Source organism: Streptomyces sp. NPDC048197, from assembly GCF_043202395.1.
GTDB lineage: Bacteria > Actinomycetota > Actinomycetes > Streptomycetales > Streptomycetaceae > Streptomyces > Streptomyces siderophoricus.
This window is the reverse complement of the sequence record NZ_JBIDAJ010000015.1, coordinates 32,980-88,410: the sequence shown is the minus strand read 5'-3', so window position 1 is coordinate 88,410 and position 55,431 is coordinate 32,980. Positions and strand designations below refer to the sequence as shown.

Below are 55,431 nucleotides of genomic sequence, written 5' to 3'. Positions count from 1 at the left end.
GAGCGCAGTGCCGGGAGGGTCAGATCAGGCATCGGCATGAGGGGACCTTCGCTGTGCACTGGTTGGCTGCTCATGCGGAACTCGTCTCCTCGCTCTGCCGGGCGTCCCAGCCTACTCGCGCGCCGTCCGCAGCTGCCGGGAATCCTGACGGCACCCGTGACGCGGTTCGTGTCATGCGGCACACCGCACCTCCGGCGAGGCAGAGCGACAGTCTCGGCAATGCCCGGGACGGTCGGCGCGAAAAGCGCGATCGCAGCCATCGCAGTTCTGGAGAGGGACGACGGGTGGGCGCTCGGGCTGTGGGGGCGGGCTCGTACGGGATGGTGGGCGCAGGGCGGACAGACGGTGGGCGAGGAGGCGGGCCGGGCGGCGGTTGAGGCGTGCGGGGAGGCCGCTGGTCAGGGCTTCGGTGATCTCCTGTGGGGCCGCCCCGCGATCGAGCCAGTCCGTGACGGCCGGGGCGAGGGCCGTGATCTCCCGCTCGGAGAGGAGCAGACGGCGGTCGCGGTGGGGGAGGCGGGTGAGGAGGTCGGTGGCCTCGGGGGCGGGCGCCGGCGGCGTGGGCTCTTGCTCGGTGGTGGGCTCGGGGACGGGGACGGGGACGGGGGCGGGTGCTGCGGCGGGTTCCGGTTCCGCTCCCGGCAGGTCGTACGCGAAGGTCCGGGTGATGATCCGGCCGCCCGGCCCGCGCTCGATACGGCGCTCCAGCCAGCCCTCGTCCTCCAGCTCGCGTAACGCCTCCGCGATGACCTTCTTGCCCTCGGCGAAGTGCGCACAGAGGGCGGCGATGGTGATGGGCGCGCCATCGGGGAGGGACAGGATGTACGCGGCCACGCCGACCGTGACCGCGCTACCGGCGCGCTGCGCAAGGCGGTTGGCGAGGACGGTGAAGTGGGAGGTCTGGCGCGTACGGATGTGGATGACGCCGCTGGAAGGGCATGAGGGCGCGGGCGAGGGCGCGTTAGACTGCGCTGAAGTCATCGGGAAGGTCTCTTCTTCCTTGTGATCAGGCCCTCGGGTTGGGATTGCCGTCCCGCCGAGGGCCGTTCTGTGTGCGGTTGTGGGGGTGCGTCGTGGTGGTCGAACTGCGGCGAGCGTAACCGCATTCCGGACGCTTTCGCGCTCAAGTCACCCAATGGGGTGAGGAGTTGGGCGACGAGGGCGCCGGTAGGTGGGTGGGGTTCTTTCCCCGGGTTCTTTGGTAGTCGGCCGGGTCACCGGCGGTCGGTGGGGCGGAACCTGGTGCCGCCCCACCGGTGTCCGCTCAGACGGCTTCCGGTGCGACCTGCGCGTACGCGAGGAAGGACGCCCAGGCCCCGGGGGTGACGGTGAGGTGGGGGAGCGCGGTGTCCTTGGAGTCGCGGATGTGGATGGTGTGGGGGCAGGTGGCGACCTCTATGCAGGCTTCGCCGGTGCCACCGCTGTAGCTGCTCTTGAACCATGCCAGTTCGGTGTTCATGCTGATGCTTCTCCTGTCAGCAGATGCTGAATATGGGCCCGCGACGCTTCTGCGTCGTGGGCCTGAGAACGGAGTGTGCCGTACACATGACTCATTACGCTGACATCGTCCGGCTCCGTAAGGAAGTAGCTGCCGCGGTGACCTTCGACGTAACCGATTGTGTGGTGGTCAGGCGTTTCCAACAGCGTCATCGGGCCGTCCATCCCAGCGTGGGTCACGCGGGCGAGCGGCATGACCTGGAGTTGGATGTTGTGCAGCTCGGACAGCATGAGGAGATTCTTCAACTCCCCTTCCCAGACGGCCTGGCCGCCGATCTTTCGCTGGAGCACGGGCTCCTCCAGGACGAACGTCATACGGCAGGCCGGCTTACGGGTCAGCAGTGACTGCGTTGCCAGCCGAGCTTGGACAGACCGCTCGATCTCGTCGTCTTCCATGCTGGGCCGCACACACCGGAACACCGCCCGCGCGTATTCCTCCGTCTGCAACAGCCCGTGCAGGAAGTGTGTCGAGTACGCATGCAACGCCAGCGCCTGGGCCTGGAGGTTTACGTACTCCTCCGCCCACGCCGGATGGTGCTTCTCCGCGACATCGGGGATCAGTACGCGCAGCACGCCGTTCGCGCCGAGCGCCCCGTCCACCGCGTCGACGTAACCCGGCTTCGGTGGTCGCTCGCCGCGTTCGACCATCGCGATGAGGGACTCGGAGTACGGGATGAGGTCGGCCAGCTCGCGGCGCGTCATCGCGCGTTGTTCGCGCAGGAAGCGGGACTGCTTCCCGAAGATCCTGAGGGTGACGGGTGGTTCGTCGTTGTGGGGCATCGCACACCTCGCACAGTTGCAGCGTGGTGACGCACAGTCGCGCCGTTCCTGTGGCCAGGCTAGATGCGCGTGCAGATGCTTGTCCGCATGATGAACGAACCACCAGGATCCGAACTTTCCGAGCGTTCGGGGTTGCCCGATGCTGCCGAAGGCGGGGCTCCGCGGATGAGGCTGCTGCCCTGGACCACGCCGGACGACCGGTCCTGTTTCCTGATCAGCGACGCTGCGGGCGGGCCGGTGTCCGACCTCGCCGACAGCATCGAGGAGATGCAACTGGACATCGGCGAGGAACTGCTGCGCCACGCACGGGCGATGCATGCCGATCCGAAGGTGCCGGACCGTGAGTTCCGCTATCTCTCGCGGCGGCTCGCCGAGGCGCTGGGCGATGCGCTGCGCGTCGCCCGTAACTGACCGCGGCGCGCTCTCCAGGTACTGCGCCGGGCCCCCGTCAGGACGGCGCGTGGAGGTCCAGGGACTCCAGGAACGGCAGCAGTTCGGCGGTGAACGCGTCCGGCCGTTCCATGGAGGGGAAGTGCGCGGTGTCCTCGATCGTCGTGATGCGGCCGTTGGCCACCGTGCGGACGAGCCGTTCGGCCATGCCGAGGTGGTCGCTGGAGTCCAGGGCGCCGTTGACGGACAGGACGGGCACGGTGATCGAGGCCGCACGCGCCCAGGTGTCGGAGACCGGCACCAGCCAGTCCTTCTCGTCGGCGGTGTGCTTGCCGATGGTGTGCCGGGCCATTTCCCGCAGCCGGGCGACGACCTCCGGGCGGACGTCGTCGAGCGTGCGGTGCGGGCCGGCCGCGAAGCGTACGAAGGCGTCGATCCAGCCCTCGATGTCACCGGCGGCCAGCGCCGCGGCCTCCGCGGCCCGCACCTCCGCGACCCAGGGGTCGCGCCATTCCGGCTCGCTGGTGCCGGCGCCGCTGACCACCAGGGCGCGTACCAGCTCCGGGTGCTCAAGTGCGGTGTCCACGGCGGTACTTGCCCCCATCGAGACGCCGATGAGCACCGCCGGGCCGACGCCGAGGTGGCGCAGCAGTGCGGCCACGTCGTCGGTGGGCCGGAACGGCCGGTCCGCGTTGGAGGAGTCGCCGTGTCCACGGGCGTCGGGGGTGATGACCCGGTGGTGCGCGGCGAGCGCCGCCACCTGGTCGTCCCACATGCGGTGATCGAAGAAGCCGGCGTGCAGCAGGACCAGCGGGAGGCCGCGACCGATGTCCCGGTAGGCGAGGTGGCCGTTCCCGTACGCGAAAGAGTGCATCTCTCGGGCGTCTGTCATGACAATCAAGGTGTCATGACCTTGGGTTCATGGCAACCAAGGTGTCATTCTGGTGCGGTGACCGATACCGACCAGACCCGTAAGCCCCGTACGCCCCGTAAGCCCCATGAGCCGCTTGAGCCCGATGACCTGGCCCGCCGGCTCACCGAAGTGTTCGCCCTGGTGGGCCCGTTGTACCGGCGGGTGCAGCGCAAGGTGGAACTGAACGCGCCGATCGAGGGGCTCTCCGTCGGCGTGCGCGCGGTCCTGGACCTGCTTCGGGAGCACGGGCCGATGACCGTCCCGCAGATGGGCCGGGCGCAGGCGCTCAGCCGGCAGTTCGTGCAGCGCATGGTCAACGACGCCGCGGCCGGGGAGCTGGTCGAGAGCGTCCCGAACCCCGCGCACCAGCGGTCCTCGCTGATCCGGCTGACCGAGGCCGGCCGGGCGGCCATCACGGCGGTGACGGCCCGGGAACGGGCGCTGCTGCGCCAGGTCGGCGGCGATCTGACCGATGCCGAGGTGACGGCGTGCCTGCGGGTCCTCCGGAGCATGCTGGACCTCTTCGACGACGTCGAGGTCAACTGAGCCCGGACCGGCCCGGCCCGGCGGGGAGGGGAGGGGTCTTCCCGTACCGCCAGGTGGGCCTTCCCGCACTGACAAATGTCACGGTGAAGGCAGGACAGACGGGGCTGTTGGGCGGGCGGAGCCCTGCGGGAAGCTGAGGGTGTTGCGGAGGACGGTGGCGCGCAGGTCGGCACCGGGGGACGCCGTCAGCTGGTCACCGTCTCATTTTGGGGGAGAAAGCCGTGAGTTCGAAGCAGTCCGTCGCCGAGGGCAAGCAGGGTAAGCCGGGCAGGCCGGGGGAGCCGGGCACGCGGGAGATGTCGGGGAAGGACGTGCTGCGGAGCTTCGTTCCGCTGATCGTGGACGCGGGGATTCCGATCGCCTCGTACTACGTCCTCAAGAACGGCTTCGGGCTCAGCACGGTGGCGGCGCTGGGCTGGAGCAGTGTGGTGCCGGCCCTGCGGACCGTGTGGGACCTGGTCGCCAGTCGCCGGGTCAACGGTCTGGCCCTGCTGATCCTCGTGGTGAACGTCGTCGGGCTGGCGATGACCGCGGTGGCCGGTGACGCCCGGCTGATGATGGCCAAGGACAGCGCGGTGAGCAGCACCGTCGGCATCGTGATCCTGCTCTCCGTGCGGTCGAAGCGGCCGCTGATGACGGCGGGCCTCAAGCCCTTCGTGACGAAGGGCAGCACGGCCGGGGACGCCGCCTGGGACCGGCTGCTGGCGGGATCCGCGGCGTTCCGGCGGGCCGAGCGGCGGTTCTCGGTGATCTGGGGGACCGCGCTGCTGACCGAGTGCGTGCTCAAGGTGGTCGGTGCGTACACCCTGCCCGTGGACACCATGGTCTGGCTGGGGACGGTGCTGACGGTCGTGGCCATTCTGGTGGCGATGGTCGTCGGCGGCGGCAGCTGCGCCGACCCGATGGAGAAGATGGTCGCGGCAGAGGCCGGGCGGATGGCCGGAGCGGACGCTTCCGCGGACGGGGCCGGGCCGGGCGCGGTCGACGCGGCGGCGGAGCCGGTGGGGGCCGGAAGCTGACGCTCCGGGCGGCGCAGGGGAGGGGTGGTGACCTGGTCACCACCCCTCTTCTGTGGAAAACGCGCTGGCCAGCGACGTTGTCGGTGGTCCGGTAGGCACACGGAGGGCGAAGGTGTGTGCCGGGCACACCTGGGCGCCGGGGGAAGCGGGACCGCAGGGTGGACTCCACGAACCGGATGAAGGGGGAGTCCGATGGGAGCCCGGTCCACCGTCCTTGAAGCACCCGGCGCCGACGTGGTCGACGCCCTGGCGTTCGGCCGCGGCCGGACCCGACGGGTGCGGTCCGCCTACCACACACTGCCCGAGCGGGCGTCGGACGCGCTGATCGACGAGCTCGGCGCGATGCTCTTCGCCTCGCTGGCCCGAAGTGACCAGCGGCGCAAGGGTGAGCAGTACCTGCGCGGCCTGCTGTCCGCGCAGGGCCGCAAGTCGATCCGCAACATCGCCTCCTTCGTCGGCGGCCGCACCGCCGAGCAGAGCCTGCACCACTTCATCAGCTCCTCCACCTGGCACTGGCGGCCGATGCGCGCGGCGCTGGCCCGCTACGTCGACCAGGTGCTGCGCCCGGAGGCCTGGGTGGTGCGGCCGATCGTCATCCCCAAGGCCGGACACCACTCCGTCGGCGTCGAGCGGCGCTACATCCCCTGGCTCGGTCAGGTCGTCAACGGCCAGCAGGCGCTGGGCGCGTGGGCCGCCACCGCGCACGCCGCCGTCCCGGTCGACTGGCAGCTGCTCGGGGCCGGCGACCAGGAGGGCGGCGCGCCGGACGAGCGGCTCGCGGCGACCCCGGTGGGCTGCGCCGCGGCGACCGTGACCGGGATCGGCGGTGGCTGGGGCGTCAGCGCCCGGCCCGTCGTCCTGGACCTGCCCGGCGTCGAACTCCTTGCGGCGGTACGGCAGTTCGCGGAGACCGGGCTGCCGCTGGTGGCCGTCACCTCCGGGACCGCCCGGGTCGTGCCGGCCGATCCGGCGCTGCCGGGCCCGGCCGGCCGGGAGTTCTCCGCCCAGCAGCTGCTGCACATGGTCCGTACCCTGCGCCGGCCGGTCGACTGGTACGACCCGCTGGCCGGAACGGTGCGCCGCACCCAGGTCGCGGGCGTCCGGGTGCACCTCGCCGGAGTGCCGCGGAGCCGGCCGTTCCTGCTGGCCGGTGAGTGGGACGCGGCGCGCGGCGGGTCCGGCCACTACTGGCTGAGCGATCTGCGCGGGGCCACCCCCGGCCAGGTGCTACGGCTGGGCAAACTGGCGCTGCGGGTGGACCGGGACGTCGTCGAAGTCTCCTCGCAGGTGGGCCTGATGGACTTCGAGGGCCGGTCCTACGAGGGCTGGCACCGGCACACCACGCTCGCCTCGGCCGCACACGCGGTCCGCATCCTGGGCGGTGTGGAGAGCGTGCAGCGGGCCGGGTGAACGACGCCGCGGTCCCGGCCGGGCCTCAAGGCAGCGGGCGGTGGGCCGGCGGCGGCGCCGCGGGGCCGTCCTCGTACGGGCGGAGCGCGCCGCGCACCCGCTGGAGGCGCAGGGCGAGCTGGATCTCCAGGGTCTGGGCGGGCTTCTGCCAGTCCGGGCCGAGGAGTTCGGTGATCCGCTCCAGCCGTCGGGAGACGGTGTTGGGGTGGACGTGCAGCGCCTCGGCCGCGTACGTCGGGCTGCCGCCGGCGTCGAAGTACGCCTCCAGGGTCGGCACGAGCTGGGTGAACCGCTGGGCGTCGTAGGCGAGCACCGGGCCGATGGCGTCCTCGATGAAGCCGGAGACGTCCCGGACGTCACCCAGCAGCACACCGAGGAAGCCCAGGTCGCGGGCGGAGGCGGTGGTGCCGTGGCAGTCCAGCGCGGCCAGCGCGTCCAGACAGCGCATCGCCTCCTGGAACGCCGGGCGCACCGGCTCCAGGCCGGTGAACGGGCCCGCCGCGCCGACCGTGACGGGATGGTCGAGCAGCGGCGTGAGCGCGTCGGAGACCGCCTTGGCGGCGGCGCCCGCGTCCGCGCCGGGCAGCAGCAGCGAGATCACCCCGTCCCGGATGCTGCGCAGCCCGCCCATCCGGTAGGTGTACGACGAGGCCCAGATCAGGGCCCGGCCCTGGGCGCCGCCCTCGGGCCGGGCGACCACCACGACGTGCGGCCGGCCCAGGTCGATGGAGAGCCGGCGGGCCCGCTCCTGGAGCTGCTCGGTCTGCCCGTGCGGGACGGTGAGCAGATCGTCGAAGAAGGCGTCGCGGATCTGGCTCTCGGCGATGGTCGTGCTGCGCAGCATCAGCTGCATGACGGCGGCGGTGCGGGCGGTCTGCGCCATCAGCCGCTGGTCGATCTCGCCGGTGCCGGACGGCCGGACCACGAGCGTGCCGAGGTCCTCGGCGCCGGCGGCGACCGGGGCGACCCAGGTGCCGTCCGGCAGCCGGGCCGGCCGGTGGTGGTGGTGCGCGTCGAGGGCGGCCCGGGCCAGCACCTCGGGCTCCGGGCCGGGCCGTTCGCCGGCCGGGGCGAGGGTGGCCCCGTCCGGTCCGACGACCAGCACCGCGGCCTCCAGCTCCTCGCCGGCCAGCTGGGCCAGCGCGTGCAGATCGCCGCCCTCCAGCAGCAGACCGGTCAGCCGGGCCTGTGCGTCCTGGCCGCGTAACGCCTCCGCCAGACCGGACTTGGCCGCGGACACGGCGAGTTCGAGCTCGGCGATCTCGGCCTGGACGGTGTTCAAGGTGCGGGACTTCTCGATCGCCACCGCCGCCAGGTCGGCGAGCGAGGTCATCAGCGCGATCTCGTCCGGGGTGAAGTGCCGGACCTTGCGGTCGGCGCAGTACAACACCCCGAGGAAGGAGTCGGCGTGCCGCAGCGGGACCGCGAGGACCGCGCGCAGCCCCTCGGCGCGCACCACCCCGTCGATGACCTCGGAGTGCGCGATGCGCTCGTCGGAGAGGTAGTCAGGGGTCCAGAACGGGGCCGAGCCGCCCTGGACGTCCGAGGTCAGTCCGGAGGCGCCGGGCACCGGCATGCCCTCGGTCAGCGCGGTGGTCTGGCCGTCCGCGGTGTGGACGTAGAAATCGCCGCCCGGGTCGCCGTCCGTCCCGTCCGGGAAGCTGATGTAGGACATGTCCACGTGCAGCAGCAGCCGGGCCCGCCGGGTGATCACCTTCAGCAGCGCGTGGAGGGTGTACGGGAGGGTGAGGTCGCGGGCCGTCTCCACCAGGGCGTTGAGGCCCGCCTCACGCTGTTCGCGGTGCTGGAAGAGGGCCTGGACCCGTAACCCGAGATCGCGGGCGCGGGAGAGCCGGGCGAGGTGTTCGGGCGGGGCGCCGGCGGCCCGGGCGTCATGGACGAGGGCGTCGAAGGCGCTGGGCGGGGCTTCCTGCGCGAGCAGTTCGAGGACGGCGACCGCATCGGCAGCCGTCTCAGGACGCGAAAACACAAACAACCCCCCGCATGGCGAATCCCCCCTCGCGCCTGGGTTGAACGTAGAGGGTCGGGCCGGGGCAGTCAACGTTGGACTGAGCCAATGACGCGAAGGAAGACGTTTACCCGGTGGAGATGGAACAAATCCGTCCGGTCGAGGGTGTTCAGGACACCGGCCGGGGCCCCGGAGTGTGTTGCCTGGTGACCTTCTGGCCAAAGGTCTGGGTGAGACAGAGTGGGCACCCGGTGCGGCAGGAGAGCCGTACCGGCCACAATGTCAACGGCACGGGGGACCATGATGCGTGCAGCAGTTCAGGACTACACCCGCTCGCTCGAACGCAGTGAGCGTGCCCGCACCCGCGCGGACCGGCCGGACGTCTTCACCCTCCGCGGCCGCGAATGGGACCTCCTCGACGAGGTCTTCGCCCCGAACTACGCGCCCTCCACCGGAGTTTCGCTGGAATTCCTCGGCTGCTTCGAGGAGGTGCAGCTGCCCCGCCGCGGCTCCCTGCTGGAGATCGGGTCGGGCACCGGCATCGTCGCGGTGATGGCGGCGCTGATGGGCTGCGACCGGGTGGTGGCCACCGACATCAACCCGCAGGCCGTCCGCAACACCGCCCGCAACGCCCGCCGGCACGGCGTCGCCGACCGGCTGCGCGCCGTCTACAGCGACCTGTTCGCGGCCCTGCCCGCCCATGAACGCTTCGACATGGTCTTCTGGCACTCCAACTACGTGCTCGCACCGGCCGATTACCGCTACCGCACCGCCCAGGAATGCGCCTACGTCGACCCCGGCTACGAGGCCCACCGCCGGTACCTCACCGAGGCGCCCCGCTGGACCACACCGGGCGGCAGCGCCTACCTCCACTTCAGCAGCCGCGGCGACCTGGACGTGCTGTACGGCCTGGCCGAGGAGACCGGCCGGAAACTGCTCACCCGGCGCCGGCGGGAGATCCAGGACGGCCCGGACACCGTCGAGCACCTGCTCCTCCAGGTGGTGGCCGCCTGATGCGCATCCTCCTGGTCGACAACTACGACTCCTTCACCTACAACCTCGTCCACCAGATGGCCGACGTCACCGGCGAGCACCCGGTGGTCATCCGCAACGACGACCCGGACTGGCGCCCGGAGACGCTCGACGACTTCGACGCCGTCGTGCTCTCCCCGGGACCCGGCACCCCGGAGCGCGCCGCCGACTTCGGCATCTGCCGCGAGATCGTGCAGACCTGCGAACTGCCGCTGCTCGGCATCTGCCTGGGCCACCAGGGCCTGGCCCACTGGCACGGCGGCACCGTCCGCCGCGCCCCCGAGCCCCGGCACGGCCGTACCTCCCCCGTCCTCCACGACGGCACCGGACTGTTCGCCGGCATCCCCTCGCCCACCGAAGTGGTGCGCTACCACTCGCTGACCGTCACCGACCTGCCCGCCGAACTGGAGGCGACCGCCTGGACGCCGGACGGGGTGCTGATGGCGCTGCGCCACCGCCACCGACCCCTGTGGGGCGTCCAGTTCCACCCAGAATCCATCTGCACCGCGGACGGCCACCGGCTGATCCGCAACTTCGTCGAGCTGGCCCGGGCCCACCGGCCGGCCCGGCCACGGCCGCGGCTCGCCCCGGCGGCCCAGGCGCCCGCGGACGACGCCCCTCCGCCGCGCCGCCTGGAGGTACTGGTCGAGACCGTGCCCACCCGCGCGGCCGACGAAGTGGTCTTCGACGCGCTCTTCCGCGGCGGGCCGTACGCCTACTGGCTGGACGCCTCCCGGCAGGACGCCGACCGCGGACGGTTCTCCGTCATGGGGGACGCCGCCGGCCCGCTCGCCCGGGTCGCGCACGCCGACGTCACCGCCACCACGGTCACCGTCACCGGCGCGGGCACCACCACGGTCAGCCACCGGCCGTTCCTGGACTGGCTCGACCACGACCTGCGCGGCCTCGACGTCCAACACCCCGATCTCCCTTGCGACTTCGCGCTCGGCTGGGTCGGCTACCTCGGCTACGAACTCAAGGCCCAGTGCGGCGGCGAGCGGGCGCACCGCTCGACCGAACCGGACGCCACCATGGTCTTCGCCGACCGCGCCGTCGTCCTCGACCATCTGGACGGCACCACCTACCTGCTCGCCCTCGCCGAGGACGGGCACCCGGACGCCGCCCGCACCTGGCTCGCGGACACCGCCCGGCGGATCACCGCACTGGCCGGCCGCACCCCCGCCCCGCCGGCCGCCCCGCAGCCGCTGCGCGACCTGCGGCTGCGGCACGACCGGGAGCGGTACCTCCGCCTCATCGAGGAGTGCCAGGAGGAGATCGCCGCCGGCGAGACCTACGAGGTGTGCCTGACCAACATGGCCGAGGCGGACGGCGACCTCGACCCCTGGGACGCCTACCGGACGCTGCGGCGGGTCGGCCCGGCGCCGTTCGGGGCGCTGCTCGCCTTCGGGGAGACGGCCGTCCTGAGCACCTCCCCGGAACGGTTCCTCCGCATCGGCGCGGACCGGATCGCCGAATCCCGGCCCATCAAGGGCACCCGGCCGCGCGGCGCCACCCCCGCCGAGGACGCGGCGCTCCGCGACCAGCTGCGGGCCGACGAGAAGGACCGCTCGGAGAACCTGATGATCGTCGACCTGGTCCGCAACGACCTGGGCCGCTGCGCCGAGCCGGGCAGCGTACGGGCCGACGACCTGTTCCGCGTGGAGAGCTACGAGACCGTGCACCAGCTCGTCAGCACCGTCCGCGCCCGGCTCCGCCCGGAACGCTCGGCGGTGGACTGCGTCCGGGCCGCCTTCCCCGGCGGCTCGATGACCGGCGCGCCCAAGATCCGCACCATGCAGATCATCGACCGTCTGGAGGGCGGCCCGCGCGGCGTCTACTCCGGGGCGATCGGCTACTTCTCGCTCTCCGGCGCCGCGGACCTGAGCATCGTCATCCGCACCGTGGTGCTCACCCCGGGCCGGGTCCGCTACGGCACCGGCGGCGCGATCGTCGCGCTGTCCTGCCCCGAGGCGGAGTTCGAGGAGACCGCGGTCAAGGCGGCGCCCCTGCTGGCCCTGACCGACGCGGACTTCCCCGGCCGCCGGCCGGCCCCGCAGCCCGCCTGACCACACCACCGGTCAGCCGACCGGGCCGCCCAGGAGCTTGCCGACGCGTTCGCGCAACTCCTCCCAGGCGGCCCGGCGGTCGGCCAGCCAGGCCCGCTCCAACTCGCCCGCCAGCTGCCGCAGGCACACCCCGAACTCGGTGAGCACGGCCAGGTCCAACCGGGCCGAGACATGCCGGCCGGAGAGCGTGTCCCCGCTCAGCAGCGCCCGCCGGGACACCGCCTCCAGCGTCCGCGGGGTCAGCGCGCTGGTCACGCCCCAGGCCACCAGCCCGTCGGCATAGCGGGTGTCGGGCCCGGCCGGCCCGTGCGCCTCGGTGGCGGTCCACACCAGCCGCGGCGGCCGGGCACCCGCCGCGGCCAGCGCACGCCAGCGGTCCCCGGCCAGCCCGTGCTCGTACGCGTGGTAGACCAGCCGGGCGTGGGCGAGCGCGGTACGGCCCATGGGCGGGCGGCCGGGCGGCGCACCGGCCGCGGCGAGCCGGGCATCGACCGCGGCGTCCAGCGGGGCGACCGGCAGCGACACGGCCGTGTGGACGCCGTCGAGCCGCAGCCCGGCCCGGCGGGCCCGCTCCAGACCGGTGAACAGGGCCCGTTGCACCTGTTCGTAGCGGTGCACGGAGAAGACCGGGGTGACGTCCACGCCGATGCCCTCGCCGACCAGCTCAGCGATCGCGTCCAGCGACTCGTCGGTGGCCGGCAGCTTCAGCAGCAGATTGGGCCGGTCCACCGCCCACCACGCGGCCCGGGCCTCGGCGGCCAGGGCGCGCTCCGTGACCGGCACCGGGTCGACGGACACCAGCCCGGACCGGCCGCCGCTCGCCCGGTAGCGGCGCAGGAAGACGTCACAGCCCCAGCGGGCATCGACGGCCAGCAGCCGGCGGGCCGCCTCCTCGGGGCGGCTGCCGCGTTCGGTGAAGTCGTCGAGCTGGGCCCGGTAGGCCGGCCCGGCCACCGCGTCGAGAAGGTCGTGGCCCGAGGTGGTCAGGCCGGACAGCGGCCGCTTCGACGCCATCCTGGCCAGTTCGCCCGACGCCAGCAGGTCCCGTTCCAGGCCGTCGAGCCAGAGCGAAACGCCCTCACCGCACAGGCGTTGAAGACCGTCGCGGGTGTGCTGTCGCATGGTCATGGGCTCGGCTCTCCCTTCACGGCAACGCACGAGGGCAAGCGGCCGGGCGTTCCGGGGGATCGGGGACGGGGACGGACGAGGGGGGAGTGGGGAAGGACGGGGCGGTGAGCGGCGGGGAGCCGGGGCGGGGCCGGGTACCGTCACCGGTCTGCTTCGACGATAGGGCGCAGGTGAGCGGCCCGGCAGCGGACGAACGGCTACTTCGTCAGGTGCCGTGCGGCGCCGGCGAGGAGCGCCGTCAGCACCGCCGCGAACCCGCCCAGCGCGCCGAACAGCACGGTGAGCGCACCCCGTTCGACCAGCGGGGCAGCCAGTGCCACACCCGCGGCACAGGCCAGCACGCCGGACATGGCGAGCACCGAGGCGGCGGTACCGCGGGCGCCGGGCGCCAGCAGCCGGGGCGCCCAGGTCTGCAGGGTGGTGTGCAGCGGGCCCCAGGCCAGACCCAGCAGGACGGCCGCGGCGAACACCACCGGCACGGCCGGGCGCACCGCCAGCAGCACCGTCGCCAGCAGCCCCGCCGCGCCGCCGGCCGCGAGCAGTACCCGAGGCCGGCCGGGCCCGGGCAGCCGCCGCACCGCGACCGAACCGGCGCAGACGCTCGCGCCGTACACCACCGTGACCAGCAGCCCGGCCCGGTCGCCGGCGCCGACCGCGGTCAGCGTCGGGGCGAGCAGCGCGGGCACCCCGAGCAGCACCAGCCCCTCGGCCACACCGAGCCCGGCCAGCACCCACAGTCCGCGGCTCCGTAAGAGCCGCAGCGGCCGCGGCGACCGCAGCCGGAGCGACCGCGGCCGTGGGCCGCGGGTCCGTACGGGAGAAGGGGTGGCGGTCGGCGGCAGCGCGCGGGTGTGCCGGGCCAGCACCGCGGCGAGCAGGGCGACCACCGCGAACACCGCCCGCCAGCTGGTGAATCGGGCCGCGAGACCGGCCAGCAGCGGGGCGCCGACGGCGACCGCGGAGGTCAGGGTCATCATCCGGGCGTAGGCGCGCCGGCGGTCGGCGAAGGCGCCCAGGGCGTCGTGGTAGAGGCCGGCGCAGGGCGCGACCGCGGCGAAGCCGGCGCCGCAGGCGGCCCGGGCGGCGACCCACAGCCGCGGATCGCCGGCCACCGCGGCCACCGCGGCGGACAGCGCGGCCACCGCCAGCCCCCAGCGCAGCGCCCGGCGCGGTCCGAACCGGTCGGACAGCCGGCCCCACAGCGGCAGCGCCAGGCCCTGGCCGAGGGAGTAGGCGCCGATCGCGGCCGTGACGGTGGCCAGGTCCGTGTGCAGCGCGGTGGCGAGCACCCCGAGCAGCGGCGCGGTGAGGTGCCAGTCGGCGTTGCCGACGGCGGCCGCGAGATGGAGGGCCGGCAGCCCGGCGGCGGTACGGCGCGCGGGCGCGGTCCCGGGTGCGGTGCCGGGCGCGGTGCCGGGTGCGGTCCCGGGTGCGGCCAGCGCGGCGGCGGGCGCGGCCGGCGGGGAGAGCTGGGCGCTGGTGGACACTACGCCGCCTCACGGCCCTCGCCGGCGCCGGGGACGTCATGGAGCAGCACATACCGGGTCAGCTCGACCCGGGAGCCGATGTCCAACTTGGTGAAGGAGTGCCGTAAATGGGTGTCGACGGTGTGCGGCGAGATGCCCAGCCGCCGGGCGACCGCGCGGTTGGTGAGCCCCTCCGCGACCAGCCGGGCGACCCGCAGTTCGGCCCGGGTGAGGCTGTCCCACCCGAAGGCGCGGGTGCCCGTGCGCCAGGTGCTGGAAAACGACTGAGTGGACATCGAGAAAGTCCCGTCCGTGAATTCGGCGGTCCGGTGAATGCGAAAGGAGGCGCACCGCTGCATCCGCACGGGAAATTGCGGTGCATTCACCGGTGCCGCGAGAACGACTGATCCACCACCGAGTCTCGGCGCGGACGGGAAGGCGCGACAACGCGGGCGCGCCCACTCCGTCAAGTGGGCGCGACTAGGTCAACTCCGCATCAGTCACGGGCCAGCCGGGGGAAGAGGGCCAGGGCGTTGGCCCGTCCGACGGCCGCCCGCTCCTCCTCGCCCCAGCCGTCGTATTCCACGAAACCGGCGGTGTTCTCCGCGGTGTGCGCGGCCGGCATGAACGGGAAATCGCTGCCGTAGAGGATCCGCGCCGGATCGGCCAGCTTCTGCAGCGCCGGCAGGGCGAATTCATTGGCGGACATCGCGATGTCGTAATAGAGCCGGCGCAGGGTGCCGATGACGTCCGCGGGCGCCCGCTCGGTGAGGTACCGGCCGATGGTCGGCCCGTACGTCAGCCGCCGGGCGAGGAACGGCAGGGCGCCGCCCGCGTGCGACACGATCATCTTCAGCTCCGGCAGCCGGTCCAGCACCCCGTTGAAGAGCAGGCTGGCCACCGTACGCGTGGTTTCGAAGGTGAACTCGTAGAGCGACGGCGGCAGATCGAAGGTCGCCAGGTCCCGGGTGGGCGGGGTCCCGGGGTGTACGTGCACCGGCACCCCGCGCTCGGCCAGCTCGGCCAGCACCGGCTCGAACACCGCATCGCCCAGGTAGCGCCCCTGGTAGCTGGTCAGCACCCCGGCCCCGTCCAGCTTCAACTCGTCCATCGCGTAGGCGAGTTCGTCCTTGGCGGCGGCCGGGTCGGACAGCGGCAGCACGGCGAAGGCCGCGAACCGGTCCGGGTGCGCCTCGATCAGCCCGGCGAAGTACTCATTGACCGTACGGGCCATCCGGCGGGCCGCGGCGGGGTCCTCGTCCCCGTCGAGGAAGGTCACGCCCGGTGCGGTGATCGACAGCACCGCGGTGGCTATTCCGTTGCGGTCCATCACCGCAAGGCTCTCCTCCGGCGTCCAGGTCGGATAGTCGACCCCCGGAATCGCCACCCGGTTTCCCAGCGCTTTCGCATAGGCCGGCGGAATCGCGTGGTGGTGGACGTCGATCAGCGGCGGCAGGCGGTTCATCTGCGGTTCCTCTCGCTTACGGTGTGCGGGCCATGGCGTCGGACGTACGTCGCGCCGTTCAGACGTACGTCGCGCCGTACTTCTCGACGATCCGCATCGCGTTCGCCAGGTCGTTCTCGTACTGCTCCGGCGGGGGCGGCGGGGTGTCCTCGTCCGCCGGCGTCCCGACCTCGGCGAAGAACTGCTCGACACCGCCAGGGAGGAACATGATCAGCATCTTGCAGGGCTGGTCGGACACGTTCTTGAAGCCGTGCACGGTGCCGTGCGGCACGAAGACGAACGACCCCGCCTCGGCGGTCAGTTTCCGGTCGCCGTTGAGCAGCTCCAGCTCCCCTTCGAGGAGGTAGAACGCCTCGTCCTCCTTGTGGTGGATGTGCGGCGGCGGCCCGCCACCGGGCGGCACGATGCCCTCCATCAGGCCCAGCGCCCCGTTCGTGGTGTGCACATCGGCCTTGATGGTGTAGCGGTCGCCGAAGACCCAGCGGCTCAGCCCCGCGCCCGGCGGTACGTAGATGGCCCGCGGCGCCCGCGGATGCGAAAAGCTCATGATGCCCTTCCCGGTGAGGGGTGTCCGTTCCCGTTGGTCGCTTACGCGCTGACGCCGCCGTCGAGGACCAGGTCGTGGCCGACCGCGAAGCCGGACTCCGCCGCGGCCAGCCACAGCACCGCCGAGCTGCACTCGTCCAGCGTCCCGGCGCGGCCCAGCGGCAGCCCGTTCGCCATCCGCTCGGCCCGCTGCGCCTCGGTCTCGCCGGGCAGCAGCGGCCACAGCGGGGTGTCGATCGGGCCGGGGCTGACCGCGTTGATCCGGATGCCGTCGGCGATGTACTCCTTCGCCGCGGTACGGGTCAGCTGGGAGACCGCGGCCTTGGTCGCCGAATAGGCGCCGAGCCCCGGCAGCGTGATGTGCCCCAGGTTGGAGGCGTTGTTGACGATCACCCCGCCGCCGTGCTCCTTCATGAAGCCGATTTCGTGCTTCATCGACAGGAAGACACTGGTGAGGTTGGTGGCCAGGATCCGCGCGAACTCCTCGTCCGGGACCTCCGCCAGCGGGCCCGCCGTGAAGGTGCCGGCATTGTTGAAGGCGATGTCCAGCGCGCCGTACCGCTCGGCCGTAGTGGCCACCACCCGCGCCACATCGGCCGGCACGGAAACGTCCGCCACCACGGCCGAGGCGGTACCGCCCTCGCTCTCGATCAGCTTCACGGTCTGCTCGACCGTCGCGGCCGTCCGCCCGGTGACCACCACGGTGGCCCCCTCCCGGGCGAAGGCCAGCGCCGTGTTGCGGCCGATGCCCGAACCGCCACCGGTGACCAGGGCGACCTTCCCGGCGAAACGCGCTGCCATGGAACAACTCCTCACGTCGTCATGCGGGTCAGAGCCCTCAGCTGCACAACTGAGGCGTCATGGACCCGACTTGGCTGGTCCGGTCCGGCCACGGGGCCGGACCGGCACCCCCGACAGTGGCCGGTTCCCGCCCGCCGGACATCCCCGGAACACGTGATGCGGGCCGCCCCCGTACGGCGGGACGCTGGCCGGCAGTCCACCCCTCGCGCACGAGCGGGTTCCGCAACGTCCCCTGCCTGACCGGGAGTTCCGCATGACCGACATCGCCGACACCCACCTCCGGGCACGTCCCGGGGCCGGCGGCCGGGAAGGACCCGCCGCCCGGCCCCCCTGGGCGGTCTTCTTCCTGCTCGCCGTCATCCAGTTCATGGTCATCCTGGACGGCAGCATGGTCGTCTCGGCCATCCCGTCCATCCAGCGCGACCTGGACTTCTCGCCGTCCTCCATCGCCTGGGTGCTGGACGCCTACATGCTGGCGTACGGCGGGTTCCTGCTGGTCGGCGGCAAGGCCGCGGACACCTTCGGACGCCGCCGGCTGTTCAGCGCCGGCCTGGTGCTCTTCACCGTCGCCTCGCTCGCCTGCGCGCTGTCCGCCGACTCCTGGCAGCTGATCGCCGCCCGGGTCGCCCAGGGCCTGGGCGCCGCGCTGGTCTCACCGGCCGCGTTCGCGCTGGTCACCGACCTCTTCGAGGAGGGCCCGGTACGCAACCGGGCCATGGTGCTGTGGGGCGGCATGAACGGCGTCGGCGGCGCGGCCGGCGTGCTGCTCGGCGGCCTCTTCTCCGCCGTCGCCTGGCAGCTCGCCTTCCTGATCAACATCCCGGTCGGCGCGCTCGTCCTCGTCCTGGCGCTGCGCAAGCTCCCCAAGGGCCGCCCCACCGCCACCGGCGGCATCGACCTGACCGGCGCCCTGGCCTGCACCGGCGGCCTGACCCTGGTCATCTACGCGGCGGTCCGCGGCGGCGCCCAGGGCTGGCTGGCGCCCGCCACCCTCCTCGAACTGGCCGGTGCGGCGGCGCTGTTCGCGGCCTTCGCCCTCCGCCAGCGCACCGCCCGCACCCCGCTCGTCCCCCGTGTGCTGTTCCGGATGCCGAACGTCGTTCTGGGCAACGCCGCCAACCTCCTCGCCGGCGCGATCCTGCTCGGCGGCTTCACCGTCGCCAGCCTCTACCTCCAGCAGGCGCGCGGCCTCGGCCCCGTACCGGCTGCGGCCCTGCTCGTCCCGCCGAACGTCGCCGCCCTGGTCGCCTCCCAGCTGTCCGGGCGCCTGATCACCCGGATCGGCGCGGTCGGCACGCTGCTGACCACCCTCCTGGTCCAGGCTGCCGCGGCCGCCTGGTGGGCACTGGCCCTGGACGCCCACGCCCCGCTCCTGACCGCCTTCGTCCTGCCCTCCATGGTGTGGTGCGCGGCGCTCGGCGCGGCCCTGCCGTCCCTGTACGTGGTGTGCACCGGCGGGCTCACCGAGGACGTCGCGGGCAGCGCGTCCGGCTGGGTGCAGACGACGATGGCGGCCGGCAACGCGATCGGCGCCGCGGTGCTCACCGCGGTCGCCGCCGAACACACCACGTCCCTGGCGTCCCCCACCGGCGCCGACGCCCTCACCGCCGGCTACGCCACCGCCCTCTGGGTGGCCGCCGGACTCGCCGTGGCGGGCACGCTGTTGACGGTCCGCCTGCGGTTGCGGCGCGAGGTGCCGGCGACGGCCTGACGGGACGGACGCATCCCCGTCCGGGGGCGGAGGGAAGGCAACGGCCTTTCCCCGCCCCCGCCGTATTGCCGGCCGGGGCGCGGCGCGCCTTTCGGAACTCAGTCCGGCTTCGGCCGGGACCGCAGGCGTCCCATCTGTGCGTGGCTGAGCTCGTGGGCCCGCCGCATGTGCCGGATGAGCACCTCCAGCTCGTCCTCGGTGTGCTCGTCGAGGAGCGCCTGCCAGCTCCGGCCGAGGTCGTCCCACACCGCGGCGACGCGGGCGATGCGGTCCGGCACCGGGGTGACCAGGACGCGGCGGCGGTCCTGCTGGTCGGGTGTGCGGGCAACGTAGCCGCCACGTTCCAGCCGGTCGACCAGGCGGGTGGCCGAGCCGGTGGTCAGGCCGGTCATCTCGGCGATCTGCTTCACGGTGAGCGGTCCGGGCTCCGCCGTCAGCAGGCTCAGGCACTGCACGTCGGTCGGGTGCAGTCCGAGATGGTCGGCGAGGGCCTGGTTGAACAGCACGTAGGACGCCAGGTAGCGGCGGGACTCGCTCGACAACTCCTCGTACAGCCGGGCCCGGTGCGGGTCTGTCATCTGGATCACACTCCAAATCGCTGCGCGGCGCAGCAATCTCCCGTAGTCTTCTGCGTGACGCAGTTAATGCGTCACGCAGCGATACTACCTCTTGGAGATTCCATGCTGACCGTCGCCGTCACCGGAGCCACCGGAGCCCAGGGTGGAGCCACCGCCCGCGCCCTCCTGGCAGCCGGCCACCGGGTGCGCGCGCTCACCCGCCGTCCCGACTCACCCGCCGCCGACGCCCTGCGCGACCTCGGCGCCGACGTACGCCACGCCGACTTCGACGACCGCCACTCGCTCCGGGCCGCCTGCACCGGAGCGGACTCCCTCTTCGCGGTCACCACCCCGTTCGGCACCGACACCGCCACCGAAGTACGGCACGGCAAGGCCCTCGTCGACACCGCGACCGAGGCCCGTCTCGGTCACGTCGTGTTCACCTCCGCCGCCCACGCCGACCGGGGCACCGGCATTCCGCACTATGAGAGCAAGCACGCGATCGAGCAGAACCTGCGTGCCGCCGGAGTGCCCTGGACGGTGATCGCCCCGGCCGCGTTCATGGACAACTACGCCGGCGGCTGGACCCTCGACGGACTGCGCCAAGGCACCTTCGGCTGGCCGATGCCTGCCGACCGGCCGCTCACGCTCATTCCGGCCGCGGACATCGGCGCGTTCGCCGCGCTGACCCTCCAGCGCCGTGCCGAGTTCGCCGGCCACCGCATCGACATCGCCTCCGACGCCTGCACACCCGGCCGGATGGCGGAGATCCTCGCGGCCGCCATGGGGCGCCCGGTCGCCCACCAGGAGGTACCCCTGGCCTACGTCCGGGCCCGATCGACGGACCTGGCGGCCATGTTCGAGTACTTCACCACCGTGGGCCTCGACGTCGATGTCGCCGGACTGCGCCGCGACTACCCCGAAGTCGGCTGGCACAGCTTCACCGACTGGGCCACTGCCCAGGACTGGCCCGCGCTGCTGTCCACCGCGCCTGCGCACCGCTGACACCCCCTCACCCCACCCCACCCCGCCCCACATGTGGCCCACCGAAGGAACGACGCGCCCATGAAGCCGATCGGTTACTGGCTCAACCGCACCGACAAGGCCCTCACCCGCTCCATGAACGACATGCTGGCGGAGTTCGGCCTCACCCGGATCGCCTGGCAGGTCCTCAACGTCATCCAGGACACCCCCGACGCCCACGACACCGAAGTCCGGTCGGTCCTCGCCGCCAACGCCGACCCCGCCACGCTGACCGAGGCCATCGACACCGTCCTCGCCGACGGCTGGGCGGCCCGCCCCGCACCGGGCCGGCTCACCCTGACCCCCGACGGCCGCCGGCGCCTGACCGAGGTGTCGGTGCGCGTCGACGCCTTCCGCGAACTGTCCATGACCGGCATCCGGTTGGACGAGTACCACACGGCCGTCCGCGTCCTGGAACGCATGTGCCACAACCTCGAAGGACCGACGAGCGGCGGCCGTTGACCACGACGCCGGAGGCGGCGGGAAAGTGCCGGTCTGCCCTCCGCCCCCGCCCGCCACGGGCTCACACCGCCCACGACCCCTCCGGCCCGGCCTCCGCACGATCGTCGTCCAGCCACACCCGCTGCCCGTCCGCGTCCACGGTCAGCCCGAACCGGGTGTGGTCCGGCCTCCCTCGCCCGACCCACCACCGATGGGCCGCCGCCACCTCGTCCCACAGCCGCCGCGGCCCCGACTGCCAGACCCGGCCCGCCGCCCCGTCCCGGAACCACACACAGGCCCACGAACGGTCGCCGCCCAGCCCGTAGAACCACACCGGCCGGCCCCCGTCACGCTTCTCGGCGACGACGTGGCAGCAGTCCGGCACCCGCAGCCCCAGCACGAACCGCTGCGGCCCGAACTGCCCGCCGAGGACTTCCCCTTCCGTCAGCTTCGTGGCGGATTCGTCCCCGTCGGCCACACTCCCCGTCACATACGCGGAGTGCACCACGGCCGGCGCCCGCTGCGCCCGCAGCTTCATGAACTCCACCGGCCCGGCGAACCGCCCCGCCGCGCTCTTCCCGTCGGCCGCCACGACCAGCCGGACCACGGCATCCCCGTTCCCGAAGTGCGTCCCCCACGGCACGACGACCACTCCGCCGGGCCGGGTCTGCGCCACCCACGCATACGGCACGGACCGCACCCCGCAGGTCGCGATGACCCGGTCGTACGGCGCGTCGTCCGGATGGCCGAGGCCGCCGTCTCCGTGCACCACGCGCACCCCGGCCCCGTACCGCTCCGCCGCGCTACGGGCCGCGGCGGCCACGGCCCCGTCCACCTCCACCGTGGTGACGTTCCCCGGACCCGCCCGGTGCGCCATGAGCGCCGCGTTCCAGCCCGTGGCGGTACCGATCTCCAGCACCTTGTGCCCGGGCCGGAGGTCCAGTTCACCGAGCATCCGGAAGACCACGGAGGGCATGGAGGCGGAACTCGTGGGCACGGCGCCGGGCTCGGTGCCCGAGTGCGTGCCGTCGTCCCACTGCGTCACGACGGGCACGTCGGCATCGTCCGCGTACCCCCGCCACGCAGCGGGGTCGTCCCTCCTGCAAACGGCCACACTCCGCCCGGCCGTCATATCGAACGGCCAGATCAGGTCCGGCAGGAAGGCGGAACGGGGCACGGCGGCGAACGCGGGCGCCCAGTCCGAGGTCAGCGCGCCGGCCGCCATCAGGGCGCTGCCCAGCGCGGCGTGGCCGGGACGCTCTTCGGGTCGCTCGGTGCTCAACGCTCGCCTGCCTTCGGCGGGTTGGGAACGCCGGGGCCGCCGTCGGGGGTAGGGGGCTGGTGCGGCCCGGGGTAGGGCTCTCCGGGCAGTTTGTCGCCCCTGTGGTGGGTGGTCGTCTCTGTCATGGTGCCCCTCCTGCGGTCGTTGTCGGGTCGGTTGTGGTGAGGCTGATGACGCCGGAGCAGTACGCGGCAGTCCACGGCCTTGGAGAAGTCGCCCGCCCTTTCCGCGGCTGCGGCCGCGCGGAGCAGCTCGCCGCAGGTGGCACAGCCGGCCGGCCCGTTCTCCGTCGCGGTCACGTCCCGCTCGCCCTTCCGTGCGGGTGCCCCGCGATCACCGCGTTGCAGCTGCGGACGGCCAGGCGGCGGCCTTGCGTACGGGCTGCCTCCCGTTCCTCTGCCAGCTTCTGGCAGACGTCGCAGGCCGAGACGGGTACGGGTTCCAGCTCCGGGCCGGTCAGGGCCATGGGCCCGACGTGGGTGTGCTCCACCATCCAGTTCCTCACTCTGTGTTGCCGTTCGGTCACCAGGATGGTGTGAATGTCGGTACCGTGGAAGCCACTTCAGCGCCCAACCTGGGTGTTGGTCAGGGAGGGGTATGTACGCGTTAGTGACCTGTGCAGAGGCTGGCGATTCGGTTACGACCAGGGGGCTGGTCAGGAGCGGCAGCCATGGATGAAGAACCGGACCCGCGGCAGCGATTCGCGGAGGAGTGTCGTAGCGCCCGGGAGCTGTTCCCGGAACGGCGGCTGAATCAGACGCAGTTGGCCCGCATGGTGCGGGTGTCCAAGTCCACGATCAGCCGGGTGGAGATCTGCGAGGGACCGATCCCGCCGGACCTGCCACCGCTACTGGACCAGGTCTTCTCGACGGACGGCCTGTTCAAGCGGCTCTACGAGCAGATCGCCGCGGGGTCGTATCCCGTGCACTCGCGGCGGCGGATGATGCTGGAGCCGCGGGCCAGAGCCATCTCGGAGTGGTCCGCGACGCTGGTTCCCGGCCTGCTTCAGACGGGCGCCTATGCACGGGCGGTATTCAGTACCGGTGACCCGCGTGCCACCGAGCGGGAGTTGGTGCACAAGGTGGGTTCCCGGCTTGCGCGACAGGACATCCTGCGCGGCAGTACTCCACCGGATCTCTCCGTCGTCGTCTGCGAGTCGGTGCTCCGACGCAACGTCGGCGGACGAAAGGTCATGCGAGACCAGCTCGCGGCTCTGCTGTGGTACGGCAGTCAGCCCACCACGGTTCTGCAGGTCCTTCCGTTCAGCGCGAACGCGCCGGAGCTGTTGGACGGCTCGCTGTCGATACTGACGATGCCTGACGGAGGAACTGTCCTCTACACGGAAGGCGTGCGGTTCGGATCCATCATCGAAGAGCCCGCCACAGTAAGGCACTTGACGCGGTCCTACGATGTGGTCAGGGCGTCGGCGCTCTCGCGCGACGCATCCGCCGACCTGATTCGCGAGCTAATGGAGGCATCGTGACCGTGCCCGGGCGCCACCGATGGGTCAAGTCCAGCTACAGCACCTCAGACGGCGGCAATTGCCTGGAGTGGTCGCCGGACCACGCCCGTGCCCATGGTGAGGTGCCGGTGCGAGACAGCAAGGCCCCGGACGGCCCGTCCCTGACGTTTGCCCCGGCCGCCTGGGTCGCGTTCGTCTCGGCCGTGCGGGACCGGGAGTTCAGCGGATGACCACCCTCGCGGTCACCGGGCACATGAACCTCAGCGAGGGCACTGTGCCGCTGGTGCGGGAGGCCGTCCGGAACCTGCTGCGTGGGCATGGGCATGGGCACGAGGGTGAGCTCGTCGGTGTCTCCTGCCTTGCTCGGGGGGCCGACACGTTGTTCGCCGAGGCGGTTGTCGAGGCCGGGGGGCGGCTGGTGGTCGTCGTGCCGGCCCGGGACTATCGGGTGGTGCACGTCACGGGCGACCACGCGGTCGTGTTCGATCGGCTGGTGGCGGCCGCCGAAGTGGTGGCCATGCCGTACGACGTGGCCGACGAGCAGGCGTACGAGGCGGCCAATGCGGAACTGTTCAAGCGGGCCGAGCGGCTGGTGGCGGTGTGGGACGGTACGTCTCCCGACGGCAAGCGGGGCGGTACCGCGCACGCCGTGGAACAGGCGCGGGCGCTCGGGCTGCCCGTGGACGTCGTCTGGCCGGAAGGGGCGGAACGCGCCTAGCAGGAGGAGAGGCAACAGGCCCCGCGGACCGTTGTCCGCGGGGCCTGTGCCGTGCGAGGGGCGGCGCGTTACGCCGTGCCCGCCTCCACCGGCTCGTTCGGAGCGGTGGCGGCCGGGGCCGCCACCGCGTTCGGCGTGCGGGACTTGAGCCAGCTGCGGGTGCCCAGGACCGTGGCCAGGAGGACCAGGAAGGCGCAGGCGAGGGTGACCGCGCGGACGTCGAAGGTGTCGATGACCCGGCCGCCGTACCAGGAGCCCAGCGTGGCGCCGACCTGGAGGGCGGAGACGTTCACCGTGACCGCCAGTGTGGGCGCCTCGGCGGCGGCGCTGAGGACGCGGCCCTGGAGGGCGGGGAGGATCGCGAACGTCGCGACGGCGAAGAGGAAGAAGAAGGCCCAGGCCAGGGCCGTCACCGGGGCGGCCAGCCAGAAGAGGGCGCTGGTCGCGGTGAGCGCGGCCAGGGTGCCGGCGAGCGTCGGCAGCAGCGCCCGGTCGGCCAGCCGGCCGCCGATCCAGTTGCCGAGGATCGAGCCGATGCCGTAGACGACCAGCATGACGGGGACGGAGGCCTCGGGGAAGTCGCCGACCTGGGTGGCCAGCGGGACCATGTACGTCACCACCGTGAAGAAGCCGCCGGTGGCCAGCGCGGTGGTCAGGATGCCGATGCGGATTTCTTTTTTGGTGAAGACGCGCAGTTCGTCGCGGACGGAGGTGGGGGTGCCCTCCGTGCCGCCGGGGATGAGGACGGCGAGCAGGACGACGCAGATCAGGGAGAGGACGGCGGTCGTGCGGAACGGGGCCTGCCAGCCGAACTGCTGGCCGATCAGGGTGCCCAGCGGGACGCCGAGGACCGAGGCCAGGTTGAAGCCCAGCAGCACCTTGGAGACGGCCGAACCGGCCTTCTCCGGCGGCACCAGGCTGGCCGCGACGACGAAGCTGGCCGCCGCGAACGTGCCGTGCGAGAGGGCCGCGACGATCCGGCCGGCCACCAGCACGGCGTAGTTCGGCGCGAACGCCGCGATCGCGTTGCCGACCGTGGCGGTGACCATCAGGGCGAGCAGCAGGCTGCGGCGGGACATCCGGGTGGTCAGGCCGGTGACCAGGGGGCCACCGAAGACAACCGTCGCGGCATAGGCCGTGATGACCAGACCCGCGGTCGGGATGGACACGCCCAGCCCGGCGGAGAGGTCTTCGATCACCCCGCCGGGCAGCAGCTCGCCGGTGCCGATGACGAAGAGCGACATGGTGAGGGCGAAGAACTTCAGGAACATCGGGGATCTCTCTCTGGGCGGGGCCCGGGAGGAAGGAGAGTGAGTGGGGAGCGGTCAGCCGGCGGGGGGCGGCGGGGTGGGGAGGGCGTCGAGGTCGAAGCCGAAGTGGGTGCGGTAGGCCGCGAACACCGCCTCGTCGTCGGGGAGTTCCTCCTTGGTACGGGTGCCGTCGACGACCTGGACGAGCTTGCGGCCGCTGAGGGTGACCCGGCCCTGGACCGTCGGGCGGGTGCAGAACAGCTGGGTGAGGAACGGGGAGTCGTCGGCGCTGCGGAACCACCACAGGGTGGGCCGGAAGTCGTCCACCGTGCGCGGGCGGGGCTCGAACCGGTACTGGTGGGAGCCGTTGCGGTAGACGTCGAGATCGCCGTTCGGGGCCTCGCGGAGCTCGAAGGTGCCCTGCGGGTCCTCCTGCGGCGCACGGGAGTCGAGGCGGAGCGGGTGGCGGAAGCCGCGGCCGTAGCCGACGTCGACCAGCCAGGGCTCGGGGGAGTCCTCGGCGATCACCTTGAGGATCAAGTGGCCCATGAGCGGGCCGAGTTCGCCGTCCTCCAGGACGCGGCCGGCCATGACGGTGACGTCGTAGCCGAGGGCGCGCAGGACCTCGGAGAACGCGCCGTTGAGCTCGTAGCAGCCGCCGCCGCGCCGCTGTTCGGTGATCTTGGGTATGGCGTCCGCGCCCATGTTGATGGGCAGCCGGAGGTTGAAGTCGATGTTCTCGAAGGGGATCGAGAGGACGTGGCGCTCGTGCAGCTCGCGCAGGGCGGTGGTGGTGGGCTTCTCGGGCCGCTTGGTGCCCATGCGGTGCAGGTAGGCGTCGACCGCCTCGGTGGTCAGCATGACGGGCTCCTCAAGATCAGCAAGGGGGTTCGGTGGGGGCGGTCCGGCGGTCCTCGACGACCGGCCGGGTCGGGCGTCGTCAGCAGCGGACCAGGGCCAGCCCCGCCGCCATGCCGCCGCCGAAGCCGGCCAGCAGCGCCAGGTCGCCGGGCCGCACCGCGCCGGAGGCGACGGCGGCGTCGAGGGTGACGGGGACGGAGGCGGCGCCGGTGTTGCCGTAGTCGGCGACGGTCGTGTGCAGGCGGGCGTTGGGCAGCCCGAGGGCGTCCGCGAGCTCGTCGAGCATGATCGCGTTGGCCTGGTGGGGCACGAGGTGGTCGATCTCGTCGGGACGGACGCCGGCCCGGCGCAGCATCTCGTGCACGGCCGGCGGGACGTGCTCGGCGACGAACTCGCGCACCGCACGCCCGTTCATCCGGAAGTAGTGGGCGCCCTCGGCGAGGGTCTCCTCCGAGGCCGGGCGGCGGCTGCCGCCCGCGGCCACCTCGATCAGGTCCCGGTAGGCGGGGAAGGTGGCGAGGTGGGTGGCCAGCACGCCGCGGCCGGCGTCGGTGGGTCCCAGCACCACGGCGCCCGCGCCGTCACCGAACAGCACCGTCGTCCGGCGGTCGGTGCGGTCCAGGATCCGCGAGTAGACGTCCGCGCCGATCACCAGCGCATGGCCGCCGGACGCCAGCAGGGTGCGCTGCACCACGGACAGTGCGAAGACGAAACCGCTGCACACGGCGTTGAGGTCGAAGGCGGCGGTGGCCGGGGTCGCCCCGATCAGATCGGCGACGACGGCGGCGGTCGGCGGCTGGGGGGTGTCGGGGGTGGAGGTCGCCACGACGACCAGCGACAGATCGCGGGCGCTGATACCGGCGCTCCGGAGCGCGGCCCGGCCGGCCGCGGCGGCCAGATCGCTGGTCGCCTCGTCCGGCTTGGCCCAACGCCGGGCCCGGATACCGGTCTTGCGCACGATCCAGGCGTCGTCCACCCCTGCGGGCTCGCCGGCCTCGTCGTTGCCGACCACATGGCCCGGGAGATACGAGCCGGTGCCCAGCACGCCGACCGGCGACTGCCCGCCGGGCGGGCGGCCGTGCGCTGTCGTTGCCAATGTCATCTCGCATCCTTCGTCGGGTGAGAAGAACGTGCGGTGATTTCCCGGTCCACGATGGCGAGACGGCCAAATGAGCGTCAATTTGCTTCGGATTACTTTGTCAACTGGCCGGTACTTTGTCATTACCCGGGCCGGAAAGGAGGTCCGGGCAGTTCCCGTGCGTGGTGCGTCCGGACCCACTTGACTGAGTAGCGGAATCTGTATTGGTGTTCGACTATTACGCGCCACAGACTTCCCGGTGCGTGGCTAGCTGCTGCCGCTGATTAATCGGGAGGAATGAAGTGCGTAGTCTGGAACGCCTGCATTCGTTGCCGGCGGAACAACAGCCGGATTGGCCGGACACCGGAGCGCTGGAGGCCGTACGCGAGGAACTGGCGCGGGCCGAACCGCTGGTGCGCGCCGCGGACGTGCGGGAACTGCGCGGGCTGCTCGCCCGCGCCGCGGCCGGTGAACTCCAGGTGATACAGACCGGCGACTGTGCCGAGGACCCGGCCGAGAGCACCCCCGGCGACGTCGCCCGCAAGACCGCGCTGCTGGACATGCTCGCGGGCACCATGAAGCTCAACACCGACAAGCCGGTCATCCGGGTCGGCCGGATCGCCGGGCAGTACGGCAAGCCCCGCTCCCGGCCCACCGAGGTCGTCGGCGGCGTCGAACTCCCCGTCTACCGCGGGCACATGGTCAACCGCCCGGAGCCCGACCCGGAGCTGCGCCGCCCGGACCCGGGCCGGATGCTCCTGGGGCTGAGCGCCGCCCGGCAGGTCACCGAGCAGCTCGGCTGGACCGGCGCGGCCCGCCGGCGCGGCGCCGAGGCGCCGGTGTGGACCAGCCACGAGGCGCTGCTGCTCGACTACGAACTGGCCATGGTCCGCGCGCAGGACGACGGCGGGCTGCTGCTGACCTCGACGCACTGGCCGTGGATCGGCGAGCGCACCCGCCAGGTCGACGGCGCCCATGTCGCGCTGCTCGCCGCCGTCGGCAACCCGGTGGCCTGCAAGGTCGGCCCGAGCATGACGCCGGAGGTGATCCGCCGGCTGTGCGGGCGCCTCGACCCGCACCGCGAGCCCGGCCGGCTCACCCTGATCGCCCGGATGGGCGCCGACGCGGTACGCGCCCAACTGCCCGCGCTGGTCCGTGCGGTGCGCGAGGCCGGCCACCCGGTGATCTGGCTGACCGACCCGATGCACGGCAACACCGTCACCGGCCCGGTCGGGCTGAAGACCCGCTGTGTGGAAACCGTGATCCGTGAGGTGACGGAATTCCAGAGCGCGGTTTCCGAGGCGGGCGGAGTGGACGGCGGGCTGCATCTGGAAACCACCCCGGACCAGGTCACCGAATGCGGTGTCGGCGCGGACGGCTTCCCCGGAATAGGGGAGAAGTACACGACGCTGTGCGACCCCCGGCTCAATCCGTCCCAGGCGGTTGCGGTGGCCGCCGCCTGGCGTGGCTGACCGGCCCCGGAATTCGCGCCGCAGCACGAATTCGCGGCGCGGCACGCAATGGAGGTAGCGAGAATATGTCAGGTATGGAAGGCAAGGTCGCCCTCGTCACGGGGGCGGCCGGCGGGATAGGCGCGGCGGTCGTACGGTCCCTCGGCGAGCGCGGCGCGGCGGTGGCCGCCGTCGACCGCGACGCCGAACGGCTGGCCGACGTGGTCGACAAGCTCCGGGCCGACGGCCTTGAGGCGGCGGCGTTCCCCGCGGACGTCACCTCCAGCGCCGAGGTCGAGGCGGTGGTGGACCGCGTCGAACGCACCCTCGGCCCGCTGGACTTCCTCGTCAACGCCGCCGGGGTGCTGCGGCTCTCGGAGGCCCGCGCGCTCACCGACGAGGACTGGGCGGTCACCTTCGCGGTCAACACCACCGGCGTCTTCTTCGTCTCCCGCGCCGTGGTCAACCGCATGATCGGCCGCGGCAGCGGCGGCGCCCTGGTCACCGTCGCGTCCAACGCGGCCGGCACGGCACGGGTGGAGATGGCCGCCTACGCCGCCTCCAAGGCCGCCGCGACCATGTTCACCAAGTGCCTGGGGCTGGAGGTGGCCAAGGAGGGCATCCGCTGCAACCTGGTCGCCCCCGGCTCCACCGAGACGCCGATGCTCAGCTCCATGTGGCACGACGAGTCCGGCCCGCGCGGCACCATCGACGGCCGTTCCGACGCCTACCGCGTCGGCATCCCGCTGGGCAAGATCGCCCGTCCCGAGGACGTGGCGGACGCGGTGGCCTTCCTGCTCTCCGACCAGGCCGCCCACATCACCATGCACGACCTCACGGTCGACGGCGGCGCCACGCTCGGCGTCTGACCGTGGGCCCACGAGCCCCTGGAGGAACCATGGCGGGGATCCCCCCGATCGAGCCCTACCCGATGCCCGGCCCGGGCGACCTGCCCGGCAACACCGTCGACTGGACCGCCGACCCGGACCGGGCCGTGCTGCTCGTCCACGACATGCAGCGCTACTTCCTGCGGCCGCTGCCCGCGTCCGTACGCGACGCCCTGGTGACCAACGCCGCGCTGCTCCGCGACCGCGCCGCCGAACTGGGCATACCGGTCGCCTACACCGCTCAGCCCGGCGGGATGACCGAGGAACAGCGCGGCCTGCTCAAGGACTTCTGGGGCCCGGGCATGACCCCCGGGCCCGAGGACCGCACCGTGGTCGCCCCGCTCGAACACCGGCCCGGCGACTGGGAGTTCACCAAATGGCGCTACAGCGCCTTCCACAAGTCCGACCTGCTCGCCCGCATCCGGGAGACCGGCCGTGACCAGCTGCTGATCTGCGGGGTGTACGCGCACGTCGGCGTGCTGATGAGCGCCGTCGAGGCGTTCACGCACGACATCCGGCCGTTCCTCGCCGCGGACGCGGTCGCCGACTTCTCGGCCGCCGACCACCGGATGGCCCTGGACTACGCCGCCCGGCGCTGCGCCGCGGTCGCCACCACCAAGGAACTCCTCACCCACCTCGACGGGGGGCACCGATGACCGACGACCTGCTCGGACGGGTACTGGCCTCGCCGCCACCGGCGTTCGCGCTGCTGCACCGCCCCGAGGCGACCGGCCGCGGCCTGCTGGAGGTGATCCGCGGCACCGCGTCCACCGTGGACACCCTCGCCGCCATCCCGCTGCCGGACGGGCCCGCCGACGGCGGCGCGGACGGCACCGGCGCCCGGCACGAGGTGCTCGCCCTCATCCCCTACCGCCAGCTCGCCGAGCGCGGCTTCGACGCCCCCGACGACGGCGCACCGCTGATCACCCTCACCGTCGAGGAACAGGACACGGTGCCGGTCGCCGAGGCCCTGGCCCGCATCCCCGACGTCCCGATCACCCTGTCCGACGGGGCGTTCGACGTCGACGACGACGCCTACGCGGCCACCGTGCGCCGGATCATCGCCGAGGAGATCGGCACCGGCGAGGGCGCCAACTTCGTCATCAAACGCTCCTTCGTCACCGACATCACCGACTACGGACCGCACAGCGCGCTGACCTTCTTCCGGCGGTTGCTGGAGCGCGAGGCCGGGGCGTACTGGACGTTCCTGGTGCACACCGGCGGGCGGACGTTCGTCGGTGCCTCGCCGGAGCGGCACATCAGCGTGCACGGCGGCGAGGCCGTGATGAACCCGATCAGCGGCACCTACCGCTACCCGCCCGCCGGTCCCACCCTGCCCGAGGTCATGGACTTCCTCGCCGACCGCAAGGAAGCCGACGAGCTCTACATGGTCGTCGACGAAGAGCTGAAGATGATGGCCCGCATCTGCGAGTCCGGCGGCCGGGTCGTCGGGCCGTACCTGCGGGAGATGGCCCGGCTCGCGCACACCGAATACTTCATCGAGGGCCACACCACCCGCGACGTGCGGGAGATCCTGCACGAGACGTTGTTCGCGCCCACCGTCACCGGCAGCCCCCTGGAGAGCGCGGCCCGGGTGGTGGCCCGCTACGAACCGGCCGGCCGCGGCTACTACAGCGGCGTCGCCGCCCTGATCGGACGGGACGCGGCGGGCGGCCGCACGCTCGACTCGGCGATCCTCATCCGGACCGCGGAGCTCGACCCGCGCGGCCGGGTCCGGATCGGCGTCGGCGCCACCCTCGTCCGCCACTCCGACCCGCGCTCCGAGGTCGCCGAGACCCGCGCCAAGGCCGCCGGGCTGCTGTCCGCACTGGCGGAACCGGGGCGCGGCCGCTTCGGCGGCCACGCCACCGTGCAGGCGGCGCTCGCCGAACGCAACGCCACCATCGCCGGGTTCTGGCTCGCCGCCGAGGAGGACCGGACCGGCCACGCCGTCGCCGGGCTCACCGGCCGGCGGGTGCTGGTCGTCGACGCCGAGGACACCTTCACCTCGATGATCGGCCACCAGCTGCGCTCCATGGGCCTGGACGTCACCGTACGCCGCTTCGACGAGCCGTATGCCTTCGACGGCTACGACCTGGTGGTGATGGGGCCCGGCCCGGGCGATCCGCGGCAGACCGGCCATCCCAAGATCGCCCATCTGCGGACCGCAATCAGCCAACTCCTCGACGAGCGGCGGCCGTTCCTCGCGGTCTGCCTCAGCCACCAGGTGCTCAGCACCCTCCTCGGCCTCGACCTCGTCCGCCGCGCGGTCCCCAACCAGGGCGTCCAGCGGACCGTCGACCTCTTCGGCGAGCGGGTGCGGGTCGGGTTCTACAACACCTTCGCCGCGCACAGCACCGGCGACAAGGCGGAGACCCCGGCCGGGGTGATCGAGATCAGCCGGGACCCGGGCACCGGCGAGGTGCACGCACTGCGCGGACCCGGATTCGCGTCGATGCAGTTTCATTCCGAATCCGTGCTGACCGAGGACGGCGTCCGTATCGTCAGCGGACTGCTCGCCGAAGTCCTGGCGCAATCGGAGGCGGTCGCCCGGTGAAAGCGGTCATCGCCTGGTGGGACCTCGCGGAATCCGACCAGACCACGGAAACGCTCAGGGAATTCCTGCGGGACGAGGCGGTCGAGCGCTTTTCCCGGTGGCCCGGGCTCCGGATGAAATTCTGGATCTCGGACGCCGGGGGCGGCGGCTGGGGCGCGGTCTTCCTGTGGGAATCGGAGGCCGCCGCCAGCCGGCCGCTGCCCACCCGGGCAGCCGACCTCATCGGCTATCCGCCCACCGTGGTGCACCGCTTGAACGTCGAGGCGGCCACCGAGGGGGAGCACACCATCCCCGATCTGACCGGGCTGGGACTCGCCTTCGCACGGTGACCGGCCGGGACGTGCCGGAAAACGGAACGCACCCCACCCACGGAATATCAGCGAACCCGGAAAACCGCCGCGGCGCCGGGCCGGAAGAAACCCTTCCGGGCTCCGCGCCGCGGCCTTTCCGGCCCGGCCACCCGCGGCATCTGACGGAGTACCGGGCTTTTGACGGAGTGCCGTTGCCGCCGTTGTCCGAAATGGCGCCCGGCAACCAGAGTTCATGCCACGGCATCCCGCCGGCTGCCGCCGGCCCAGCGGAAACAGGAGAAGCACAATGCCCGCACGATTCGACGGCAAGGTCGCGCTCGTCGCCGGTGGCGACGACGCCATCGGCCGGGCCGGCGCGCTCGCCTTCGCCCGCCAGGGCGCGACCGTCGTGGTCGCCGGACCGGACGCCCGGCCCCTGGACGCCACGGTCGCCACCATCCGCCGGGCCGGCGGCCGCGCCGAGCGGGTGGTGGCCGATGTGACCCGCGGCGGACCCGAGGCCGCCGAGCGGATGGTCGCGGTCGCGGTGGAACGCTGCGGCGGACTCGACATCGCCTTCAACAACGTCACCGTCACCGGCCCGGCCCGCCCGGTCGCCGAGACCTGCGAGACCGTCTGGACCGAACTGCTCGCCCACAACCTCACCGGCGTGTGGACGTCCATGAAGCACGAGATCGCCTACATGAAGGAGCACCACGGCGGGGTCATCGTCAACACCGCCTGCAACCTCCTCAGCAACGGCCTCCGCCCCGGACTGGGCGCCTACGCCGCCTCCAAGGCCGCCCTGACCACCCTGACCCGCGCGGCCGCCGGCGAGTACCTCTCCGCGGGCATCCGGATCAACGCCATCAGTCCCGGCCCGGTCGACGGCCCCGCCGCCGGGCCCGGCCCGGCCGGCCCCGGGCACGCCACCGCCGACGAGATCGCCGACTCCGTGGTCTGGCTCTGCTCGGACGAGTCCTCGTACGTCGTCGGCCACGACCTCGTCCTCGACCGGAAGCGAGCCGCCTGATGACCACCGCACCCGCCCCGGCCGCCCCCACGGCCCCCCTGGAGTGGACCGCCCTCGACCGCCGCGCCGTGGACACCGCCCGCGCGCTCGCCGTCGACGCCGTCGAACGCGCCGGCCACGGCCACCCCGGCACCGCCATGAGCCTCGCCCCCGCCGCCCACCTGCTCTTCCAGCGGCTGCTGCGGCACGACCCGGCCGATCCGCAGTGGGCCGGCCGGGACCGCTTCGTCCTCTCCTGCGGCCACGCCAGCCTCACCCTCTACATCCAGCTCTACCTCTCCGGCTACGGGCTCACCCTGGACGACCTCAAGTCCCTGCGCACTGCCGGCAGTCTCACCCCCGCCCACCCCGAGTACGGGCACACCCCGGGCGTGGAGACCACCACCGGCCCGCTCGGCCAGGGCCTGGGCAACGCCGTCGGCATGGCCATGGCCGCCCGGCGCGAACGCGGTCTGTTCGACCCCGACGCACCCGAGGGCACCAGCCCCTTCGACCACACCATCTGGGCGTTCGTCTCCGACGGCGACCTCGCCGAGGGCCTCAGCCACGAGGCCGGCTCGCTCGCCGGCCACCAGCGCCTCGGCAACCTCGTCGTCCTCTACGACGACAACCGCATCTCCATCGAGGACGACACCCGCATCGCCCAGTCCGAGGACGTCCTCGCCCGGTTCGCCGCCTACGGCTGGCACGTCCAGCGCGTCGACTGGACCACCGGAGACGGCTACTACGAGGACGTGCCCGCCCTCCACCGGGCGCTCGTCACCGCCCGCGCGGAGACCGGCCGCCCCTCGATCGTCGCGCTGCGCACCCTCATCGGCTGGCCGTCACCGGGCAAGCAGAACACCGGCAAGATCCACGGCGCCGCGCTCGGCGCCGACGAGGCGGCCGCCACCAAGGCCGCCATGGGGCTCGACCCCGCGCGCTCCTTCCACGTCCCCGCCGAGGTGCTCGAACGGACCCGCCAGGCCGGCGTCCGCGGCCGGGCCCTGCGCGCGCAGTGGGCACGGCGCCACCAGGACTGGCGGTCCGCATTCCCCCGGCGGGCCGCCGCACACGACCGGATCGCCGCCCGCACCCTGCCCGACGACTGGCAGGCGGCGCTCCCGGAATTCGCCCCCGGCCAGGAGATGGCCACCCGCAAGGCGTCCGGCGCGGTGCTCGCCGCGCTCGCCGACACCCTGCCGGAACTGTGGGGCGGCTCGGCCGACCTCGCCGAGTCCAACAACACCACCATGCCCGGCCAACCCTCCTTCGTGCCCCAGGAGTTCGCCACCGACGCCTTCCCCGGCCACCGCTACGGCCGCACCCTGCACTTCGGCATCCGCGAGCACGCCATGGGCGCGGTCCTCAACGGCATCGCCCTGCACGGCGGCACCCGCCCCTACGGCGGCACGTTCCTGGTGTTCTCCGACTACATGCGCCCCGCCGTCCGGCTCGCCGCCATGATGCGGCTGCCCGTCACCTACGTCTGGACCCACGACTCCATCGGGCTCGGCGAGGACGGCCCCACCCACCAGCCCGTGGAACACCTGTGGTCGCTGCGCGGCATCCCCGGGCTCGACGTGGTCCGCCCCGCCGACGCCAACGAGACCGCTATCGCCTGGCGCACCGTCCTCACGCACACCGACCGGCCCGCCGGCCTCTGCCTCACCCGGCAGAACCTGCCCGTCCTCGACCGCTCACCCGGCACCGGCCTGGCCCCGGCCGACGGCGCGGCCAGGGGCGGCTACGTCCTCGCCGAGGCCCACACCCCCGACGGCGCCCCCACCACCCCGGACGTCGTCCTCATCGGCACCGGCAGCGAGGTGCACATCGCCCTCGACGCCAGGCGGCTGCTGCACGACGAGGGAATCGCCGCCCGCGTGGTCTCGCTGCCCTGCCTGGAGTGGTTCCGCGCGCAGAGCCAGGAGTACCGCGACCAGGTGCTGCCGCCGGACGTCCCGGCCCGGATCTCCGTCGAGGCCGGCTCGGTCCTCGGCTGGCACGCCCTGGTCGGCGACGCCGGATCCGCCCTGGGCCTGGACCGGTTCGGTGCGTCGGCTCCCTACCAGGCGCTGTACGAGCAGTACGGGCTGACCGCCACCCGGGTCGCCGCGGCCGCCCGCGCCTCGCTCGCCCGGGTGCGCCGCTTCCCGGCGCACGCCGCGCACGCACCCGCCGTATGACCACCGCCGCGGGCGCGGGCAACGCGCGCACAACTACGCAACGAAAGGCATGACATGGCGAAGATACTCATCGCCGGCGGCGGCGTGGGCGGCCTCGCGGCGGCACTGGCCACCGCCCGGCACGGACACCGGGTGACCGTCCTGGAACGCCGGGACTCCTTCACCGAACTCGGCGCCGGCATCCAGCTCGGCCCCAACGCCTTCCACGCCCTGGACCGGCTCGGCGTCGGCGACGCGGTCCGCCAACGGGCCGTCTTCATCGACGAGTTGCGCTTCATGGACGGCACCACCGGCCGCCAGGTCCGGTCGATGCCGCTCACCGGCGCCTACCGCACCCGCTTCGGCAACCCCTACGCCGTGGTCCACCGCACCTGCCTGTACGAACCGCTGCTGGCCGCCTGCCGGGCCACCGACGGCATCGAACTGCGCACCGACAGCCCGGTCGTTCGCTACGACCAGGACACCGGCTCGGTCACCGCCGTACTCGCCGGCGGCGCACGGCTCACCGGGGACGCCCTGATCGGCGCCGACGGCATCCGTTCCACCGTCCGCGGCCAGCTCCTCGGCGACGGCGAACCCCGGGTCTCCGGCCACACCATCTACCGCTCCGTCATCCCCATGGCCAAGGTCCCCGAGGACCTGCGCTGGAACACCGTCACCCTGTGGGCCGGACCCAAGTGGCACTTCGTCCACTACCCCGTCGGCGGCGGTGAGTTCCTCAACCTCGCCGCCACCCGCGACGACGGCGCGACCGAGGCGGTGGCCGGCCTCCCCGCCGAGCGCGACCGGGTGCTCGCCGAATTCCCCGACCTCGGCAGCACCGCCCGCCGGCTGCTGGAGCTCGGCGAGAACTGGAAGTCCTGGGTGCTCTGCGACCGCGACCCGGCCGACCGCTGGACCGACGGCCGGGTGGCCCTCCTCGGCGACGCCGCGCACCCGATGCTCCAGTACGCCGCCCAGGGCGCCTGCCAGGCCCTGGAGGACGCCGTGGTCCTCGGCGAACTCCTCGACGGCCCGGCCGCCGACGTCGTCCAGCGCCTGGAGAAGTACCACGCGGTCCGGCACGAACGCACCGCGAGGACCCAGCTGGTGGCCCGGGAGATGGGCCGGCAGCTCTACCACCCGGCCGGCCGGGCGGCCCGCGAGCGCAACGCGATGCTCGCCGCCATGACCGTGGACGACCTGTACGACACCGTCCAATGGCTGCACGGCGAACGGGACTTCGGCGCCGGAGCGGACCGTTGAGCAGGTTGCGCTGGCTGACGGCGGGGGAGTCGCACGGCCCCGCACTGGTGGCGACGCTGGAGGGCCTGCCGGCCGGGGTCCCGGTCACCACGGAGCTGGTGGCAAACGCCCTGGCCCGCCGCCGGCTGGGCCACGGACGCGGCGCGCGGATGGCCTTCGAGCGGGACGAGGTCACGTTCCTGGGCGGGGTACGGCACGGCCGCTCGCTGGGCTCACCGGTGGCGGTCATGGTCGGCAACACCGAGTGGCCCAAGTGGGAGCAGGTGATGGCGGCCGACCCGGTGGACGAGGCGCAGCTCGCGTCACTGGCCCGTAACGCGCCGCTGACCCGCCCCCGTCCCGGTCACGCCGACCTCGCCGGAATGCAGAAGTACGGTTTCGCCGAGGCCCGCCCCATCCTGGAGCGCGCCTCGGCCCGGGAGACCGCGGCCCGGGTGGCGCTGGGCGCGGTGGCCCGCTCCTTCCTCAAGGAGACCGCGGGCATCGAGATCGTCTCGCACGTGGTGGAGCTGGCGGCGGCCAAGGCGCCGTACGGGGTCCACCCCGAGCCCTCCGACGTCGAGCGGCTGGACGCCGACCCGGTGCGCTGCCTGGACGCGGACGCCTCGAAGGCGATGGTCGCGGAGATCGACCGGGCCCACACGGACGGCGACACCCTGGGCGGGGTGGTCGAGGTGCTGGCGTACGGGGTGCCGGTCGGCCTGGGCTCGCACGTCCACTGGGACCGTCGTCTGGACGCCCGGCTTGCCGCCGCGCTCATGGGCATCCAGGCGATCAAGGGGGTGGAGGTCGGTGACGGCTTCGCGCTGGCCCGGGTGCCGGGTTCGCAGGCGCATGACGAGATCGTGCGCACCGGCCGGGGCATCCGCCGCGCCTCGGGCCGCTCCGGCGGTACCGAGGGCGGGCTGTCGACGGGCGAGCCGCTGCGCGTCCGGGCGGCCATGAAGCCGATCGCGACGGTGCCGCGGGCGCTGGCGACGGTGGACGTCAGCACCGGCGAGGCGGCCGCCGCGCACCACCAGCGCTCCGACGTCTGCGCGGTGCCCGCCGCCGGGATCGTGGCCGAGGCCATGGTCGCGCTCGTCCTCGCCGACGCAATAGTGGAGAAATTCGGGGGCGACAGCGTGACCGAGACCCGCCGCAACGTCCGGGGCTTCCTCGACACCCTGGCGATCACCTGACCCGTCCGCCGAGGTGGCCGGGGCAGCGGTGTCAACCGGCGGCCGCTCCCCGGGGGTGGTTGCGGGGCCGGCCCGGGAGCGTGCGCAGTGTGGCGTTCGTGACACCCCGGGCCGGACCTGGCGGTGAGCACCCCGGGGCGTCCTGGGCGCCGAGTAAGGTCGGCCAGCACGGGGCGTCAGAGGTGGGGCCTTCGCGGCCACGAACGGAACGGAAGTCCATATGTCGACTGTTCAGTCTGGGGTCAGGTCCGGCGCGCAGCAGGCCGGCCCGGCATCCCTGTACGCCGAGCTGGTGCGGCGGAACCCGGGTGAGCCCGAGTTCCACCAGGCGGCCCTGGAGGTGCTGGAGACGCTGGAGCCCGTGCTCGCCGCCCGCCCGGAGTTCGCCGAGGCGAAGATCCTGGAGCGGATCTGCGAGCCCGAGCGGCAGATCATGTTCCGGGTGCCCTGGCAGGACGACGCCGGCACGGTCCACGTCAACCGCGGCTTCCGGGTGGAGTTCAACAGCGCCCTCGGCCCGTACAAGGGCGGGCTGCGCTTCCACGCGTCGGTGAACCTCGGGATCGTGAAGTTCCTCGGCTTCGAGCAGATCTTCAAGAACGCCCTGACCGGCCTGAACATCGGCGGCGGCAAGGGCGGCAGCGACTTCGACCCGCACGGCAGGTCGGACGCCGAGGTGATGCGGTTCTGCCAGTCGTTCATGACCGAACTGCACCGCCACCTCGGCGAGCACACCGACGTACCGGCCGGTGACATCGGCGTCGGCGGCCGGGAGATCGGCTACCTCTTCGGCCAGTACCGGCGGATCACCAACCGCTGGGAGGCCGGCGTGCTGACCGGCAAGGGGCTGTCCTGGGGCGGCTCCAAGGCCCGTACGGAGGCCACCGGTTACGGCAATGTGCTGTTCACGCAGGAGATGCTCAAGGCGCGCGGGGAGGAACTGGACGGCCAGCAGGTCGTGGTGTCCGGTTCCGGCAACGTCGCCCTCTACACCATCGAGAAGGCGCAGGCCCTCGGCGCCAACGTGGTGACCGCCTCGGACTCCGGCGGCTACGTCGTCGACGAGAAGGGCATCGACCTGGCCCTGCTGCGGCAGATCAAGGAGGTCGAGCGCGGCCGGATCAGCGCGTACGCCGAGCGGCGCGGGGTGTCGGCCCGGTACGTGCCCGGCGGCCGGGTGTGGGACGTCGCCTGCGACGTCGCGCTGCCCTCGGCGACCCAGAACGAGCTGGACGCGGAGGCGGCCCGGATCCTGGTCCGCAACGGCGTCAAGGCGGTGTCCGAGGGCGCGAACATGCCGACCACGCCGGACGCGGTGGCGCTCTTCAAGGAGGCCGGGGTGGCCTTCGGTCCCGGCAAGGCCGCCAACGCGGGCGGGGTGGCGACCAGCGCGCTGGAGATGCGGCAGAACTCCGCGCGGGACACCTGGTCCTTCGAGCGGGCCGAGGGCGAGCTGGCCGCGATCATGCGCAGCATCCACCGCACCTGCCACGAGACCGCCGACCGGTTCGGGCGGCCCGGCGACTACGTGGCCGGGGCGAACATCGCGGGCTTCGAGCGGGTCGCGGACGCGATGCTCGACCAGGGCCTGATCTGACCGCGGGCGGCGGGGCGCGCGCCGGTACGGCGGCCGCCCCGCCGCCCCCGGCTCGTAAGGTGGCCCGCATGAACATCTGCGTCTTCTGCTCCGCCGCCGACCTCGACGACCGCTATGTCGTCCCGGCCCGCCAGTTCGCCGAGCTGATCGGCAAGGGCGGGCACGCCCTGGTGTGGGGCGGTTCGGACACCGGGCTGATGAAGGTCATGGCCGACGGGGTGCAGGAGGCCGGCGGGAAGCTGATCGGGATCTCGGTGGAATTCCTGGCGCACAAGGCGCGCGCGGGCGCCGACGAGATGGTCGTCACCAAGGACCTCGCCGAGCGCAAGGCGGAGATGCTGGCCCGCGCCGACGCCATCGTCATCATGGTCGGCGGCACCGGCACCCTCGACGAGGCCACCGAGATCCTGGAGCTGCGCAAGCACGGGCTGCACAGCAAGCCCGTCGTGCTGCTGAACACCGCCGGCTTCTACGACGGGCTGCACGAGCAGTTCCGGCGCATGGAGGACGAGGGTTTCCTGCCGCTTCCCCTCACCGACCTGGTGTTCTTCGCGGCGGACGGGGTCGGCGCGCTGGCCTACCTGGAGGAGAAGGCGGGCTTCACGGGCTGAGCTGCCGCCCCGCCGCCCGGAGAGCCGGCTCGTTAGGATCGGGCCCATGGGTACGCACTTGATCACGGGCGCAGGGTCGGGCATCGGAGCGGCGGTCGCACGGCGGCTGGCGGAGCGTGGCGAGGAGCTGTGGCTGCTGGCGCGCAGCGCGCCCCGCGCGAAGGAGCTGGCCGCGCAGTTCCCCACCGCCCATGTGATCGTGGGCGACCTGGCCAATCCGGAGAAGCTGTCCTTCGCGCTCGGCCAGCAGTCGCTGCCGGACCGGATCGACTCCCTCCAGCACATCGCGGGCGTCATCGAGCTGGGCGCGGTCGGCGATCTGCCGGCCAAGGCGTGGCAGCGGCAGCTCGCCGCCAACCTGGTCGCGCCGGCCGAGCTGACCCGGCTGCTGCTGCCGCTGGTGCGGCTCGCCAAGGGCCATGTGGTCTTCGTCAACTCCGGCGCCGGGCTGAACGCGCACGCCAACTGGAGCGCGTACGCGGCGAGCAAGCACGGCCTGAAGGCGCTGGCCGACTCCCTACGGGCGGAGGAGCACGCCAACGGCGTGCGGGTGACCTCGGTCTACCCGGGGCGCACGGCCACGCCGATGCAGGAGAGCACCCACCAGCAGGAGGGCAAGGCGTACGACCCGTCCCGCTGGATCGACCCCGAGTCGGTGGCCACCGCGATCCTCGCCGCCGTCGACCTGCCGCGGGACGCGGAGATCAACGACGTCTCGGTGCGCCCGGGACGCTGAGGTTCGTGGCCCACGGGGCCGCCGGAGGACCGCCGCGGCGACGTACGCTGCAAGAGTGACCACTGAAGCGAAGTCGACCGCGGCGGCGGGGTGCGGTTTCCGGGAGATCCGGGGACTCGTGACCGAACTGAGCCGCCGGCTGGACGCCCATCAGCGCAGCCGGATCGCCGAGCTGGACCTGACCCCGACGCAGGCCAAGGCGCTGGAGGAGCTGGGCGAGCCGAAGACCGCGCGGGAGCTGGCCGGGGTGCTCTGCTGCGAACCGCCCAATGTCACCTATGTCATCTCCAAGCTGGAGAAGCAGGGCATGGTGGTGCGGCAGCCGCATCCGCTCGACGGCCGGGCCAAGCAGCTCGTACTGACCGAGGCGGGGCGGGAGTTGCGGCTCGACCTGCTGCGCCGGATGGGCACCGCGTCGCCGCTGGACCACCTCACGCACGAGGAGCGGGCCGCGTTCCGTGACGACCTGCTGAAGGCCCTGGGGCGGGGCGACTGACCCCTGCGCCGGGAGGGCGCCGGCGGTTTCGTATGCCTTTCCTAAAGTTATAGCTGTAACCATTGCATGGAGTGATGCTTACAGCTTTAACTGCATTGCATGATCACTGAGAAGGCGACGGCGCGCGACTCGGCGCGCAGGACCCCCGAGGCGCCGGCCGCACCGGTCACCCCGGCGGCCCGTGGTGGGCTCCAACTCCTCGTGCTGGCCCTCGGGTTCGTGATGGCCAGCCTGGACACCGGCATCATGAACGTCGCGGCACACGACCTGCGGGCCCGCCTCGGCCTGAGCATGGCCGGCCTGACCTGGGTCGTCGACGGCTATGTCCTCGCCTTCGCCGCGCTGCTGCTGCTCGCCGGCTCGCTGGCGAAGCGGTACGGCGCCCGCCGGATCTACCTCGTCGGGCTCGCCGCGTTCACCGCCGCGTCCCTGCTCGGCGCGGTGGCCCCGGACGGCACCGTCCTGGTGGCGGCCCGCTTCGCCCAGGGCGTCGGCGCCGCGCTGTTCATGCCCAGCTCGCTGTCGCTGCTGATGAACGCCTTCCCCGAACCGGCCCGCCGGGCCAGGATCCTCGGCGTCTGGTCGGCGATCGTCTCCACCTCCGTGGGGCTCGCCCCGACCATCGGCGGCCTCCTGGTGGGTACCCTGGGCTGGCGCTCCATCTTCCTGGTCAACCTCCCCATCGGCATCGCCGGGCTGCTGCTCACCCGCCGGGTGATCGCGGCGGTCCCGGCCCGCGGTTCGGCGCTCGGCGGCACCGGCCACGTCCTCGGGCTGCTCGCCCTCGGAGCGCTCAGCTACGCCCTCATCGAAGGACCGGACCAGGGCTGGACCGCGCCGCTCGTACTGGGCGCCCTCGCGCTCACCGTGGTCGCGGTGGCCGGCTTCGTCGTCCGGGAACGGACCGCCCGGACGCCGATCCTGCCGGTCGCGCTCTTCTCGGACAGCCGGTTCTCGGCGGCCAACGCGGTCGGCTTCCTCTTCAACTTCGCCTTCTACGGCGCCCTGTTCGTCCTGGGGCTGTTCCTCCAGACGGCCCGCGGCGCGAGCGCGGTGACCGCCGGACTCCAGATGCTCCCGGCCGTGCTGATCCTGCCGTTCGGCAACATGCTCTACGCCCGGATCGGGCACCGCCTCGGCAACCGGACCGCGCTCACCGCCTCCCTGGCCGTCTCCGCCGCCGGATATGTCGTGCTCTTCCTGATCGTCCGGCCCGGACTGCCGTACTGGGTCCTCGCGGTGGTCCTCGCCGTCACCAACATCGGCAGCGGCATCAGCTCCCCGGCGCTGACCGGCGTCCTGATGGAGGCCGCCGGCCACGAGCACGCCGACATCGGCAGCGCCACCCTCAACGCCAACCGCCAGATCGGCTCGCTGGTCGGCATCGCCGGGATGGGCGCGGTGCTCACCGCCGCCGGCGGCGGCCACCCGGGCGCCCAGGCCGCCTTCGCCCTCACCGCCGGAGCCCTGGCGGTGGCCGCGGTGACCGGCTGGCTGGGCGTACGCGGCCGGCGGTGACCGGACGCACGTCCCGCGGGCGGGCGGGCGCGTGCGGTGGCGGGCCCGGGGTACGCACCCGGCGTCCGCCGCCGCATACCCTTCCGGGGTGAGCGAGAACAGCACGTACGAGTGGGCAGCGGGCGCGGCGACCGGTATCGGGTCGATGCCCGGCGGGGACGCGCGGGAGGCGGCCAAGACCGTCACCGGATCGCTGGAGACCTTCCCGTATCTGCCGGAGCTCCCGGCGCGGGGCCCCGGCGCCGACATGATCGGCCGCACCCTGGGGATGCTCGTCGAGGTCTACGGCCATGTGGAGCCCAGCGGCTGGCGGATCAGCGACCGGCCCGGCCGGGACACCCGGCGGGCGCACTCCTGGCTCGGCGAGGACCTCGACGCCCTGGAGGAATTCACCCAGGGCTACCAGGGCCCGCTGAAGGTCTCCGCGGTCGGCCCCTGGACGCTGGCCACCGCCCTGGAGCTGCGCAACGGCGAGGCCGCCCTCAGCGACCCCGGCGCCTGCCGGGACCTCGCGGCGTCGCTGGCGGAGGGGCTGCGCGGCCACCTCGCGGACGTCCGGCGCCGGGTGCCCGGCGCCGAGGTCGTCCTCCAGCTCGACGAGCCCTCGCTGACCGCGGTGCTCCAGGGGCGGGTCAGGACGGCGAGCGGGTACCGGACGCACCGGGCCGTGGACCGGGCCGTGGTCGAGGGCGCGCTGCGCGATCTCGTGGCGGTGGCGCAGGGCGGGCCCGTGGTCGTCCACTCCTGTGCGCCCGAGGTGCCGTTCGGGCTGCTGCGGCGGGCCGGCGTCACGGGCATCTCGTTCGATTTCGCGCTGCTCACCGAGCGTGAGGAGGAGGCGATCGGGGAAGCCGTCGAGAGCGGTACGGCGCTGTTCGCGGGCGTGGTGCCGGGCGTGGACGGCCGATTGTCAGACCCTGCCGGTAGCGTCATGGGTGTCAGGACGCTCTGGCGCAGGCTGGGGCTGGCACCAGGGACTCTCAGCGAGTCCGTGGTCGTCACCCCGTCGTGCGGGCTCGCGGGTGCTTCGCCCGGATATGCCCGTTCGGTGCTCGCCCATTGCGTCCGGGCGGCGAGGTCGCTCGCAGACAACCCTGAGTGACCGCACTCAAGGACCACGGGAGGACAAGACGGTGGCTGGCGAACAGCACGCAGCGCAATCCAAGGTGCCCACAGCGGCGCGGGAGAAGCACGCGCAGCTCGCTGAGCAGATCGAGGAGCACCGCTTCCGCTATTACGTGAAGGACGCTCCGGTCATCAGCGACGCCGAGTTCGACCGGCTGCTGCGCTCCCTGGAAGCACTGGAGAACGAACACCCCGAGCTGCGCACCCCGGATTCCCCGACCCAGAAGGTCGCCGGTGCGTATGCGACGGAGTTCACCGAGGTCGAGCACCGCGAGCGGATGCTCTCGCTCGACAACGCCTTCGACCAGGAGGAGTTGGCGGCCTGGGCGGAGCGGCTCGCCGGCGAGCTGGGCGGCGCCCCCAAGGGCGCGGGCTACCACTTCCTGTGCGAGCTCAAGGTCGACGGCCTCGCCGTCAACCTCACCTACGAGCACGGCCGGCTGACCCGCGCCGCCACCCGCGGCGACGGCCGCACGGGCGAGGACATCACCCCCAATGTCCGGACGATCGCCGACATCCCCAACCGCCTGAAGGGTGACCGGATTCCGGCCCTGGTCGAGGTGCGCGGCGAGGTCTACTTCCCCATGGAGAAGTTCCTCCAGCTCAACGAGCGGCTGGTGGCCGACGGCAAGCCGCCGTTCGCCAACCCCCGTAACGCCGCGGCCGGTTCGCTGCGCCAGAAGGACCCCAAGATCACGGCCAGTCGCCCGCTGCACATGGTCGTCCACGGCCTCGGTGCCCGCGACGGCCTGGAGATCGACCGGCTCTCGGAGGCGTACGGCCTGCTCAAGGAGTGGGGCCTGCCGACGGCCACCCACAACAGGGTCGTCGACTCCCTCGAAGCGGTGCGGGAGTTCATCGCCCACTACGGCGACCCCGAGACCCGCCGCACGGCCGTGGAGCACGAGATCGACGGCGTGGTCGTCAAGCTGGACGAGATCCGCCTCCAGGGCCGGCTGGGCTCGACGTCCCGCGCCCCGCGCTGGGCGATCGCCTGGAAGTACCCCCCGGAGGAGGTCAACACCAAGCTGGTGGACATCCGGGTCGGCGTCGGCCGCACCGGCCGGGTCACGCCGTACGCCGTGGTCGAGCCGGTCACGGTCGCCGGGTCCGAGGTGGAGTTCGCGACCCTGCACAACCAGGACGTGGTCAAGGCCAAGGGCGTGCTGATCGGGGACACCGTCGTGATCCGCAAGGCCGGTGACGTCATCCCCGAGATCCTGGGCCCGGTGGTCGACCTGAGGGACGGCGCCGAGCGGGAGTTCGTGATGCCGGCCGAGTGCCCCGAGTGCGGCACGGCCCTGCAGCCCGCCAAGGAAGGCGACATCGACCTGCGGTGTCCCAACAACCGCTCCTGTCCCGCGCAGATCCGTGAGCGGCTGTTCTACCTCGCCGGCCGCAAATGCCTGGACATCGAGAATTTCGGCTATGTCGCGGCCACCGCGCTGAGCCAGCCGCTGGAGCCCGCCGAGGCGCCGCTGAAGGACGAGGGCGATCTGTTCGGCCTCTCCGTCGAGCAGCTGCTGCCCATCAAGTCGTACGTCCTCGACCCCGATTCGGGGCTGCCCAAGCGCGACCCGAAGACCGGCGAGGAGAAGGTCGTCACGTTCTTCGCCAACCAGAAGGGCGAGCCGAAGAAGAACACCCTCGCGATGCTGGAGAACATCCAGGCCGCCAAGGAGCGCCCGCTGGCCCGCATCCTGACCGGTCTGTCCATCCGGCACGTGGGGCCCGTGGCGGCCGAGGCGCTGGCGCGGGAGTTCCGCTCGATCGACCGCATCCGGGACGCGGACGAGGCCGAGCTGGCCGCCGTGGACGGCGTCGGGCCCACCATCGCCGCCTCGTTGAAGCAGTGGTTCGCCGAGGACTGGCACCGCGGGATCATCGAGAAGTGGCGAGCCGCCGGCGTCCGGATGGAGGAGGAGCAAACGGGTGAGGAGGGCCCGCGTCCCCTCGAAGGCGTCACCGTCGTCGTAACGGGCACACTTCAGTCACACACAAGAGATGGCGCGAAAGAGGCCCTCCAGAACCTCGGAGCGAAGGTGACCGGTTCCGTTTCGAAGAAGACCGGTTTCGTAGTGGTGGGCGACAACCCCGGTTCGAAGTACGACAAGGCGATGCAGTTGAAGGTCCCGGTACTGGACGATGACGGCTTCGCGGTGCTGCTGGAACAGGGTCCCGAGGCGGCACGAGCGGTAGCTGTCACTCCGCCTGAGGAGGAGTGAGGTGTCACCCCATCGGCGCATACCAGATTGATCCAGGATGCCGGGTCGCATTCGGGCAACCGTCGGCGATCGCTGCCCGCGGCGGCCTTCCGCGGCCTACTGTTGAGGAGTGCGCCTGCCGTGGCGCGGGCACAGCCGGCTGTGAGAGGGATCGGAATGAAACCGACCGACAGCGCCGCTCCGGCGTCGCGGCTCCGGCAGCTCGTCGTGCCCGCGTTGCCCGCGGCCATCGTCACCGTGGCGAGCCTCGCGCTCGCCACGGGCGTGTTCCGGACCCTGGGCGTAGGTGACGCGCTGTTCCCCGGGGGCTCGGTGGGATGGTCGCTGGCGATCCTGACCGGCGTCATCGTCGGCCACCTGGTCGCCCTCGGCCGCGACCGCTGGTGGGGCGGCACGGGCTCCGGTGCGGCGCTCGCCCTCGCCGTCCTGCTGCTCTACGGCTGGGTCCCGGCCACCCTCGTCAGCCTCTCCGTCGTCGTGCTGGTCGGCGCCGCCCGCCGGCACCGCTGGCGGCAGGCCGTGGTGCACGGCGCCGTCGACGTCCTCGGCATCGGCGCCGCGGCGCTCGGCCTCGCCGCGTTCGGCGTGGTCTCCACCGTCCGCCAGCCGTGGACCCCGCTCGCCTGGGACCTCTCCGTCCTCCCCGAAGTGGTCGTCACCGCGGGCGGCTATCTGTTCGTCAGCCGCGGCCTGCTGTGGCTCAGCCTCACCCCGCGCAGCGGCCAGCTCCCGGCCATCCCCCGCACCGCGGTCGTCCGCCAGGCCCTGGTCGGCATCGCCCTGCTCGGCATCGCCCCGCTGATCGCCGTCTGCGCGGTCAACGCCCCGCTGCTGCTGCCGCTGTTCGCGGTGCCGCTGATCGCGCTGGACTCCACCCTCTGGATAGCCCGGGCCCGGGCCGAGGAGCAGCTGCGCGACCCGCTCACCGGCCTGCCCAACCGCCAGTGGCTGCTGGAGCGCACCTGGACCGCGCTGGACGAGGCCGAGCGGATCGGCGCCCGCTCGGCCCTGGTCCTCATCGACCTGGACCGCTTCCGCTCCGTCAACGACACCCTCGGCCACCTCGCCGGCGACCGCCTGCTGCTGCAGATCGCCGACCGGCTGCGGCACGCCCTGCCGCGCGGCGCCGAGGCGGCCCGGCTCGGCGGCGACGAGTTCGCCGTCCTGCTGCCCACCACCGACTCCCTCACCAGCTCCCAGCGGGTGGCCCGCAACCTCGTCGCCGCCCTCAGTTCCCCGCTGGACCTCGACGGCCTGACCCTCGTGCTCGAAGCCAGCGCGGGGGTCGCCGTCTTTCCCGACCACGCCCTGGACGCCGAAGGGCTGCTGCGCCGCGCCGATGTGGCGATGTACCAGGCCAAGCGGGACCGCAGCGGCGTCGAGCTCTACGAGGCCAAGCGCGACGGCAACACCCCCGACCGGCTGGGCCTGCTGGGCGATCTGCGGCGCGCCCTGGACGCCGGCGACGTCGAGCTGCACTACCAGCCCAAGGTCGGATTCGACGGACATGTCGCCGGGCTGGAGGCACTGGTCCGCTGGGTGCACCCCGACCGCGGCCGGGTGCCCCCCGACGAGTTCATCGCTATCGCCGAGTCCTCCGGCCTGATGCCCCGGCTCACCGAGTACGTCCTCGAAACCGCGCTCGCCCAGGTGGCGCGCTGGCGCGCGATGGGCCTGGAGGTCCCGGTCGCCGTCAACGTCTCCCCCCGCGACGTGCACTCCCCGGGCTTCGCCGGCGCCGTCGCGGCCCGGCTCGCCCGACATCGCGTCCCACCGGGCGCCCTCCAACTGGAGATAACCGAGCACGTCCTGCTGGAGGATCCACAGCGGGCCGCCGACACGCTCGCCGGGCTCACCGCCCACGGCGTGAAGATGTCGCTGGACGACTTCGGCACCGGCTACTCCTCCCTCGTGCACCTCCGCCGCCTCCCGGTCAGCGAGCTGAAGATCGACCGCTCCTTCGTGGCCCGGCTGGCCGTCGACACGGAGGACGCCGAGATCGTCCGCTGCACCCTCGACCTGGCCCATTCGCTCGGCCTGCTGGTCGTCGCCGAGGGCGTGGAGGACGACGAGACCTGGGAACGGCTGCGCGACCTCGGTTGCGACGCCGTCCAGGGCTGGCTGGTGGCGGCCGCGATGCCGCCCGACGAGACCACGGCCTGGCTGAGGGCCCGCGGTGAGCACGGCTGGCACCGCGAATCGGAGACGGCCGCCCTGGCGGCGGAGAAGGCAGCCGAGCGCCCTTCGGGACAGGTCCTGAACTGACCCGGCCACCGGCCGTCCCGTGTCCCCGCTCCGAACCCAGCCCAGCCGAGAACACCAGCGAAGCCGAAACGGACAGCGAACCCGAAACGGACAGCGAACCCGAGAACGCCGCCGAAGCCGAGGCCGAGGCCGAAGCCGCCGGCGAAACCGAAGCCGACCGCGAAGCCGAAGCCGACCGCGAAACCGAAGCCGACGACAGCCGGGCCGAAGCCGCCGCCGAACCCGCAGAAAGCGGCGAACCGGAGGCCGACGGCGACCGGACCGACGGGCCCGATCAGGCCCCCGAGCCCCGCTGACCGGGGCGCGCCCGCCCGCCGGGCCGCGCCCCGGCGAAACGGTTTCGCGGCCGCTGACCCGTACGCCATAGGATTGGGCCGGAAAAAGTTCACCGGAGTGCTCGCCGAGATCACTCCACGGGGAACACTCCGCCCAGAACACTCCGCCAAGAACACCAGAGGATCTCTGCATGCCTGGCATCACGCGCGAGGAGGTCGCCCACCTCGCCCGGCTGGCACGTCTGGAGCTGCAGGACGAAGAGCTCGACCACTTCGCCACCCAGCTCGACGACATCATCGGCGCGGTCGCCCGCGTCTCCGAGGTCGCCGACCAAGACGTTCCGCCGACCTCCCACCCGCTGCCCCTGACCAACGTCATGCGGCCGGACGAGGTCCGTCCGTCGCTGACCCCCGAGCAGGCGCTCTCCGGCGCCCCGGCCCAGGAGCAGCAGCGTTTCAAGGTGCCGCAGATCCTGGGTGAGGAGTGACCGACATGGCCGACCTGATCAAGCTCAGCGCCGCCGAGATCGCGGACAAGATCGCCGCCGGCGAGCTCACCGCCGTCGAGGTGACCGAGGCCCACCTGGCCCGCATCGAGGCCGTCGACGAGAAGGTGCACGCCTTCCTCCACATCGACCGCGAGGGCGCGCTCGCGCAGGCCCGCGCCGTCGACGAGAAGCGGGCCCGCGGCGAGAAGCTCGGCCCGCTGGCCGGCGTCCCGCTCGCGCTCAAGGACATCTTCACCACCGAGGGCGTCCCGACCACCGTCGGTTCCAAGATCCTCGAAGGCTGGCTCCCGCCGTACGACGCCACGGTCACCAAGAAGCTCAAGGCCGCCGACGTCGTCATCCTCGGCAAGACCAACATGGACGAGTTCGCCATGGGGTCCTCCACCGAGAACAGCGCCTACGGCCCGACCGGCAACCCCTGGGACCTGACCAAGATCCCCGGCGGCTCCGGCGGCGGCTCCTCCGCCGCCCTCGCCTCCTTCGAGGCCCCGCTCGCCATCGGCACGGACACCGGCGGCTCCATCCGCCAGCCCGCCGCCGTCACCGGCACGGTCGGCGTCAAGCCCACCTACGGCGGCGTCTCCCGCTACGGCATGGTCGCCTTCTCGTCCTCCCTCGACCAGGGCGGGCCCTGCGCCCGTACGGTCCTGGACGCCGCGCTGCTCCACGAGGTGATCGCCGGGCACGACCCGATGGACTCCACCTCCATCGACGCCCCCGTCCCGCCCGTCGTTGAGGCGGCCCGCAACGGCAGCGTCGAGGGCATGCGGGTCGGCGTCGTCAAGCAGTTCCGCGGCGAGGGCTACCAGGCCGGCGTGCTGCAGCGCTTCGACGAGTCGGTCGCGCTGATGAAGGAGCTCGGCGCCGAGATCGTCGAGCTGGACTGCCCGTCCTTCGACCTCGCGCTCGCCGCGTACTACCTGATCGCGCCGTCCGAGTGCTCCTCCAACCTGGCCCGCTTCGACGCCATGCGCTACGGCCTGCGGGTCGGCGACGACGGCACGAAGTCCGCCGAGGACGTCACCGCCCTGACCCGCGAGGCCGGCTTCGGCCCCGAGGTCAAGCGCCGGATCATGCTCGGCACCTACGCGCTGAGCTCCGGCTACTACGACGCGTACTACGGCTCCGCCCAGAAGGTGCGGACGCTGATCACCCGCGACTTCGAGAAGGCCTTCGAGCAGGTCGACGTGATCGTCTCGCCGACGACGCCGACCACCGCCTTCCCGATCGGCGAGCGTGCCGACGACCCGATGGCGATGTACCTCGCCGACGTGTGCACGCTCCCCGTCAACCTGGCAGGCAACGCAGCCATGTCGCTGCCCTGCGGTCTGGCACCCGAGGACGGGCTGCCGGTGGGCCTGCAGATCGTCGCCCCCGCCATGAAGGACGACCGGCTCTACAAGGTCGGCGCCGCGGTCGAGGCCGCGTTCACCGCCAAGTGGGGTCATCCGCTGCTTGAGGAGGCACCGTCACTGTGAGTGGAAAGCTCGCCAAGGCCAAGGGCTTCAAGAAGTCCAAGCCCGGTACGTACCTGTCCATCGGCACCACGCTGTTCGGCGCGGTGAGCGTCGTCAAGCAGGCGAAGAAGGCGCGGGTGGAGCAGGACACGCTCCAGCTGGTCGACGCCGTCGTCTCCGCCGCCGCCATCGTCACCGGCGTCGCCCTGCTCATCCGCGAACTGCGCCGTCTGGGCGACGACGACGTCCTCGCGGACTGACCGGCGCCGGACCCTGAGAGGTTAGTTTCACCGTGACTGTCACCGACCTGGTGTCGTACGAGGACGCGCTGGCCGCCTACGACCCCGTCATGGGGCTCGAGGTCCACGTCGAACTCGGCACCAAGACCAAGATGTTCTGCGGGTGTTCCACCGCCCTCGGCGCCGACGCCAACGCGCAGACCTGCCCCACCTGCCTCGGCCTGCCCGGCTCGCTCCCGGTCGTCAACGCGACCGGTGTCGAGTCGGCGATCAAGATCGGTCTGGCGCTCAACTGCAAGATCGCGGACTGGTGCCGCTTCGCCCGGAAGAACTACTTCTATCCGGACATGCCGAAGAACTTCCAGACCTCCCAGTACGACGAGCCGATCGCCTTCGACGGCTACCTCGACGTACAGCTGGAGGACGGCGAGGTCTTCCGGGTGCACATCGAGCGCGCCCACATGGAGGAGGACACCGGCAAGTCGACGCACGTCGGCGGCGCCACCGGCCGCATCCACGGCGCCCGGCACTCCCTCCTGGACTACAACCGCGCCGGCATCCCGCTCATCGAGATCGTCACCAAGCCGATCGAAGGAGCGGGGTCGCGGGCTCCGGAAGTCGCCAAGGCGTACGTCGCCGAACTCCGCGAGCTCATCAAGGCGCTCGGCGTCTCCGAGGCCCGGATGGAGCAGGGCCAGATGCGCTGCGACGTGAACCTCTCGCTGCGCCCCAACGGCACCGAGAAGTTCGGTACGCGCTCGGAGACGAAGAACGTCAACTCGCTCCGGTCCGTCGAGCGCGCCTGCCGCTTCGAGATCCAGCGCCACGCGGCGGTGCTCTCCTCCGGTGGCACGATCGTCCAGGAGACCCGCCACTTCCATGAGGAGGACGGCTCCACGACGCCCGGCCGGATCAAGGAGGAGGCGGAGGACTACCGCTACTTCCCCGAGCCGGACCTGGTGCCGGTGGCCCCCTCCCGCGAGTGGGTCGAGGAACTGCGCGCGACCCTGCCCGAACTGCCGCGCCTGCGCCGCAACCGCCTCCGCGAGGAGTGGGGCGTCAGCGAGCACGACATGCAGTCGATCCTCAACGCGGGTGCGGTCGACCTGATCGTCGCCACCGTCGAGGCCGGTGCGGACGCCGCCGCGGCCCGTAAGTGGTGGATGGGCGAACTGGCCCGCCGCGCCAATGAGGACGGCATCGAGCTGGCCGCCCTGCCGATCACCCCCGAGCAGGTCGCCCGGGTCGCCGAGCTGGTCGCCAAGGGCGATCTGAACGACAAGCTGGCCCGTCAGGTCATCGAGGGCGTTCTCGCCGGCGAGGGCACCCCGGACGAGGTCGTCGAGAAGCGCGGCCTGAAGGTCGTCTCCGACGAGGGCGCCCTGGGCACCGCCGTCGACGAGGCGATCGCCGCCAACGCCGCCATCGCCGACAAGATCCGCGGCGGCAAGGTGGCCGCGGCCGGCGCCCTGGTCGGCGCGGTCATGAAGGCCACCCGCGGCCAGGCCGACGCGGCCCGCGTGCGCGAGCTGATCTTGGAGAAGCTGGGCGTCGAGGGCTGATCCCGGTTCCTTCCGGTTGCTTGGCCGAGCGGCCGTCCTCCTCCGGGAGGGCGGCCGCTTCGCGTACGACCGGCTGATGCGTAGAACGACCGGATGATGCGGGCGACCGGATGATGCGTACGGCCGGGTGACGCGGGCGACCGGATGATACGGGCGTGGAATGCCGGGCCCGGTCCGGACGCTGTGCAAGGGTACGGATCTTCATCCCCCAGCCAGAGTGGAGGAACGGGTGCCGGAGCAACGGGCGCAGGAGGAACGCGTGCAGCACGACAGTCTCACCGCACGGATCGGCCGGGTCGGCGTCTGGCACGGTGGACTCGGCCGGGAACCGGCGGCAACCGCCCGCCGGGCAGCCGCCGAGATCGAGCAACTCGGTTACGGTGCCCTGTGGTTCGGCGAAGGCCCCGCCACCAAGGAGGCGTTCAGCCACGCCGGACTCCTCCTCGCCGCCACCGAACGCCTCACCGTCGCCACCGGCATCGCCAACATCTGGGGCCGCGACGCCGCAGCGGCGAACGGCGCCGCACACACCCTCGCCGAGGCGTACGACGGCCGCTTCGTCCTCGGCCTCGGCGCCAGCCACGCCCCGATCGTCGGCCTCCGCGGCCATACCTACGCCAAGCCGCTGGCCGCGATGCGCGCGTACCTCGACGCGCTGGACCGCGCCCCCTACGAGGGCCCGATCACCGACCCCGCACCGCCCCGCGTCCTGGCGGCCCTCGGCCCCAAGATGCTCGAACTCGCCCGGGACCGCGCGGCCGGCGCCCACCCGTACTTCGTCCCCACGGAACACACCGCCCGCGCCCGCGAGACGCTCGGGCACGGCCCGCTGCTCGCCCCCGAACAGGCCGTCCTCCTGGAGACCGACCCTTCCCAGGCCCGTGCCCTGGCCCGCGAGCACCACACCCGCTTCTACCTGCAACTCCCCAACTACGTGGGCAACCTGCGCCGCTTCGGCTTCGACGACGCCGACTTCGCGGACGGCGGCAGCGACCGCCTGGTCGACGCGATCGTCGCCTGGGGCGACGTGGACACCGTCCGGCGCCGCGTCCAGGAACACCTCGACGCGGGCGCCGACCACGTCGCCATCCAGCCCGTGGCTGCCCACCGCGGCCTGGGCCTGGACCAGCTCCGGGAACTGGCCCCGGCGTTGCTGGCGGACTGACCGGCGCGGCCACGCGTCAGCGGGTTCGGGGCGCGACGACCGCCCCGCGGCCCATGAGGTGCAGCAGCCGCTTCTGCCGCGAGGCGCCCTGGGGCAGTACGCCGTCCGGGGCGCTGAAGAACCGGTGGGTCGTGTCGGCGGCGAGGGGTGACTCGGCCAGTCCCGCGTAGATCACTTCGAGTCGGCCGAGGATCCACGTGACCAGGCCGTCGTCGAGGGCCTCGTCGGCACCGATGGCCCGGGCGAGGTCCCAGGTGTGCACGGCGCTGTCCGTGAGCCGTACGGCCAGCGCCTGCCGCCCGGTCACCCGGCCCAGTGGATGGTCGAGGGACCGCTCCAACGCCCCGGGCCGCCCGAAGGCCGCCGCACACTCCCGAACGGACCGGACGTACGCGGCCGGCGGATGCTCACCCAGTGCGTCCACGTCCCGCATCCGCAGGAACTCCGCACTGCTGCCGCCGCCCAGCAATCGCACATAACTGAGGTTGCCCCGGACCATGTGGTTGGTCAGCGCCCGCACGTCCCACTCCACGCACGGAGTCGGCCAGGCCGAACCGCTAGACGAGCCCGTCGAAGGAATCGATATTCGTGTCGGTGTCGGTGTCGGTGTCGGTGTCGGTGTCGGCGTCGGTCATGGGCCGACATCCTGCCCGCGACGGTCCGGCGGGACCGGCGGATAACGGACGCCGAGCTCAGCCCACCACGCCGGCGACGAACGCAGCCCAGGCGTCGGCGCTGAGGGCGAGTATGGGGCCGTCGGGGTTCTTGGAGTCGCGGACGTGGACGGTGGCGTGGGGGGAGGCGGCGACCTCGATACAGGCTCCGCCCTGGTCGCTGCTGTAGCTGGACTTGCGCCAGTTGTAGGCGATCTCGACGCAGTTGCCACCTTCGCTGGCGCTGTAGCTGGACTTGAACCAGGCCAGGTCACCGGTTGCTGGGCTGCTCATGCCTCTCCCGCCAGTTGGTCGAGCAGGCTGATGCTGTCCTCCGGGGTCAGCGCCTGCGACCGCAGCATCCCATATTTGTATTGCAGCAGACTTACCTCATCGGGATCGTCCACGAGGAAGCTGACTCGCTGGCCCTCGATATAGCCCAGTTGTCCGTGGTCCGGCGTCTCCAGCAGGACGAGGGGCCCGTCCAGCCCCGCGTGCTTAGTCCGCGTTAACGGCATGATCTGGAATCCGAGGAACGGCAACTCCGCACACTGCCGCAGATTCCTGACCTGCTCCCGCAAGATCTCCGCGTCCCCAATGGGTCGGCGCAAGACCACTTCCTCCACGATGAAGTTCAGGACGGGCGGCGGGTCCCGCTCCAACAGCTGCTGCCGATCGAGCAGCGCGGAGAGTCGTTCGGCGGCTTCCGCTTCACTGATGGGCGGGAACAGGCACGAGAAGACGGCCCGGGCGTAGTTCTCGGTCTGCAACAGGCCCG

General features: G+C 72.5%; 55 protein-coding genes (1 of these 55 only partly in view). 34 read left to right on the top strand and 21 right to left on the bottom strand.

What is annotated here, in order from left to right:
• From ACGF4C_RS20850 to ACGF4C_RS20835, 4 genes are all read right to left on the bottom strand, one after another.
• On the bottom strand, positions 1-74 hold the beginning of the coding sequence (locus ACGF4C_RS20850; protein ID WP_393568151.1) for a hypothetical protein. The gene continues 292 nt to the left of window position 1, outside the view; only the first 74 of its 366 coding nucleotides appear in the window; it begins with the start codon at positions 72-74; its stop codon lies off the left edge, out of view.
• Between the two features lie 97 nt (positions 75-171).
• The gene (locus tag ACGF4C_RS20845; RefSeq protein ID WP_393568149.1) at positions 172-981 is read right to left on the bottom strand and encodes a hypothetical protein; all 810 of its coding nucleotides are present in this window, start codon (positions 979-981) and stop codon (positions 172-174) included.
• A 283-nt stretch (positions 982-1,264) separates the two neighbouring features.
• Positions 1,265-1,459, bottom strand: a complete 195-nt coding sequence (locus ACGF4C_RS20840) for a DUF397 domain-containing protein (RefSeq protein WP_393568148.1) — start codon at positions 1,457-1,459, stop codon at positions 1,265-1,267.
• The gene (locus ACGF4C_RS20835; RefSeq protein ID WP_393568147.1) at positions 1,456-2,277 is read right to left on the bottom strand and encodes a Scr1 family TA system antitoxin-like transcriptional regulator; all 822 of its coding nucleotides are present in this window, start codon (positions 2,275-2,277) and stop codon (positions 1,456-1,458) included. The genes ACGF4C_RS20840 and ACGF4C_RS20835 overlap by 4 nt, the downstream gene beginning before the upstream one ends.
• A gap of 75 nt (positions 2,278-2,352) precedes the next feature.
• Between ACGF4C_RS20835 and ACGF4C_RS20830 the strand changes: the two genes are divergently transcribed.
• A complete protein-coding gene (locus ACGF4C_RS20830) occupies positions 2,353-2,688 on the top strand; it encodes a hypothetical protein (protein WP_393568295.1) in 336 nt (111 codons plus the stop codon).
• 37 nt (positions 2,689-2,725) lie between these two features.
• Here ACGF4C_RS20830 and ACGF4C_RS20825 read toward each other — a convergent pair whose 3' ends face one another.
• Complete coding sequence (locus ACGF4C_RS20825) at positions 2,726-3,559, bottom strand: alpha/beta fold hydrolase (protein ID WP_393568145.1); 834 nt, start codon at positions 3,557-3,559, stop codon at positions 2,726-2,728.
• Positions 3,560-3,616: 57 nt separating this feature from the next.
• Between ACGF4C_RS20825 and ACGF4C_RS20820 the strand changes: the two genes are divergently transcribed.
• From ACGF4C_RS20820 to ACGF4C_RS20810, 3 genes are all read left to right on the top strand, one after another.
• Complete coding sequence (locus ACGF4C_RS20820) at positions 3,617-4,126, top strand: MarR family winged helix-turn-helix transcriptional regulator (RefSeq protein WP_393568143.1); 510 nt, start codon at positions 3,617-3,619, stop codon at positions 4,124-4,126.
• Positions 4,127-4,422: 296 nt separating this feature from the next.
• A complete protein-coding gene (locus ACGF4C_RS20815; RefSeq protein ID WP_393568293.1) occupies positions 4,423-5,145 on the top strand; it encodes a VC0807 family protein in 723 nt (240 codons plus the stop codon).
• 192 nt (positions 5,146-5,337) lie between these two features.
• The gene (locus ACGF4C_RS20810) at positions 5,338-6,555 is read left to right on the top strand and encodes an IS701 family transposase (protein WP_393568142.1); all 1,218 of its coding nucleotides are present in this window, start codon (positions 5,338-5,340) and stop codon (positions 6,553-6,555) included.
• A 25-nt stretch (positions 6,556-6,580) separates the two neighbouring features.
• Here the strand turns inward: ACGF4C_RS20810 and ACGF4C_RS20805 are convergent, their stop codons facing one another.
• Complete coding sequence (locus ACGF4C_RS20805) at positions 6,581-8,545, bottom strand: helix-turn-helix domain-containing protein (RefSeq protein ID WP_393568140.1); 1,965 nt, start codon at positions 8,543-8,545, stop codon at positions 6,581-6,583.
• Between the two features lie 282 nt (positions 8,546-8,827).
• On the opposite strand from ACGF4C_RS20805, the gene ACGF4C_RS20800 reads away from it, so the two are divergent.
• Both ACGF4C_RS20800 and pabB read left to right on the top strand, forming a co-directional pair.
• A complete protein-coding gene (locus tag ACGF4C_RS20800) occupies positions 8,828-9,538 on the top strand; it encodes a 50S ribosomal protein L11 methyltransferase (RefSeq protein ID WP_393568139.1) in 711 nt (236 codons plus the stop codon).
• Complete coding sequence (gene pabB / locus ACGF4C_RS20795) at positions 9,538-11,622, top strand: aminodeoxychorismate synthase component I (RefSeq protein WP_393568137.1); 2,085 nt, start codon at positions 9,538-9,540, stop codon at positions 11,620-11,622. The genes ACGF4C_RS20800 and pabB overlap by 1 nt, the downstream gene beginning before the upstream one ends.
• Before the next feature lie 12 nt (positions 11,623-11,634).
• Here the strand turns inward: pabB and ACGF4C_RS20790 are convergent, their stop codons facing one another.
• The 6 genes from ACGF4C_RS20790 to ACGF4C_RS20765 form a co-directional block, all read right to left on the bottom strand.
• Entirely contained in the window at positions 11,635-12,750 is a 1,116-nt protein-coding gene (locus ACGF4C_RS20790; RefSeq protein WP_393568135.1) for a transaldolase family protein, read from the bottom strand.
• Between the two features lie 197 nt (positions 12,751-12,947).
• Complete coding sequence (locus ACGF4C_RS20785; protein WP_393568133.1) at positions 12,948-14,237, bottom strand: MFS transporter; 1,290 nt, start codon at positions 14,235-14,237, stop codon at positions 12,948-12,950.
• Complete coding sequence (locus ACGF4C_RS20780) at positions 14,237-14,512, bottom strand: helix-turn-helix transcriptional regulator (RefSeq protein WP_051823293.1); 276 nt, start codon at positions 14,510-14,512, stop codon at positions 14,237-14,239. Before ACGF4C_RS20780 ends, ACGF4C_RS20785 begins: the two co-directional genes overlap by 1 nt.
• 200 nt (positions 14,513-14,712) lie before the next feature.
• Entirely contained in the window at positions 14,713-15,681 is a 969-nt protein-coding gene (locus ACGF4C_RS20775; protein WP_393568131.1) for an amidohydrolase family protein, read from the bottom strand.
• A 58-nt stretch (positions 15,682-15,739) separates the two neighbouring features.
• Positions 15,740-16,228, bottom strand: a complete 489-nt coding sequence (locus ACGF4C_RS20770; RefSeq protein WP_393568130.1) for a cupin domain-containing protein — start codon at positions 16,226-16,228, stop codon at positions 15,740-15,742.
• A 41-nt stretch (positions 16,229-16,269) separates the two neighbouring features.
• A complete protein-coding gene (locus ACGF4C_RS20765) occupies positions 16,270-17,028 on the bottom strand; it encodes an SDR family NAD(P)-dependent oxidoreductase (RefSeq protein WP_393568128.1) in 759 nt (252 codons plus the stop codon).
• A gap of 253 nt (positions 17,029-17,281) precedes the next feature.
• Between ACGF4C_RS20765 and ACGF4C_RS20760 the strand changes: the two genes are divergently transcribed.
• The gene (locus ACGF4C_RS20760) at positions 17,282-18,739 is read left to right on the top strand and encodes an MFS transporter (protein ID WP_393568126.1); all 1,458 of its coding nucleotides are present in this window, start codon (positions 17,282-17,284) and stop codon (positions 18,737-18,739) included.
• A 98-nt stretch (positions 18,740-18,837) separates the two neighbouring features.
• Here ACGF4C_RS20760 and ACGF4C_RS20755 read toward each other — a convergent pair whose 3' ends face one another.
• Positions 18,838-19,317, bottom strand: a complete 480-nt coding sequence (locus ACGF4C_RS20755) for a MarR family winged helix-turn-helix transcriptional regulator (RefSeq protein ID WP_201810844.1) — start codon at positions 19,315-19,317, stop codon at positions 18,838-18,840.
• Positions 19,318-19,419: 102 nt separating this feature from the next.
• On the opposite strand from ACGF4C_RS20755, the gene ACGF4C_RS20750 reads away from it, so the two are divergent.
• Both ACGF4C_RS20750 and ACGF4C_RS20745 read left to right on the top strand, forming a co-directional pair.
• The gene (locus ACGF4C_RS20750) at positions 19,420-20,301 is read left to right on the top strand and encodes an NmrA/HSCARG family protein (RefSeq protein WP_393568124.1); all 882 of its coding nucleotides are present in this window, start codon (positions 19,420-19,422) and stop codon (positions 20,299-20,301) included.
• A 60-nt stretch (positions 20,302-20,361) separates the two neighbouring features.
• Positions 20,362-20,781 (top strand): MarR family winged helix-turn-helix transcriptional regulator, encoded by a 420-nt coding sequence (locus ACGF4C_RS20745; RefSeq protein WP_393568123.1) that lies wholly within the window; start codon positions 20,362-20,364, stop codon positions 20,779-20,781.
• Positions 20,782-20,842: 61 nt separating this feature from the next.
• On the opposite strand, the gene ACGF4C_RS20740 is transcribed toward ACGF4C_RS20745, so the two are convergent.
• Positions 20,843-22,042, bottom strand: a complete 1,200-nt coding sequence (locus tag ACGF4C_RS20740; RefSeq protein ID WP_393568121.1) for a methyltransferase domain-containing protein — start codon at positions 22,040-22,042, stop codon at positions 20,843-20,845.
• Between the two features lie 295 nt (positions 22,043-22,337).
• The gene (locus ACGF4C_RS20735; protein ID WP_393568120.1) at positions 22,338-22,535 is read right to left on the bottom strand and encodes a hypothetical protein; all 198 of its coding nucleotides are present in this window, start codon (positions 22,533-22,535) and stop codon (positions 22,338-22,340) included.
• A gap of 177 nt (positions 22,536-22,712) precedes the next feature.
• Here ACGF4C_RS20735 and ACGF4C_RS20730 point away from each other — a divergent pair, with 177 nt between their 5' ends.
• Genes ACGF4C_RS20730 through ACGF4C_RS20720 form a run of 3 tightly spaced genes read left to right on the top strand, consistent with a single transcriptional unit; the run spans position 22,713 to position 24,222 of the window.
• Positions 22,713-23,525: a Scr1 family TA system antitoxin-like transcriptional regulator gene (locus ACGF4C_RS20730; protein WP_393568119.1), complete on the top strand. Its 813-nt coding sequence runs from the start codon at positions 22,713-22,715 to the stop codon at positions 23,523-23,525.
• A complete protein-coding gene (locus ACGF4C_RS20725) occupies positions 23,522-23,734 on the top strand; it encodes a DUF397 domain-containing protein (RefSeq protein WP_393568118.1) in 213 nt (70 codons plus the stop codon). The genes ACGF4C_RS20730 and ACGF4C_RS20725 overlap by 4 nt, the downstream gene beginning before the upstream one ends.
• Positions 23,731-24,222: a hypothetical protein gene (locus ACGF4C_RS20720; RefSeq protein ID WP_393568117.1), complete on the top strand. Its 492-nt coding sequence runs from the start codon at positions 23,731-23,733 to the stop codon at positions 24,220-24,222. Before ACGF4C_RS20725 ends, ACGF4C_RS20720 begins: the two co-directional genes overlap by 4 nt.
• Before the next feature lie 68 nt (positions 24,223-24,290).
• Here the strand turns inward: ACGF4C_RS20720 and ACGF4C_RS20715 are convergent, their stop codons facing one another.
• The 3 genes from ACGF4C_RS20715 to ACGF4C_RS20705 form a co-directional block, all read right to left on the bottom strand.
• Complete coding sequence (locus ACGF4C_RS20715) at positions 24,291-25,493, bottom strand: MFS transporter (RefSeq protein ID WP_393568115.1); 1,203 nt, start codon at positions 25,491-25,493, stop codon at positions 24,291-24,293.
• Between the two features lie 54 nt (positions 25,494-25,547).
• Positions 25,548-26,333, bottom strand: coding sequence for an arylamine N-acetyltransferase (locus ACGF4C_RS20710; RefSeq protein ID WP_393568113.1), 786 nt, complete (start codon positions 26,331-26,333; stop codon positions 25,548-25,550).
• A 79-nt stretch (positions 26,334-26,412) separates the two neighbouring features.
• Positions 26,413-27,435 carry a 3-oxoacyl-ACP synthase III family protein gene (locus tag ACGF4C_RS20705; protein ID WP_393568111.1) on the bottom strand — a complete coding sequence of 341 codons (1,023 nt, stop codon included), beginning with the start codon at positions 27,433-27,435 and terminating at the stop codon, positions 26,413-26,415.
• 278 nt (positions 27,436-27,713) lie between these two features.
• Here ACGF4C_RS20705 and ACGF4C_RS20700 point away from each other — a divergent pair, with 278 nt between their 5' ends.
• From ACGF4C_RS20700 to ACGF4C_RS20595, 22 genes are all read left to right on the top strand, one after another.
• On the top strand, positions 27,714-28,883 hold the full coding sequence (locus ACGF4C_RS20700; RefSeq protein ID WP_393568109.1) for a 3-deoxy-7-phosphoheptulonate synthase: 1,170 nt from the start codon (positions 27,714-27,716) through the stop codon (positions 28,881-28,883).
• A 74-nt stretch (positions 28,884-28,957) separates the two neighbouring features.
• Positions 28,958-29,731 (top strand): 2,3-dihydro-2,3-dihydroxybenzoate dehydrogenase, encoded by a 774-nt coding sequence (locus tag ACGF4C_RS20695; RefSeq protein WP_393568291.1) that lies wholly within the window; start codon positions 28,958-28,960, stop codon positions 29,729-29,731.
• Between the two features lie 29 nt (positions 29,732-29,760).
• Positions 29,761-30,405, top strand: coding sequence for an isochorismatase family protein (locus ACGF4C_RS20690; protein WP_393568107.1), 645 nt, complete (start codon positions 29,761-29,763; stop codon positions 30,403-30,405).
• Positions 30,402-32,306 carry an anthranilate synthase family protein gene (locus tag ACGF4C_RS20685; RefSeq protein ID WP_393568105.1) on the top strand — a complete coding sequence of 635 codons (1,905 nt, stop codon included), beginning with the start codon at positions 30,402-30,404 and terminating at the stop codon, positions 32,304-32,306. Before ACGF4C_RS20690 ends, ACGF4C_RS20685 begins: the two co-directional genes overlap by 4 nt.
• The gene (locus tag ACGF4C_RS20680; RefSeq protein ID WP_393568104.1) at positions 32,303-32,635 is read left to right on the top strand and encodes a hypothetical protein; all 333 of its coding nucleotides are present in this window, start codon (positions 32,303-32,305) and stop codon (positions 32,633-32,635) included. The genes ACGF4C_RS20685 and ACGF4C_RS20680 overlap by 4 nt, the downstream gene beginning before the upstream one ends.
• 268 nt (positions 32,636-32,903) lie before the next feature.
• Positions 32,904-33,629 carry an SDR family NAD(P)-dependent oxidoreductase gene (locus tag ACGF4C_RS20675; RefSeq protein WP_393568103.1) on the top strand — a complete coding sequence of 242 codons (726 nt, stop codon included), beginning with the start codon at positions 32,904-32,906 and terminating at the stop codon, positions 33,627-33,629.
• The gene (gene tkt, locus ACGF4C_RS20670; protein ID WP_393568101.1) at positions 33,629-35,794 is read left to right on the top strand and encodes a transketolase; all 2,166 of its coding nucleotides are present in this window, start codon (positions 33,629-33,631) and stop codon (positions 35,792-35,794) included. The genes ACGF4C_RS20675 and tkt overlap by 1 nt, the downstream gene beginning before the upstream one ends.
• A 54-nt stretch (positions 35,795-35,848) precedes the next feature.
• Entirely contained in the window at positions 35,849-37,039 is a 1,191-nt protein-coding gene (locus tag ACGF4C_RS20665; RefSeq protein ID WP_393568099.1) for a 3-hydroxybenzoate 6-monooxygenase, read from the top strand.
• Entirely contained in the window at positions 37,036-38,220 is a 1,185-nt protein-coding gene (gene aroC, locus ACGF4C_RS20660) for a chorismate synthase (RefSeq protein ID WP_393568097.1), read from the top strand. The genes ACGF4C_RS20665 and aroC overlap by 4 nt, the downstream gene beginning before the upstream one ends.
• 220 nt (positions 38,221-38,440) lie before the next feature.
• The gene (gene gdhA / locus ACGF4C_RS20655) at positions 38,441-39,817 is read left to right on the top strand and encodes an NADP-specific glutamate dehydrogenase (protein WP_393568096.1); all 1,377 of its coding nucleotides are present in this window, start codon (positions 38,441-38,443) and stop codon (positions 39,815-39,817) included.
• Positions 39,818-39,885: 68 nt separating this feature from the next.
• The gene (locus ACGF4C_RS20650; RefSeq protein ID WP_393568095.1) at positions 39,886-40,428 is read left to right on the top strand and encodes a TIGR00730 family Rossman fold protein; all 543 of its coding nucleotides are present in this window, start codon (positions 39,886-39,888) and stop codon (positions 40,426-40,428) included.
• 46 nt (positions 40,429-40,474) lie between these two features.
• Complete coding sequence (locus tag ACGF4C_RS20645; protein WP_393568093.1) at positions 40,475-41,164, top strand: SDR family oxidoreductase; 690 nt, start codon at positions 40,475-40,477, stop codon at positions 41,162-41,164.
• Between the two features lie 55 nt (positions 41,165-41,219).
• Entirely contained in the window at positions 41,220-41,660 is a 441-nt protein-coding gene (locus tag ACGF4C_RS20640) for a MarR family transcriptional regulator (protein ID WP_362140466.1), read from the top strand.
• A 99-nt stretch (positions 41,661-41,759) separates the two neighbouring features.
• Positions 41,760-43,178: a DHA2 family efflux MFS transporter permease subunit gene (locus tag ACGF4C_RS20635; RefSeq protein WP_393568090.1), complete on the top strand. Its 1,419-nt coding sequence runs from the start codon at positions 41,760-41,762 to the stop codon at positions 43,176-43,178.
• An 88-nt stretch (positions 43,179-43,266) separates the two neighbouring features.
• Positions 43,267-44,280, top strand: coding sequence for a methionine synthase (locus ACGF4C_RS20630; protein ID WP_393568088.1), 1,014 nt, complete (start codon positions 43,267-43,269; stop codon positions 44,278-44,280).
• Positions 44,281-44,311: 31 nt separating this feature from the next.
• Complete coding sequence (gene ligA / locus ACGF4C_RS20625; protein ID WP_393568087.1) at positions 44,312-46,528, top strand: NAD-dependent DNA ligase LigA; 2,217 nt, start codon at positions 44,312-44,314, stop codon at positions 46,526-46,528.
• A gap of 156 nt (positions 46,529-46,684) precedes the next feature.
• Complete coding sequence (locus tag ACGF4C_RS20620) at positions 46,685-48,793, top strand: bifunctional diguanylate cyclase/phosphodiesterase (protein WP_310723970.1); 2,109 nt, start codon at positions 46,685-46,687, stop codon at positions 48,791-48,793.
• A 466-nt stretch (positions 48,794-49,259) separates the two neighbouring features.
• Entirely contained in the window at positions 49,260-49,556 is a 297-nt protein-coding gene (gatC, locus tag ACGF4C_RS20615) for an Asp-tRNA(Asn)/Glu-tRNA(Gln) amidotransferase subunit GatC (protein ID WP_030063999.1), read from the top strand.
• A gap of 5 nt (positions 49,557-49,561) precedes the next feature.
• Positions 49,562-51,055, top strand: a complete 1,494-nt coding sequence (gene gatA, locus ACGF4C_RS20610) for an Asp-tRNA(Asn)/Glu-tRNA(Gln) amidotransferase subunit GatA (RefSeq protein WP_393568084.1) — start codon at positions 49,562-49,564, stop codon at positions 51,053-51,055.
• The gene (locus ACGF4C_RS20605) at positions 51,052-51,294 is read left to right on the top strand and encodes a hypothetical protein (protein ID WP_030412837.1); all 243 of its coding nucleotides are present in this window, start codon (positions 51,052-51,054) and stop codon (positions 51,292-51,294) included. Before gatA ends, ACGF4C_RS20605 begins: the two co-directional genes overlap by 4 nt.
• A gap of 32 nt (positions 51,295-51,326) precedes the next feature.
• The gene (gene gatB / locus ACGF4C_RS20600) at positions 51,327-52,835 is read left to right on the top strand and encodes an Asp-tRNA(Asn)/Glu-tRNA(Gln) amidotransferase subunit GatB (RefSeq protein ID WP_393568082.1); all 1,509 of its coding nucleotides are present in this window, start codon (positions 51,327-51,329) and stop codon (positions 52,833-52,835) included.
• Positions 52,836-53,094: 259 nt separating this feature from the next.
• Positions 53,095-54,000, top strand: coding sequence for an LLM class F420-dependent oxidoreductase (locus ACGF4C_RS20595; RefSeq protein WP_393568080.1), 906 nt, complete (start codon positions 53,095-53,097; stop codon positions 53,998-54,000).
• Positions 54,001-54,016: 16 nt separating this feature from the next.
• Here ACGF4C_RS20595 and ACGF4C_RS20590 read toward each other — a convergent pair whose 3' ends face one another.
• From ACGF4C_RS20590 to ACGF4C_RS20580, 3 genes are all read right to left on the bottom strand, one after another.
• The gene (locus tag ACGF4C_RS20590) at positions 54,017-54,580 is read right to left on the bottom strand and encodes a TIGR03086 family metal-binding protein (protein ID WP_393568289.1); all 564 of its coding nucleotides are present in this window, start codon (positions 54,578-54,580) and stop codon (positions 54,017-54,019) included.
• A 112-nt stretch (positions 54,581-54,692) separates the two neighbouring features.
• A complete protein-coding gene (locus ACGF4C_RS20585) occupies positions 54,693-54,947 on the bottom strand; it encodes a DUF397 domain-containing protein (RefSeq protein WP_393568078.1) in 255 nt (84 codons plus the stop codon).
• On the bottom strand, positions 54,944-55,431 hold a 488-nt coding region (locus tag ACGF4C_RS20580), incomplete at its 5' end, for a DUF5753 domain-containing protein (protein ID WP_393568076.1). The genes ACGF4C_RS20580 and ACGF4C_RS20585, both read right to left, overlap by 4 nt.

Bases quoted from the DNA above. Each gene is read 5' to 3' on its own strand.
- ACGF4C_RS20845 (WP_393568149.1), bottom strand. From the start codon at position 981: ATGACTTCAGCGCAGTCTAACGCGCCCTCGCCCGCGCCCTCATGCCCT.
- ACGF4C_RS20840 (WP_393568148.1), bottom strand. From the start codon at position 1,459: ATGAACACCGAACTGGCATGGTTCAAGAGCAGCTACAGCGGTGGCACC.
- ACGF4C_RS20835 (WP_393568147.1), bottom strand. From the start codon at position 2,277: ATGCCCCACAACGACGAACCACCCGTCACCCTCAGGATCTTCGGGAAG.
- ACGF4C_RS20830 (WP_393568295.1), top strand. From the start codon at position 2,353: ATGCTTGTCCGCATGATGAACGAACCACCAGGATCCGAACTTTCCGAG.
- ACGF4C_RS20825 (WP_393568145.1), bottom strand. From the start codon at position 3,559: ATGACAGACGCCCGAGAGATGCACTCTTTCGCGTACGGGAACGGCCAC.
- ACGF4C_RS20815 (WP_393568293.1), top strand. From the start codon at position 4,423: ATGTCGGGGAAGGACGTGCTGCGGAGCTTCGTTCCGCTGATCGTGGAC.
- ACGF4C_RS20810 (WP_393568142.1), top strand. From the start codon at position 5,338: ATGGGAGCCCGGTCCACCGTCCTTGAAGCACCCGGCGCCGACGTGGTC.
- ACGF4C_RS20800 (WP_393568139.1), top strand. From the start codon at position 8,828: ATGCGTGCAGCAGTTCAGGACTACACCCGCTCGCTCGAACGCAGTGAG.
- pabB (WP_393568137.1), top strand. From the start codon at position 9,538: ATGCGCATCCTCCTGGTCGACAACTACGACTCCTTCACCTACAACCTC.
- ACGF4C_RS20790 (WP_393568135.1), bottom strand. From the start codon at position 12,750: ATGACCATGCGACAGCACACCCGCGACGGTCTTCAACGCCTGTGCGGT.
- ACGF4C_RS20780 (WP_051823293.1), bottom strand. From the start codon at position 14,512: ATGTCCACTCAGTCGTTTTCCAGCACCTGGCGCACGGGCACCCGCGCC.
- ACGF4C_RS20775 (WP_393568131.1), bottom strand. From the start codon at position 15,681: ATGAACCGCCTGCCGCCGCTGATCGACGTCCACCACCACGCGATTCCG.
- ACGF4C_RS20770 (WP_393568130.1), bottom strand. From the start codon at position 16,228: ATGAGCTTTTCGCATCCGCGGGCGCCGCGGGCCATCTACGTACCGCCG.
- ACGF4C_RS20765 (WP_393568128.1), bottom strand. From the start codon at position 17,028: ATGGCAGCGCGTTTCGCCGGGAAGGTCGCCCTGGTCACCGGTGGCGGT.
- ACGF4C_RS20760 (WP_393568126.1), top strand. From the start codon at position 17,282: ATGACCGACATCGCCGACACCCACCTCCGGGCACGTCCCGGGGCCGGC.
- ACGF4C_RS20755 (WP_201810844.1), bottom strand. From the start codon at position 19,317: ATGACAGACCCGCACCGGGCCCGGCTGTACGAGGAGTTGTCGAGCGAG.
- ACGF4C_RS20750 (WP_393568124.1), top strand. From the start codon at position 19,420: ATGCTGACCGTCGCCGTCACCGGAGCCACCGGAGCCCAGGGTGGAGCC.
- ACGF4C_RS20745 (WP_393568123.1), top strand. From the start codon at position 20,362: ATGAAGCCGATCGGTTACTGGCTCAACCGCACCGACAAGGCCCTCACC.
- ACGF4C_RS20735 (WP_393568120.1), bottom strand. From the start codon at position 22,535: ATGGTGGAGCACACCCACGTCGGGCCCATGGCCCTGACCGGCCCGGAG.
- ACGF4C_RS20730 (WP_393568119.1), top strand. From the start codon at position 22,713: ATGGATGAAGAACCGGACCCGCGGCAGCGATTCGCGGAGGAGTGTCGT.
- ACGF4C_RS20720 (WP_393568117.1), top strand. From the start codon at position 23,731: ATGACCACCCTCGCGGTCACCGGGCACATGAACCTCAGCGAGGGCACT.
- ACGF4C_RS20715 (WP_393568115.1), bottom strand. From the start codon at position 25,493: ATGTTCCTGAAGTTCTTCGCCCTCACCATGTCGCTCTTCGTCATCGGC.
- ACGF4C_RS20710 (WP_393568113.1), bottom strand. From the start codon at position 26,333: ATGCTGACCACCGAGGCGGTCGACGCCTACCTGCACCGCATGGGCACC.
- ACGF4C_RS20705 (WP_393568111.1), bottom strand. From the start codon at position 27,435: ATGACATTGGCAACGACAGCGCACGGCCGCCCGCCCGGCGGGCAGTCG.
- ACGF4C_RS20695 (WP_393568291.1), top strand. From the start codon at position 28,958: ATGGAAGGCAAGGTCGCCCTCGTCACGGGGGCGGCCGGCGGGATAGGC.
- ACGF4C_RS20690 (WP_393568107.1), top strand. From the start codon at position 29,761: ATGGCGGGGATCCCCCCGATCGAGCCCTACCCGATGCCCGGCCCGGGC.
- ACGF4C_RS20685 (WP_393568105.1), top strand. From the start codon at position 30,402: ATGACCGACGACCTGCTCGGACGGGTACTGGCCTCGCCGCCACCGGCG.
- ACGF4C_RS20675 (WP_393568103.1), top strand. From the start codon at position 32,904: ATGCCCGCACGATTCGACGGCAAGGTCGCGCTCGTCGCCGGTGGCGAC.
- tkt (WP_393568101.1), top strand. From the start codon at position 33,629: ATGACCACCGCACCCGCCCCGGCCGCCCCCACGGCCCCCCTGGAGTGG.
- ACGF4C_RS20665 (WP_393568099.1), top strand. From the start codon at position 35,849: ATGGCGAAGATACTCATCGCCGGCGGCGGCGTGGGCGGCCTCGCGGCG.
- gdhA (WP_393568096.1), top strand. From the start codon at position 38,441: ATGTCGACTGTTCAGTCTGGGGTCAGGTCCGGCGCGCAGCAGGCCGGC.
- ACGF4C_RS20650 (WP_393568095.1), top strand. From the start codon at position 39,886: ATGAACATCTGCGTCTTCTGCTCCGCCGCCGACCTCGACGACCGCTAT.
- ACGF4C_RS20645 (WP_393568093.1), top strand. From the start codon at position 40,475: ATGGGTACGCACTTGATCACGGGCGCAGGGTCGGGCATCGGAGCGGCG.
- ACGF4C_RS20635 (WP_393568090.1), top strand. From the start codon at position 41,760: ATGATCACTGAGAAGGCGACGGCGCGCGACTCGGCGCGCAGGACCCCC.
- ACGF4C_RS20620 (WP_310723970.1), top strand. From the start codon at position 46,685: ATGAAACCGACCGACAGCGCCGCTCCGGCGTCGCGGCTCCGGCAGCTC.
- gatC (WP_030063999.1), top strand. From the start codon at position 49,260: ATGCCTGGCATCACGCGCGAGGAGGTCGCCCACCTCGCCCGGCTGGCA.
- gatA (WP_393568084.1), top strand. From the start codon at position 49,562: ATGGCCGACCTGATCAAGCTCAGCGCCGCCGAGATCGCGGACAAGATC.
- ACGF4C_RS20585 (WP_393568078.1), bottom strand. From the start codon at position 54,947: ATGAGCAGCCCAGCAACCGGTGACCTGGCCTGGTTCAAGTCCAGCTAC.